The 54,277-nt window shown below is 44.4% G+C and carries 46 protein-coding genes, 1 tRNA gene and 1 riboswitch (1 of these 48 only partly in view); of the genes, 10 read left to right on the top strand and 37 right to left on the bottom strand.

Annotated elements, in window-relative coordinates; translation table 11 throughout:
• Together AC1EKT_RS04560 and AC1EKT_RS04565 are read left to right on the top strand one after the other, a co-directional pair.
• Positions 1–726, top strand: partial view of a DUF4037 domain-containing protein gene (locus AC1EKT_RS04560; protein WP_481616068.1) — the 3' end only. It extends 1,431 nt beyond the left edge of the window; the window shows 726 of its 2,157 coding nt (coding positions 1,432–2,157); the start codon falls outside the window, past its left edge; its stop codon occupies positions 724–726.
• Positions 723–1,397 (top strand): DUF4125 family protein, encoded by a 675-nt coding sequence (locus tag AC1EKT_RS04565; protein ID WP_415687347.1) that lies wholly within the window; start codon positions 723–725, stop codon positions 1,395–1,397. The genes AC1EKT_RS04560 and AC1EKT_RS04565 overlap by 4 nt, the downstream gene beginning before the upstream one ends.
• Positions 1,398–1,736: 339 nt before the next feature.
• Here the strand turns inward: AC1EKT_RS04565 and AC1EKT_RS04570 are convergent, their stop codons facing one another.
• From AC1EKT_RS04570 to sufU, 5 genes are all read right to left on the bottom strand, one after another.
• Positions 1,737–2,675, bottom strand: coding sequence for a nucleotidyl transferase AbiEii/AbiGii toxin family protein (locus tag AC1EKT_RS04570; protein WP_415687345.1), 939 nt, complete (start codon positions 2,673–2,675; stop codon positions 1,737–1,739).
• Positions 2,668–3,291, bottom strand: coding sequence for a type IV toxin-antitoxin system AbiEi family antitoxin domain-containing protein (locus AC1EKT_RS04575; protein WP_415687343.1), 624 nt, complete (start codon positions 3,289–3,291; stop codon positions 2,668–2,670). Before AC1EKT_RS04575 ends, AC1EKT_RS04570 begins: the two co-directional genes overlap by 8 nt.
• Positions 3,292–3,472: 181 nt before the next feature.
• Entirely contained in the window at positions 3,473–4,117 is a 645-nt protein-coding gene (locus AC1EKT_RS04580) for an HAD family hydrolase (RefSeq protein ID WP_415689229.1), read from the bottom strand.
• 84 nt (positions 4,118–4,201) lie between these two features.
• Positions 4,202–4,675: a metal-sulfur cluster assembly factor gene (locus AC1EKT_RS04585; protein WP_064340461.1), complete on the bottom strand. Its 474-nt coding sequence runs from the start codon at positions 4,673–4,675 to the stop codon at positions 4,202–4,204.
• Between the two features lie 32 nt (positions 4,676–4,707).
• The gene (gene sufU, locus AC1EKT_RS04590; protein ID WP_415689227.1) at positions 4,708–5,403 is read right to left on the bottom strand and encodes a Fe-S cluster assembly sulfur transfer protein SufU; all 696 of its coding nucleotides are present in this window, start codon (positions 5,401–5,403) and stop codon (positions 4,708–4,710) included.
• A gap of 377 nt (positions 5,404–5,780) precedes the next feature.
• Here sufU and AC1EKT_RS04595 point away from each other — a divergent pair, with 377 nt between their 5' ends.
• On the top strand, positions 5,781–6,455 hold the full coding sequence (locus AC1EKT_RS04595) for a DUF3800 domain-containing protein (protein ID WP_481616088.1): 675 nt from the start codon (positions 5,781–5,783) through the stop codon (positions 6,453–6,455).
• Positions 6,456–6,524: 69 nt separating this feature from the next.
• On the opposite strand, the gene AC1EKT_RS04600 is transcribed toward AC1EKT_RS04595, so the two are convergent.
• The 20 genes from AC1EKT_RS04600 to AC1EKT_RS04695 all read right to left on the bottom strand — a co-directional run bounded on the left by AC1EKT_RS04600 (position 6,525) and on the right by AC1EKT_RS04695 (position 30,975).
• Positions 6,525–7,856: a SufS family cysteine desulfurase gene (locus AC1EKT_RS04600; RefSeq protein WP_481616089.1), complete on the bottom strand. Its 1,332-nt coding sequence runs from the start codon at positions 7,854–7,856 to the stop codon at positions 6,525–6,527.
• A 66-nt stretch (positions 7,857–7,922) separates the two neighbouring features.
• A complete protein-coding gene (sufC, locus tag AC1EKT_RS04605; protein WP_004110671.1) occupies positions 7,923–8,699 on the bottom strand; it encodes a Fe-S cluster assembly ATPase SufC in 777 nt (258 codons plus the stop codon).
• A gap of 9 nt (positions 8,700–8,708) precedes the next feature.
• The gene (sufD, locus tag AC1EKT_RS04610; RefSeq protein WP_481616069.1) at positions 8,709–9,956 is read right to left on the bottom strand and encodes a Fe-S cluster assembly protein SufD; all 1,248 of its coding nucleotides are present in this window, start codon (positions 9,954–9,956) and stop codon (positions 8,709–8,711) included.
• Positions 9,956–11,410, bottom strand: a complete 1,455-nt coding sequence (sufB, locus tag AC1EKT_RS04615; protein ID WP_481616090.1) for a Fe-S cluster assembly protein SufB — start codon at positions 11,408–11,410, stop codon at positions 9,956–9,958. The genes sufD and sufB overlap by 1 nt, the downstream gene beginning before the upstream one ends.
• Before the next feature lie 715 nt (positions 11,411–12,125).
• Positions 12,126–13,808, bottom strand: coding sequence for a CTP synthase (locus AC1EKT_RS04620; RefSeq protein WP_415683362.1), 1,683 nt, complete (start codon positions 13,806–13,808; stop codon positions 12,126–12,128).
• Positions 13,809–13,870: 62 nt separating this feature from the next.
• Positions 13,871–14,326, bottom strand: a complete 456-nt coding sequence (aroQ, locus tag AC1EKT_RS04625; protein WP_076002657.1) for a type II 3-dehydroquinate dehydratase — start codon at positions 14,324–14,326, stop codon at positions 13,871–13,873.
• Positions 14,327–14,345: 19 nt separating this feature from the next.
• Complete coding sequence (locus tag AC1EKT_RS04630) at positions 14,346–16,028, bottom strand: bifunctional shikimate kinase/3-dehydroquinate synthase (RefSeq protein ID WP_481616070.1); 1,683 nt, start codon at positions 16,026–16,028, stop codon at positions 14,346–14,348.
• Complete coding sequence (gene aroC / locus AC1EKT_RS04635; protein ID WP_419398957.1) at positions 16,025–17,212, bottom strand: chorismate synthase; 1,188 nt, start codon at positions 17,210–17,212, stop codon at positions 16,025–16,027. Before aroC ends, AC1EKT_RS04630 begins: the two co-directional genes overlap by 4 nt.
• A 49-nt stretch (positions 17,213–17,261) precedes the next feature.
• A complete protein-coding gene (locus AC1EKT_RS04640; RefSeq protein ID WP_481616071.1) occupies positions 17,262–17,768 on the bottom strand; it encodes a peptidase A24 in 507 nt (168 codons plus the stop codon).
• Between the two features lie 82 nt (positions 17,769–17,850).
• Positions 17,851–19,029, bottom strand: coding sequence for an endolytic transglycosylase MltG (gene mltG / locus AC1EKT_RS04645; RefSeq protein ID WP_421790168.1), 1,179 nt, complete (start codon positions 19,027–19,029; stop codon positions 17,851–17,853).
• Positions 19,030–19,074: 45 nt separating this feature from the next.
• The gene (gene ruvX / locus AC1EKT_RS04650) at positions 19,075–19,539 is read right to left on the bottom strand and encodes a Holliday junction resolvase RuvX (protein ID WP_004119274.1); all 465 of its coding nucleotides are present in this window, start codon (positions 19,537–19,539) and stop codon (positions 19,075–19,077) included.
• A 55-nt stretch (positions 19,540–19,594) separates the two neighbouring features.
• Positions 19,595–22,279: an alanine--tRNA ligase gene (gene alaS / locus AC1EKT_RS04655; RefSeq protein ID WP_421784549.1), complete on the bottom strand. Its 2,685-nt coding sequence runs from the start codon at positions 22,277–22,279 to the stop codon at positions 19,595–19,597.
• 206 nt (positions 22,280–22,485) lie between these two features.
• A complete protein-coding gene (locus AC1EKT_RS04660; RefSeq protein WP_004105270.1) occupies positions 22,486–22,731 on the bottom strand; it encodes a hypothetical protein in 246 nt (81 codons plus the stop codon).
• On the bottom strand, positions 22,731–23,177 hold the full coding sequence (locus tag AC1EKT_RS04665; RefSeq protein WP_421790170.1) for a DUF948 domain-containing protein: 447 nt from the start codon (positions 23,175–23,177) through the stop codon (positions 22,731–22,733). Before AC1EKT_RS04665 ends, AC1EKT_RS04660 begins: the two co-directional genes overlap by 1 nt.
• Positions 23,178–23,324: 147 nt before the next feature.
• Positions 23,325–23,999 (bottom strand): histidine phosphatase family protein, encoded by a 675-nt coding sequence (locus tag AC1EKT_RS04670; protein WP_415687648.1) that lies wholly within the window; start codon positions 23,997–23,999, stop codon positions 23,325–23,327.
• 471 nt (positions 24,000–24,470) lie between these two features.
• Complete coding sequence (gene rpsD, locus AC1EKT_RS04675) at positions 24,471–25,097, bottom strand: 30S ribosomal protein S4 (RefSeq protein WP_004105277.1); 627 nt, start codon at positions 25,095–25,097, stop codon at positions 24,471–24,473.
• Positions 25,098–25,354: 257 nt separating this feature from the next.
• Positions 25,355–26,158 carry an ABC transporter ATP-binding protein gene (locus AC1EKT_RS04680; protein WP_481616072.1) on the bottom strand — a complete coding sequence of 268 codons (804 nt, stop codon included), beginning with the start codon at positions 26,156–26,158 and terminating at the stop codon, positions 25,355–25,357.
• A 2-nt stretch (positions 26,159–26,160) separates the two neighbouring features.
• Complete coding sequence (locus tag AC1EKT_RS04685) at positions 26,161–27,372, bottom strand: FtsX-like permease family protein (protein ID WP_481616073.1); 1,212 nt, start codon at positions 27,370–27,372, stop codon at positions 26,161–26,163.
• Positions 27,373–27,410: 38 nt separating this feature from the next.
• Complete coding sequence (locus AC1EKT_RS04690; RefSeq protein WP_415683350.1) at positions 27,411–27,824, bottom strand: DUF4418 family protein; 414 nt, start codon at positions 27,822–27,824, stop codon at positions 27,411–27,413.
• Between the two features lie 142 nt (positions 27,825–27,966).
• Positions 27,967–30,975, bottom strand: a complete 3,009-nt coding sequence (locus tag AC1EKT_RS04695) for an ATP-dependent helicase (RefSeq protein WP_481616074.1) — start codon at positions 30,973–30,975, stop codon at positions 27,967–27,969.
• A gap of 188 nt (positions 30,976–31,163) precedes the next feature.
• Between AC1EKT_RS04695 and AC1EKT_RS04700 the strand changes: the two genes are divergently transcribed.
• The 4 genes from AC1EKT_RS04700 (at position 31,164) to AC1EKT_RS04715 (ending at position 36,480) form a co-directional block, all read left to right on the top strand.
• Positions 31,164–31,745, top strand: a complete 582-nt coding sequence (locus tag AC1EKT_RS04700) for a xanthine phosphoribosyltransferase (RefSeq protein ID WP_004110321.1) — start codon at positions 31,164–31,166, stop codon at positions 31,743–31,745.
• 559 nt (positions 31,746–32,304) lie between these two features.
• Positions 32,305–33,582, top strand: a complete 1,278-nt coding sequence (locus tag AC1EKT_RS04705) for an acetyl-CoA C-acyltransferase (protein WP_415687970.1) — start codon at positions 32,305–32,307, stop codon at positions 33,580–33,582.
• A 128-nt stretch (positions 33,583–33,710) separates the two neighbouring features.
• The gene (locus AC1EKT_RS04710; RefSeq protein WP_481616075.1) at positions 33,711–35,069 is read left to right on the top strand and encodes a hydroxymethylglutaryl-CoA reductase, degradative; all 1,359 of its coding nucleotides are present in this window, start codon (positions 33,711–33,713) and stop codon (positions 35,067–35,069) included.
• Positions 35,070–35,103: 34 nt separating this feature from the next.
• On the top strand, positions 35,104–36,480 hold the full coding sequence (locus tag AC1EKT_RS04715; RefSeq protein WP_481616076.1) for a hydroxymethylglutaryl-CoA synthase family protein: 1,377 nt from the start codon (positions 35,104–35,106) through the stop codon (positions 36,478–36,480).
• A gap of 325 nt (positions 36,481–36,805) precedes the next feature.
• Here AC1EKT_RS04715 and AC1EKT_RS04720 read toward each other — a convergent pair.
• Positions 36,806–36,890, bottom strand: a tRNA-Ser gene (locus tag AC1EKT_RS04720).
• A gap of 248 nt (positions 36,891–37,138) precedes the next feature.
• On the bottom strand, positions 37,139–38,425 hold the full coding sequence (serS, locus tag AC1EKT_RS04725; RefSeq protein ID WP_415683345.1) for a serine--tRNA ligase: 1,287 nt from the start codon (positions 38,423–38,425) through the stop codon (positions 37,139–37,141).
• A gap of 106 nt (positions 38,426–38,531) precedes the next feature.
• Here serS and trxA point away from each other — a divergent pair, with 106 nt between their 5' ends.
• The 3 genes from trxA to AC1EKT_RS04740 all read left to right on the top strand — a co-directional run bounded on the left by trxA (position 38,532) and on the right by AC1EKT_RS04740 (position 41,882).
• Positions 38,532–38,873 carry a thioredoxin gene (gene trxA / locus AC1EKT_RS04730; protein WP_415683344.1) on the top strand — a complete coding sequence of 114 codons (342 nt, stop codon included), beginning with the start codon at positions 38,532–38,534 and terminating at the stop codon, positions 38,871–38,873.
• A gap of 182 nt (positions 38,874–39,055) precedes the next feature.
• Positions 39,056–40,042 (top strand): aggregation-promoting factor C-terminal-like domain-containing protein, encoded by a 987-nt coding sequence (locus AC1EKT_RS04735; protein ID WP_415683343.1) that lies wholly within the window; start codon positions 39,056–39,058, stop codon positions 40,040–40,042.
• Between the two features lie 244 nt (positions 40,043–40,286).
• On the top strand, positions 40,287–41,882 hold the full coding sequence (locus AC1EKT_RS04740) for an MDR family MFS transporter (RefSeq protein WP_415683342.1): 1,596 nt from the start codon (positions 40,287–40,289) through the stop codon (positions 41,880–41,882).
• Positions 41,883–41,945: 63 nt separating this feature from the next.
• Here the strand turns inward: AC1EKT_RS04740 and AC1EKT_RS04745 are convergent, their stop codons facing one another.
• From AC1EKT_RS04745 to AC1EKT_RS04790, 10 genes are all read right to left on the bottom strand, one after another.
• The gene (locus AC1EKT_RS04745; RefSeq protein ID WP_419398940.1) at positions 41,946–42,656 is read right to left on the bottom strand and encodes an HNH endonuclease family protein; all 711 of its coding nucleotides are present in this window, start codon (positions 42,654–42,656) and stop codon (positions 41,946–41,948) included.
• A gap of 51 nt (positions 42,657–42,707) precedes the next feature.
• Positions 42,708–45,263 carry an ABC transporter gene (locus tag AC1EKT_RS04750; RefSeq protein WP_481616077.1) on the bottom strand — a complete coding sequence of 852 codons (2,556 nt, stop codon included), beginning with the start codon at positions 45,261–45,263 and terminating at the stop codon, positions 42,708–42,710.
• Between the two features lie 143 nt (positions 45,264–45,406).
• Entirely contained in the window at positions 45,407–46,510 is a 1,104-nt protein-coding gene (locus AC1EKT_RS04755; protein ID WP_481616078.1) for a LacI family DNA-binding transcriptional regulator, read from the bottom strand.
• Between the two features lie 13 nt (positions 46,511–46,523).
• Positions 46,524–47,267 carry a ribonuclease HII gene (locus tag AC1EKT_RS04760; RefSeq protein WP_481616079.1) on the bottom strand — a complete coding sequence of 248 codons (744 nt, stop codon included), beginning with the start codon at positions 47,265–47,267 and terminating at the stop codon, positions 46,524–46,526.
• Between the two features lie 80 nt (positions 47,268–47,347).
• A complete protein-coding gene (gene lepB / locus AC1EKT_RS04765) occupies positions 47,348–48,136 on the bottom strand; it encodes a signal peptidase I (protein WP_481616080.1) in 789 nt (262 codons plus the stop codon).
• Between the two features lie 28 nt (positions 48,137–48,164).
• Positions 48,165–48,530, bottom strand: a complete 366-nt coding sequence (gene rplS, locus AC1EKT_RS04770) for a 50S ribosomal protein L19 (protein ID WP_415687960.1) — start codon at positions 48,528–48,530, stop codon at positions 48,165–48,167.
• 237 nt (positions 48,531–48,767) lie between these two features.
• On the bottom strand, positions 48,768–50,282 hold the full coding sequence (locus tag AC1EKT_RS04775; protein WP_480033517.1) for an ABC transporter ATP-binding protein: 1,515 nt from the start codon (positions 50,280–50,282) through the stop codon (positions 48,768–48,770).
• A gap of 80 nt (positions 50,283–50,362) precedes the next feature.
• A complete protein-coding gene (locus AC1EKT_RS04780) occupies positions 50,363–52,111 on the bottom strand; it encodes an ABC transporter permease (RefSeq protein ID WP_421790190.1) in 1,749 nt (582 codons plus the stop codon).
• Positions 52,112–52,297: 186 nt separating this feature from the next.
• Positions 52,298–52,444: a hypothetical protein gene (locus AC1EKT_RS04785; RefSeq protein WP_004574037.1), complete on the bottom strand. Its 147-nt coding sequence runs from the start codon at positions 52,442–52,444 to the stop codon at positions 52,298–52,300.
• 109 nt (positions 52,445–52,553) lie between these two features.
• A riboswitch (M-box (ykoK) riboswitch) is annotated at positions 52,554–52,710 on the bottom strand.
• Positions 52,711–53,073: 363 nt separating this feature from the next.
• On the bottom strand, positions 53,074–54,277 hold a 1,204-nt coding region (locus AC1EKT_RS04790), incomplete at its 5' end, for a hypothetical protein (RefSeq protein ID WP_481616914.1).

Raw genomic sequence — 54,277 nt, forward strand, 5'->3', positions numbered from 1 at the left:
AGCAAACGCGTCGGAGTATTTCGCATAAGCGAATTTTTCGAAAATCTAACCGGCTTCCCCACTGCTCCAAGCCAAAACGAGCCGCACTTATGGCTATCATTAAGCGAGTCAACGCTTGCAGCAGCGACGAATGGCAAAATTTTCGCGGATCCTCTTGGCGAGTTCTCAAAAGCGCGCCAAAGCTTCAAACTCATGCCGGACGACGTGCGAATCTCACTAATCTCCAGAAGACTTGGCATGATTTCGCAAGCCGGCCAATACAATTTCCCACGCATGATCGCGCGAAAAGACGCTTCCGCCGCGTGGCTTTCTATAAACGAATTCGTGCGCGCGACCGCTTCACTCGTTTTTCTGCTCAACAATCCTGTAACCGCAGGCTACTTGCCTTACTACAAGTGGCAGTTTGCAGCATTGCGCAAGCTCAGCAATCGCATGGCATCTAGGCTTCCGGAAGTATGCAGCAAACTTGAGTCGGTAATGCGACTTTCTTCCGCTGCATGCTTTGGTGGCGACGGTTCCGGCGGAGACGGTTTTGGCGAAGGCGGCAAAGGAGCTGGACTTGCGCAAAAGCAAGTTACGCAAATAATTGACAGCATTTGCGAGGATATTGTGCGAGAGTTGCAATATCAAGGCTTAAGCGATTGCGACGAAACTTTTTTGGAATGGCAGCGGCCGTACATTGAAGCGCATATTCACTCGCGCGCAGCATGTTTGAGGAGCTTATGATGTGCGATTTATCAGCAACGAAAGTGCAAAATCAAAAAGCGCAAAATCCGAAAGCAGAAAATACAAAAGCGCAAAAGCTTGCGGAAGAAATCACCCAACTCGAGTGGGATCAGTTCCAGCTTACAGAAAACGAAGGCGGACGCGCGAATTGCCAAGGAAACTGGCCAACTTTTCGCATTATGCGCATGAGTCAGTTTTTGGCGTGGCCGCTGGATTTGCAGGAGTCTTATAAGCAGGATCTTGAGCGCGCGAACAGCGACGGCGGCAATTTGATTACGGAGAAGTATGCGCGAATGATGGAGTCTACTGCGCCGGAAATTTTTGAGCGCACGATTAAGCCTTATATTAAGCCGATTTTTGAGCCTAGAAAAAGCGCGCAGGAGCAGATTATTTTAACGCAAGTTGAGTGGGCTGCGGATTTTCGAGAGCGCTACCCGAATTTGGGTTTTGCGATGCGCGTACTTAAAACTAGCGAAGATACGGCAGAAAATACGTCTTTTGAAACGTATTTGCGAGGCGAATTAAGCACGTATTCTGACGCAACTTTCGCTAAATACCAGCGTTTTGTACATAACTTGCGCGCGGAAAATATAAATCTTACGCAAATGATTATTGCGAATACTGTGCACATGTATGGATACGATTCGCTCGAAGCGGCCGAGCTTGCTTAGGGTTGAAAGTCCAGTGGACTTTCAACGCAAGCGAGGTCTGCCTTCGTTTCTAATAACGAAGGCAGTGCTGATTCTGTCTGTTTTCAGACACGCGTGCAGTACGATTTCTGCGCTAGAGCCTCTTAATTGCGTTCTTCGGACACGCGTGCAGATTCCATACTGCGCTAGTGTCCCTAATCGGCAGTTTTAAGACACTGGTGCAGATTCCATACTGCACGAGTGTCTCCGATTGCATGACTTAACACTTGCTAACTATCTTGCTTATAAAAAACTTGCTTTTGTGCGTTATATTTTCATAAATAACGCACAATTACAAGTTACAAAAATCAAAGCTAAAACCTAATCAAGCATAAGATTTATTAATTTTAAGATAGAGGAAATAACATCCTCAAAATTTACACTTTTCGCGTACTGATGCTTCTTAGCATATCTATTCCATCTATCGATTACAGCACTATCACATGAGATGTATTCAAGTATTTCACGTGCTTTTACTTTTGAAAAATACGTATTCCTATGTTTGCAAGTAAGCGACATGGCAACTTTTAATACACTAAAATCAATACTTTCATTAATTTGATTCACAAACTCACAATCAGTTAAATACGCAATAGCAACTCCACAATTCCCGTTATTAGACGCATTCAGCGAGTTCATAATTGCGTAAATATCATAAAAGTCTTTACTTCTTGTATTACTTTCTGCCTTAGAGAGAATAGTTTGCAATTTTTCAGCCAATACTGATTCAAGTGGATACATTTGCAAATCTATATCGTCTCCGAGAACAGTAGAATATTTTCCCACTTTAACTTCTGGATACATTGGATCTCCAGTAGCTATATCAACCGAAAAAGGAAACCTAATTTTATCTAAATGACCGATTATATGAAAACGATATCCACCATATTCATCTTCAGGCCTAATAGAATCGGTAGAGTCGTTGATTTCAAACCACATACCATCATGGTTTTCATCATAAGTTGTAACACTTTTAATAACATTAAATAAATAAGAATCCTCCATTTTCAAACCATTAATCAAAAAATCAATGTCTTGGGTTGATCTATTATCAATTCCAAGCACAAAACTCAGAAGCATTCCGCCTTTCAAGACGAAATTATTTTTATACTCACTTTTTGCAAGCAACTTCAAAAACTCATCAAAGAAATATCTACTTAACAAAGTGTTGTAATCTAAGCTAAGTTCTTGCGACTTGTTACGCAAACGCTGCGTAACGCTATCTCTAATTGCAGTACTTTTATTACTACTGTTATTCATCGAGAATCTCCAAAATATCGTCAACTTGCCGAAGAATACCAAATTGTTTGGCATATTCGCGCAATCTATGTACGTTTTTATTAGGATTCCTCACATACGCACGCAAAGCCTTACCAAATATCTCTGAATCCTGACGCCTACGATTTCTAACCAAATCGCAAATAGTGCGCTCCATATCACAAGACATCACATAATTACCAATAATTGTACGCACCCTTGTAACGCCAATTTTATACCATTCTTTCCTAATTTGATGCACTTCAACATCATTTTTTATACGCCATGTGTTATAACCCTGACATACCGTAACTTCGTTTATAAACGGCATGCGATCTGTAAGATTATGCAAATACAAGGCAGTTTGGTAAGAATATATGCAAGCTTTATTGCGAAGTTGGAAAAAATAAAGTTCATCATAATTATTTGAATTGCTATCAAAATACACACCGCGCGCAATTCTTTCCAAATCATTATTTTTGACCATGCTAGTTAGATACCAAGAGTCAATTCCTGCGGAAGAAACTTCTTTTGCTGTGATGATACCGTTATTTTTCTTAACTATTCCTTTAATCGCACTAATATTTGTTATCTTTTGATTTGCTGTTACTTTTACCATCACATACCAACCTATTAAAAACCATCTTACGAATAACAAAAGCTTATTAAAAAACTTGCTTTTGTGCTTTATTATTATATAAATAACGCACGAATACAAGTAAAAAGTTAGCTACAGACTCATAGCGATAATTTAGATTCAGCAGAATGCGCGCAGATTAAAATGCCGATTAGGACGCAGATTAAGAATAAAGCAGCGACGCTGCAGAAGCTGCGCGAGAGTCACTTTCGAGAAAAAGCGCGGAAGCAGCGGAAAGACCGGTTTGTTGCAAAAACGTGCGGTAAAGCATTACGTTTGGTTTGCGCAAATGCGATTCGTAAGATGCACAAACGCCGTTAAGCTCGCCGAGTATTGGGCAAGTTTTGCGTGCACAGTTTAGCCAATCGCAAGAAGCGTTACCAAGCGCCCACACGCGCACGCCGCTCGCAATCAACTCGCGCGCCACAGCCGAAGCATCCGCGCGCTCGCCGGCGAAACCGCGCTCGAAACGCTCAAAATACAAGCGATACAGCCACGTAACTGCCGGCCCGTGATGCTCATCAAACGAATCCAAAGCCTGCTTGCAGCTCCACCCAGCCTCGCACAATGACTCGTGAAACTCAAAACCCCATTCCGGCTCGAAACTAAAGAGCACTTCACCAATAAAATCCGGATAATCTGCAGCCAGAGTGCGGCGTGCATCCCAATCTACAAGCAATTGCAAGTCGAAAACAACGTCAGTTATTCCGCGCAAAGCATACTCGCGAATACTATTTTCGCGCACATCACTTATTTCGCGAATATCACAGATACCGCTTGCACTAACTGCCTTTATTTCAGCGCCCATAATTCCCACTTGTGCAATACGTTGCTCTCAAAACAAAACAGCAAAACAGAAACAGCAAAACAAAACAGCACGCAAACCAAATACTCACACAGTTGGCGGAATACCAGCACTCATCGACGCATCGCCAACTACGCCAGAACCGTACATTCCTGCAGCAAAACTCGCTTGCAAACTGTTGAGATTGTAGCCAAGCGCCTCAAGCTGCGCGCGACCGTCCTCATTAATGTTTTCAACGCTCCAACGCGGCTTCCACGTCCAATCAATACGAAACTCTTCCACCAAGCCTGCGAGCGCATTCGCACACTCATCCTCAATCAATTCAGTTAACGGACATGCAGGAGTGGTAAGCGTCATAGTAATAATTGCGCGCCCAAGCTCGTCAATTTCAATGCCGTAAACCAAGCCTAAATCAACCACGTCAATGCCAAGCTCAGGATCCACAACATCGTGTAAAGCGTCTAAAATATCATCTTCTGTAACTCGACCAATGTCATTCGCGCTTAAATTCGCAGGATGCGTTTCATGCGTCACCTCAGATGCCGATTGATTTTCTGCCATAATATTCCTTGCTTTTACGTTACATAAAGATTTTATAGTTCTTTCATAGCCTTTGCAATGCTGTCTTTTAAGCCTTCCCACGCCAAAAGCGCGCACTTAATTCGCATTGGGTAGCGCGATACGCCTTGCAAAACCATTGCATCTTCCAGCGCATCTTCGTCCTCTTCGTTTTCAAAACCTGCGCCGCGAGATTCCATAAGTTTGTGGAAAAGCGCGTCTAATCGCAAGGCTTCGTCAACCGACTTTCCTTCAACCAAATCAACCATCATTGAAAGGCTTGCTTGCGAAATCGAGCAGCCGTGACCATCCCACTTAATACTTGATACTATTGGTGTTTCGTCATTATTTGCGCTGCGCGAAAGCTCCACGCGCATGGTAACTTCGTCTCCGCAAGTTGGATTGAATTGGTGCGATTGACCTAAAGCAGAGTTTTCGTCAGATGTAACAGCGCAACTTTCGTGAGCATTATTTAAGGTAATTTCGGCAGATTTTGTATTTTCGGCAGATTCTTGAGATTTTGCAGATTCTGTATTTTTTGCAGATTCTTGAGATTCTTCCTGCAGTTCCGCTTGTGCGAGCGCATCCGTGCTTTCGAAATGAGTTTTGCCATGCGGATTTCGCGCAGCATCCAAAATTACTTCTTGATACATGCTTTCTAAGCCGTCACCAGCCATATCGCCTGCATCTGTACCAAAACCAGCACCCACACCAAAACCCATATCAAACATACGCACTCCTTACCTACTTCCTAACTCGCCGATTCGCTTGGCTAACTCGCTAACTCTCCAACTCGCTCGCTAACAATATTTAATCACTTATTTTTTAATAAACGATTCATCATTAGAAAACTCAACAACTTTTTCAATAACATATCAACTTCATCAAGTTTATGCTTTATATTTTCAAATTCAATTATTTCAAATATTATTTTTAAACAATCGTAGTAATAGCCGCAAGAAAATAAGTATTTAATAGTGTCGTATATGTGATACAATTGTAAGAGGTCTTTTGTAAAGGCTTCCAAGTGCCGGGGACGTTTTCCCCGGCTTTTATTTTACTTACTTATCAGTGTAGTTGGGTTATAAGTCAAAAAGTTGGGGAAAACATGAGAGAACTTAGCATATTCATAGACGAATCAGGCAGCGATAACCTATCGGACTATTATTACATACTAGCTATCGTACTTCATGACCAATCAAATAATTTAGATTATTCAATAAAACTTTACGAAAACTCACTCGAACAAAGACTACTTCCTAATATACCCTTTCATGCTTCACCTCTTATGAACAAAAAAGATAATTATAAATGTTTAGACATGTCTACAAGAAAAAAATTATTGCAATCATTTAGAATATTCTTCAGGCACGTTGAAATTCATTACCATACTTTTGTATACACAAACAGAAAATACGAATCAACAAGTCAATTGTCTGCAGCAATGCGCAAAGATTTAATTAATTTTTTATTCGACAACATGGAATATATGCAACAATATGAAAAAATAAAAATATACTATGACAATGGTCAGCAATCAATAGTTAATGCAATACACAAAGCAATGGAATATAGTTTGTCAAAAAATGCGACCATATACAGATACGCAAAACAATCACAGTATCGTCTAGCACAAATAGCAGATTACATTTGCATGGTAGAACTTACAAAACTCAAATACGAAAATAAACACATAACAAAGACAGATGAAAAATTTTTTGGTTCTTGGTCTGACTTTAAAAAAGGCATATTAAAAGAAACAAGGCATAAAGCTATTGAATAAAACAATGCATGCTGACTCGCCGATTCACTTAGCTAACTCGCTAACTCTCCAACTCGCTCGCTAACAATATTATGCGCCAAAGTAGGCGCGAACGTGCGAGACTGCTTCAACAAGCGCGCGAGCCTCGTCAACTGTGTTGTAAACGCCAACAGAAGCGCGATTCGAAGCATACACGCCAAAATGACGGTGAATCGGCTGAGCACAATGATGCCCGACGCGAATCGCAATGCCTTGAGCGTCCAAAAACTGTCCAACATCGTGCGGATGCACACCCTCAACTTCAAAAGAAACCGTGCCAATTCGCTGACTCAAATCAGTCGGACCCAAAACGCGAACACCTGGAACATCTTGCAATTTTAGCAATTCTGCAGCAATTTCCTGCTCATGCTCTGCAACTCGGTTCATATCCAACGCGCGCAGCCAATCTGCTGCAACTCCTGCCGCAACCATTTGCGCAACCGGCTGAGTTCCAGCCTCAAAACGGTAAGGCGCATCCATGTATTGCGCCGGCTTGTTAAGCCACGCAAGCTCTACCATTGAGCCGCCAAAATTGGCAGGTGGAAGAGCGTTCAAAAGCTCGCGACGACCATACAAGAATCCAACTCCTGTAGGACCGTACATTTTATGCGCACTAAATGCCGCAAAATCAACGTCTAACGCGTGAAAATCAACTGGAATATGTGGAACTGACTGGCATGCGTCGAGCACAAAAATCGCTCCAACTTCGTGAGCGCGCTTGCAAATCGACGAAACGTTCGTAATAGCGCCAGTAACGTTGCTAATATGCGTAACTGCAACGATTTTCGTACGCCCGTCAATAATTGTTCGCAAATAATCCGCGTCCGCGCGCACGCGACCGTCTTCTGTTACGTCAATCCAGCGAAGCTCCGCTCCAGTGCGAAGAGCCAGTTCCTGGAATGGAAGCAAAACAGAATGGTGATCCGCACGAGATACGACTATTACATCGCCTTCACGAAGCGCAAAATTTTGGCGGAAATCAGCAGAATCATCGCTGCCTTTTTTGCAAATTCTCGCCTTCGCACTAGCGTTACCAATAGCAGTTGCGAGAAGATTAAGCGCACCTGTAGCACCCGGAGTAACAACAATTTCCTCACTGCCAGCGTCCGCGCAAGCTCCAACGAGACGCGCAACTTTCGCACGCGCTTGTTCAAACGCAACAGTCGAAAGTGCCGCCAACTCGTGCGCTCCCCTGTGCACACCAGCGTTAATTGTTTCGTAAAACTCTTTTTCGGCGTCGATTACAACTTGCGGCTTTTGCGAAGTAGCTGCAGAATCCAAGTAAATCAAGGGTTTTCCGTGCACAGTATCGTGAAGCGAAGTGCCATGAACTGTGCGACTTAAAATCGGAAACTGCGAGCGCAAATCGCTAAATTCTCGCATAATATTTTCTGTAGTCACTGTAGTCATATTAAACCGTTATTTAAAACTATTACTTTATAGCCGCGCTTAAGCCAGTGCCGACTCGGTTGCACCTTCCGGCAAATACTTGTCGTAGCCTTCTTCTTCCAGCTCGTCCGCAAGCTCCGGTCCTGCAGTCTTTACAAAGTGACCTTGCGCAAAAACGTGCACAATATCCGGCTTAATATACTTGAGGATTCGCGTGTAATGCGTGACCATCATAATGCCCAAACCGGTGTTTTCTTTGGCGCGATTCACGCCTTCCGACACGATTCGAAGAGCGTCAACATCCAAACCGGAATCAGTTTCGTCCAAAATCGCAAACTTCGGCTTCAAAAGCTCTAATTGCAAAACTTCCGCGCGCTTCTTTTCGCCGCCTGAGAAGCCTTCGTTTACTGAGCGCGACGCGAATTTTGGATCCATTCGAAGCTTTTTCATAGCCTCGCTAAGTTCTTTCACCCAGCTTCTTAAAGATGGAGCTTTGCCTTCAACTTCAGTTTTTGCAGTGCGAAGGAAGTTCGTCATAGATACGCCCGGTACCTCTACTGGGTATTGCATTGCGAGGAATAATCCGGCTTTCGCGCGCTCGTCAGGAGTCATTTTCAAAATATCTTCGCCGTCGAGAAGAACTTGACCCGAATCGACTTCATACTTTGGGTGCCCTGCCAAAGTGTATGCAAGAGTAGACTTTCCAGATCCGTTAGGACCCATGATTGCGTGAGTTTCGCCAGAATTAACTGTAAGATTTACGCCTTTTAAGATTTGTTTGCGGCCTTCTTTTGTTTCTACAGAAGCGTACAAATCCTTAATTTCCAAAGTTGACATGATTTTCTCCTATTCTTCCGTTCTTGCAAGACGGCGCTCAATTGCCTTCATTAAGTGATCAACAATTTCCGGAACGCCAATTTCTTCAATAAGCTCGTTAAAGAATCCACGCACAACAAGCTTCCTTGCCTCAATCTCACTAATTCCGCGCGATTGCAAGTAGAAAAGCTCTTCGTCGTCAAATCTACCGACTGAACTTGCGTGACCGGCACCAATAATATTTCCGTTTTCAATTTCCAAATTTGGCTCAGAATCAGCGATTGCGCCAGGAGTGAGCACCAAATTACGGTTCAACTCGTACGAATCCGTGCCAGGAGCTTCCGGCTTAATAAGCGCGTTTCCAACCCAAGTTGAATGCGCTCCCTTCCCTTCCAAGGCACCCTTGTACACTACTCGCGACTTGCATTCCGGATAATTGTGCACAACCATCGTGCGGTGCTCAACATGCTCGCCCGGATCCACAAAATACATGCCGAGCATGTTCAGATCACCCTGCTCGCCGCCAAAATCTTGATCCATGCGAATGCGCACAACATCTCCGCCAAGAGTGACCATCGTATGGCGAAGAGAAGCTCCCTCACCAACGTGAATACGCTGATTTCCAACGTGTTTGCTTCCCAAATCCCACTCTTGAATAAATGTAGTAGAAACGTGCGCGTGCTTTCCGAGAATAATTTCCACACCTTCAGCAAGTTTTGCGCAGCCGGTATGTTCGATAATAATGTCAGCATTCGAGCGAGAATCCGCTTCGATTACTAAGTGCAATGCATCAAGCGTATTAACATTATCGCCCTGAATTTTCAGCACGATTGGCTTTTTGATTTCGCCAGATACGTGAAGCACGTGCGCTTGTTTCGCTGCATTCCACGCAACTGCAGCCGCGCGATCAGAAGGCTTCATGTCGGTGTGAGGAGCCTCGTTTTGCGGCTTTACTTGCAAACTTACAGAACCGTCGCTTCCAACGTAAGAATCATCCAACGCAGCTCCACCAATGCCTTCAAGCGTTACTTGGATACTATTAGAAGGCTCGAAACGCTCGAAAAACTCGGAAATTCGCTCAACTGGAGTGTATCGCCAATCTTCCTTCTTGCGAGTTGGAATCGCAAAATCTTCCACATTGAACGAGCGCACGGATTTATCGGCGCTAGAAGGCATTGCTGCAGGAACCGCGTACGGATCATTAGGATCTGCTACAGGAATACTAATTTCTTTTTCCGTCATTTTATTGCCTAAATTCTTATTTAAATCTTCGCTCATCAGCCCACGGATCCTTCCATTTGCAACTCAACTAAGCGATTCAACTCAAGCGCGTACTCCATTGGCAGCTCACGACTAATCGGCTCCACGAAGCCGCGCACAATCATGCCCATAGCCTCTTTTTCTTCAAGTCCGCGACTCATCAAATAGAAAAGCTGATCCTCAGAAACCTTGGAAACAGTGGCCTCGTGAGCCATCGAAACGTCGTCTTCGCGCACGTCAACATGCGGATAAGTATCCGACCTAGAAAAATCGTCAACAAGCAAAGCGTCGCACACAACAGACGAACTAGAGCCCTTCGCGCCCTTAATAATCTTCACAAGACCGCGGTAAGCTGAACGTCCGCCGCCACGCGAAATCGACTTAGCAACAATCGTGGAACTCGTATGCGGAGCCAAGTGAATCATTTTCGCACCCGTATCTTGATACTGACCGCGGCCAGCAAAGCTCAAAGACATAGTCTCAGCTTTTGCATACGGTTCGGCGAGAATGCAAGCAGGATACTTCATAGTAGCTTTGGAGCCGATGTTGCCGTCAACCCACTCCATTGTGCCGCCTTCGCGCACGTAAGCTCGCTGAGTTACCAAGTTGTACACGTTATTTGACCAGTTTTGCACGGTTGTATATCGCACGCGCGCATGCTTTTCCACAACAATTTCAACGTTTGCAGCGTGAAGAGAGTCCGTGGAATAAATTGGAGCCGTGCAACCCTCAACGTAATGCACGTAAGAGCCTTCATCTGCAATAATAAGCGTGCGCTCAAACTGGCCCATGTTTGGCGTATTAATGCGGAAGTAAGCTTGAAGCGGAATATCCACATGCACACCTTTTGGCACGTACACGAACGAGCCGCCACTCCAAGCCGCTGTGTTAAGAGCCGCAAACTTGTTGTCGTCAACAGGAATCACAGTTGCGAAATACTTTTTTACAAGCTCAGGATACTTTTGCACTGCTGTATCAGTATCAACAAAAATCACGCCTTGAGCTGCCAAGTCCTCACGAATCGAATTGTAAATAACTTCCGACTCGTACTGTGCTGCAACGCCTGAAACCAAGCGCTTTTTCTCAGCTTCCGGAATGCCTAAGCGATCGTAAGTTTTGCGAATATCTTCCGGCAAATCGTCCCAAGTTTTCGCTTGATCGTGAACCGGACGCACGTAGTATTTAAAATCATCCGCGTCAAAACCGCTTAAATCAACGCCCCAATCCGGCATTGGCTTTTGCAAAAACGCGCGGTAGCCTTGCAAGCGAAGATTTAGCATCCACTCCGGCTCGTGCTTGTCAGCGGAAATTGCGCGAACAACCGACTCGTCAATACCCTTCTTCGCAGCCTCGCCTGCAGCATCCGAATCATGCCAGCCGTAATTGTAATCGCCAAATTCAGCAACAATCTGCTCGTCTTGACGGATTTTATCCTCATTTACGCGAGCGCGATCTGCCACATACTGGCTCATTTCAACGTCTGCAGCTTTATTTTTTGTGGGATTGCCATCGTTTGCTGCAACGCTTGTATCGCCAGTAACGCCAGTATCGCTCATATTGCCAGCATCATTCATATTGCCAGCATCGCTAATATTGCTAGTATCGCTCATAAAGCCTGTAACACCTCCATACTTAACGCACACCTGCGCGCGGTACGTATCAATTGGCAAAAGCTGCTCCCCAAGCGCTACTTTTGCACTCTCCCCACTCAATTATCACCTATCTAAGGTTACCGCGTAATGCGATTTCTTGGTATAGCCGTGTTATGAGCAAAACGTAATGTTTATCACAATCTAATAAAACAAAACGGCAGAAACTTTACAGCGTTGTCAAGAAAAGGTCGTATTCTCGCCAAAAAACGACAGAAACTTTACGCGCATGTAAAGAAAAAGTCGGCTACACACCAAAAAACGGCAGAAACTTTACGCGCGTGTAAAGAAAAAGTCGGCTACACACCAAAAAACGGCAGAAACTTTACGCGCGTGTAAAGAAAAGGTCGTTTGCGAATGAAAAAGCGGTAAAACTTAGGAAAACCAAGTCTTACCGCTTATTTCTATTTACTTAATTCTTACTTAAGCACTACTTAAGCTTTCTTAATTCTTACTTAAGCCTTACTTAAGCTTTCTTAATTCTTACTTAAGCCTTACTTAAGCCTTACTTAAGCCTTACTTAAGCCTTACTTAAGCCTTACTTATCAGCCTTACTACTAGCAGCAGCTTCCTGATGTTCCAAAGCAGCCGCGACCAATCCTGCAAACAGAGGATGAGGCTTAGTTGGGCGAGACTTAAACTCTGGATGAGCTTGAGTTGCTACGTAGAATGGGTGAACTTCCTTTGGAAGCTCCACAAACTCAGTCAAGTTACCATCTGGGCTTTGACCGCTAATACGCAAACCGGCTTCACGCAAACGATCCTTATACGCCACGTTCACTTCATAACGGTGGCGGTGACGCTCAGTAACATGCGTAGAGCCGTAAAGCTCGGCAACAATCGAGCCTTCCTCAAGCGTTGCAGGGTAAGAGCCGAGTCGCATTGTGTGACCCATATCTCCCTTACCAGCCACAATATCCTTCTGCTCTTCCATAGTTGCGATTACTGGATCGCCACAATCCTTTTCGAACTCAGTGGAATTAGCATCCTCAAGTCCAAGCACGTGACGAGCGTACTCAATAACCATGGACTGCAAACCAAGGCAAAGACCAAGCGTTGGCAAACCGTGCTCGCGAGCGTAACGCAAAGCGCCAATCTTTCCTTCAATACCGCGAATTCCGAAGCCGCCTGGAATAACCATGCCGTCCATTTGGTCAAGAGCCGCAGCTGCACCTTCTTGAGTTTCGCACTTGTCGGCAGCAACCCAGCGCACGTTAACCTTAGCCCAGTTTGCAAAACCGCCAGCCTTAATAGCCTCGGTAACAGAAAGATAAGCATCCGGCAAATCAATATACTTTCCAACGATTGCAATGTTTAGCTCATGCTTTGGATGATGCACGCGCTCAAGCAAATCTTCCCACTCGTTCCAATCAACATCGTGGAATGGAAGCTCAAGCTCACGAACAACGTAAGCGTCCAAGCCCTCGTTGAACAAAATCTTCGGCACATCGTAAATGCTTGGAGCGTCAACGCAGTTTACAACGCCTTCAGCATCGACATCGCACATAAGCGAAATCTTGTCTTTAATAGCCTGATTAAGCGGACGATCGGAGCGCAAAACAAGCGCGTCTGGAGAAATACCAAGCTGACGCAGCATCATCACAGAATGTTGAGTTGGCTTAGTCTTCAACTCGTGCGCTGCAGCAATATAAGGTACCAAAGAAACGTGCACAAACATGCAGTTTTCAGGACCTAAATCGCGACGAACTTCGCGAGCGGCCTCCAAGAATGGCTGGGATTCAATATCGCCAACTGTTCCGCCGATTTCCGTAATAATCACGTCTACATCGTCGGAAGCTTGCGCGCGCATACGCGACTTAATTTCGCCAGTAATATGCGGAATAACTTGCACGCACTGACCCAAATATTCGCCAGCACGCTCCTTACGAAGCACAGATTGATAAATCTGACCTGTAGTTACATTCGCTTTCTGGCTTAAGAAAACATCGAGGAATCGCTCGTAATGACCAATATCGAGATCTGTTTCTGCGCCGTCTTCCGTAACATAGACTTCGCCATGCTGGAATGGGTTCATTGTACCCGGGTCAACATTGATATAAGGGTCGAGTTTTTGTTGTAATACATGCAATCCGCGACTGCGTAAAAGTCGGCCTAAAGATGATGCTGTAAGGCCTTTTCCGAGGGACGAAACTACGCCACCAGTGACAAAAATATGCTTTGTAATATGCTCCTGAGAGTTACCATGTTGTCTTCTAACCATGGAACTCCATAGTATCTTCGAGCCTCGACGCTGGGTGTTGATTCGCAAAAAATCGAACAAAATCAAACAAGATGCGCAACGGCTTCCAAAGCGAGCTTATAACCGTACAATCCCATGCCTGTAATAGTGCCGGTTGCAACAGGACTAATTACGCTAATTTTACGAAAAGCATCGCGCGCAGCAGGATTAGAAATATGCACTTCCATGAGCGGAACTCCAGCATCCAAAACCATGTGAGCAGCGTCCGCGAGCGCGTAACTGTAGTGCGTAAAAGCGGCAGGATTCATAACAACAGGCGTATGAGTATCGGCAGCTTCGTGCATCCAGTGAACCATTTGCGCTTCGTCGTCACTTTGGCGCACTTCTACTTCAAACCCAAGTTCCGCACCCCACTTTTCGCATTTCTCGCGCAAAGTTTCAAAGTTCTCACTACCGTACACGTCCGGCTGGCGCACGCCTAAACGACCTAAATTCGGTCCGTTTACAACAAGCACTTTTTTTGTATGCTGATTTTCCATTTTTACCTCGCAAGATTAATTAATTTTGCTTATAAACGCGCTCAAAAGCTTCACGAACAGCTTCAATAGGCGGATTGTCTAAATGAATAGGATTCGAAATACCATCCAAAATTACGAAACGTAGCATGTTGCCGCGCGCTTTTTTATCGCGATGCATAAGGTTAAGCACACACTCAAAAGCAACATCAGTATCTTTTGCGCACTGCCACGAAGTTGGCAATCCAAGCGAATCTAAAAGCGAACGATGATACTCAACGTCTCCCGCATCCAAATATCCTAAAATTTGCGCAAGCTCTGCCGCAAAAACCATTCCAACAGCAACAGCGTTTCCGTGACGCCAACGGAAGTGCTCAATCTGCTCAATTGCGTGGCCAAGCGTATGGCCGTAGTTCAAAAACTCGCGCAACCCCTGCTCTTTTAAATCGCTCGATACGTGATACGCCTTTACTTTAACTGTTCGTTCAATAAGCTCCACGAGCAGTTCGTGAAGTTCGTTATTATTTTCTAAATCATCACCATTAAATTCACGCAAAAGCCTCGCGTTATTGGCATCGCTAAGAATCTTCAAAATTTCGCCGTCGCGAATAAAACCAGATTTTGCAACCTCACCCAAGCCTTCAATAAGAATATCGTTTGGAAGAGTTGCAAGCGTAGAAGTATCTGCTAAAACGCCAGCTGGAGTGTAAAAGCTGCCGACTAGATTCTTTCCAGCATCCGTATTAATACCAGTTTTACCGCCAGTAGACGCGTCAACCATCGCAAGAAGCGAAGTAGGGCAGTTTACATAGCGAATTCCACGCATCCAAGTTGCAGCAACAAAGCCAGCGACATCCGTTGCTGCTCCTCCGCCTAAACCAACAATTGCATCCGAACGAGTAAAACCAGCTTCTGCCAGGTTAGCCCACAATCCGCTTGCAACTTTAATAGTTTTTCCAGCTTCTGCATCCGGAATTAACATGTCGAAAACTTCGTAACCAGCTTGGCGCAAAATAGTTCGAGCTTTGTCGCTATGACGCTGAACAGGTTGCGTGTGAACTAACGCCACTCTAACCGGCTTAGTTCCAAGCATTTGCGGCAGAAGTTGCATTGCACCGTCGCCAATTCGCACATCGTATGGTTCAATTCCTTCACCTGTTACGTGCACAATACGTTGCATAATCATGCTCCTTAATTTTTCTGCAGCCATATACGGAGTCGAACCTTTTGTTTGCATGTGTATATTCGATACCGCTCTAAAAACAGGGTCTCTCTGCTCAAATAATTCCATCCAACGCTTTTGCGCGTCTTCTCCAGAAAACATAGGACGATTATTATTCCAGCTTGCGCGCTCAATAGCCTCTTTAGCATTTGCTTGCAAATACACAACGCGACCGCCCCTACGCATATACTCACGCAAAACTTTTTGAGTTTCTTCACGCATAGGCGCACCGCCACCAAGCGAAACTATTCCTTTTGTAGAATCTTCTGTAGGCGTATCTCCTAAAATTGCTTCTCGCACTATGCGAGCTTCTATTTCGCGAAAAGCATCCTGACCATATTCTTCGAAATATTGCGGTATTGACATATCAATATCGCACTCGATCATGTCATCTGTATCATAAAAAGGCAGATTCATAAGATGCGCAACTTCGCGGCCAACGCGCGTTTTTCCAGCAGCAGGCATGCCAATAATAACGGCTAGCGGAAGTTTAGTGCTGCTCATTTCATATTCTCCGGCCAGGAAGCTATGTAAGACTCCACATTTCGGCGCGTTTCTTGCAAAGAATCTCCGCCGAATTTTTCCAAAGCATACTTAGCTAAAGTAAGCCTTACCATCGCTTCTGCAACTACGGAAGCAGCTGGCACAGCAGTGAAATCGGAGCGCTGATTAATAGCTTGAGCAGCTTCGCCAGTAAGCACGTCTACTGTGCGCAAAGCGCGTGGAATAGACGGAATTGGCTTCATTGCAGCACGCACGCGAATAATTTCGCCGTTCGACATTCCGCCTTCAATTCCGCCAGCTCGATTAGTAAGACGCTTAATTTTCCCGTTTTCGTCTGTTACCATTTCGTCGTGCGCGGCTGATCCGGGGCGATCTGCTTCTGCAAAACCGTCTCCAATTTCCACGCCTTTAATAGCCTGAATTCCCATAATCGCGCTCGCGAGAGCTGCATCCAAGCGACGATCCGACTCAACGTATGTGCCAACTCCTGCAGGCATGCCGTAAGCAAGTACTTCCACTACTCCACCGAGCGTATCTGCATTTGCTTTTGCTTCGTCGATGCGAGCCATCATTCGCTCTTGCGCATCTTTGTCGAGAGTGCGAACTGGAGAAGCATCCAGAGCAGCGACATCGTCTGGTGTTGGTAAAGCTAAACTTTTGTTAGTGTATTCGCCGCCGATGCCAATAACGTGCGCAACAGTGCGCACACCCAAAGCCTGCTGCAAAAACGCATCAGCAATAGCACCCAAAGCCACACGAGAAGCTGTTTCCCTAGCACTCGAGCGCTCCAAAACTTCGCGAGCATCATTAAAACCGTACTTACGCATGCCTGTTAAATCAGCATGACCTGGGCGAGGACGGCTCAAAGGAGCATTTCTGCCAACTTGCTCAACCTCGTGATCCAAAGGATCTGCACTCATTACTTCAGTCCACTTTGGCCACTCTGTATTTGCGATTTCTACAGCAACCGGAGAACCAAGCGTTACGCCGTGGCGAACTCCAGTTAAAAGACGCACTTTGTCTTGCTCAAACTTCATGCGCGCGCCACGACCATAACCAAGGCGACGACGAGCAAGTGCCGAAACCACATCGTTGCTAGTAATATGCACGCCAGCCGGCAAACCTTCAATCATGGCTACTAACGCTTCACCGTGCGACTCCCCTGCCGTTTGCCATCTAAGCATGCCATTTCTCCATTCTCAAGTAATTTACGCGTCTAAATACTCTACTCTACTAACTACCAAGTATTGAGCGGGTTGTTATTGACAGCAATGCTGCGAGTATTGCAGATATTGCTTCTACTGGTACGAATGGTATTAATACGTTTGTTGGCGAGCAGATTTTGCAGTAAATTTTCCATAGTAAAAGCCAAAGTAAGCCAACTGCTCCAACTAAAGCAAACCAGTAAATTAAGCAGTCAAAGCCGAATAATACCAAGGATTGTGCAATCATTGACGCGCTCGTAACATCTCCGAAACCAATAGCATTTTTTGCGGAAATTTTTCGCATACTCCAGTAAATTACAAAAATAATTACGCAAGAAATCCAGCCAAAAATCAGCACGCTAATATTCTCAAACAAAATAATCGAATATATAAGATTCGCAAAAGATTGAAAAATTCCTGCAATAACAACCCAAAGTCTTGGCACTACGCGACTTTTTATGTCGGTTGCGCAAACTGAAATTAAGCACACAAGCGTTGGTAGCGCCGATAGTATCGTAATAATTATTTGCTTCATTAAAGCAGATTACGAAAACCTACAAAACTGTTACAACCCCAAAACATCTATGTGGTTAAAAGCTATATTTTTATTTAACAGTTTAGTTGCCTTCAGGATTGTTGCGCTTGTACTCGTCGCGGAATTTCAAAAAGTCGTCTTTGTTGTCCGCAAACTTCGTTTCACCAGTCTTCAAATTCGTGGTGACAAAGTAAAGCCACGGACCGTCTTGAGGCTTAATGGTTGCAAGCAAAGCGTTGTCTCCAGCAATACCAATAGGCGTAGGGGTCAAACCCTTATGAATACGCGTATTATACGGATTATTTGCATCGTCAAGCATTGCTTGCGTAAGTTTAATAGGCTTTACTCCAGCGCCGTAGCCAACAGTAGAATCCATTCCTAACGGCATATCTTTTGCCAAACGATTCAGTATTACGCGAATAACTTTGCCATAATATTCGCGATTATTCACTTCAGCTTCGGCAATAGACGCCATAATTAAGGCTTTTTCTCTATCTTTGCCTTTAGGAATTCCAAGAGAATCAAGTTTTTCGATACGCTTTTTTACCATTGCGGAAAGAATAGCATCCGCACTTTTCATAGCTTTTACGTTATAAACTCCAGGCTCTAGCCAGCCTTCAACGCTACCGTTTGCTTCAGCAGGCAAAATTCCTGCGGCACCATCAGCTAACGCAGCCTTGAATTTATCTAAACTTATTCCAGATAATGTTGAAGCTTTTTGCAAAACGTCTGCTGCGTGATCCCCTGCACGAACATCAAGGAATCCGCCTGCTTTTGTTTGATCTGAAAGAATATCAACTACATCAATAGCAGCCATATGTTTTTTCAGTGAGTAAACGCCAGGATACAAAATTTTATTATTTGCAGAAACAGCTGAAGTGAATGCAGCTTGCGATTTAACGACATTCGCTTTCACTAGTTTTTCAGCAACATTAATAGCGCCTTCGCCAGTATCGACTGTAAACTCAACAGATCCATAACCAGGACCTGGCCAATCTGCAACAGCTTCACTGTTCTGAGACAATCGCCACGCACGCACAGCACTGTATCCAACGTAACCAACAACACATAGCACGAACACAATCAATATAGCTAAAACTGCTTTTGCTCGACGTTTACGTTTCTTTGCAGCAAGACGCGCTTTTGCTCGTTTTCGAGATTTTCCTGACGAATCTGAACCGTTAGAAGCAGAAGAAGGAGAATCATCATGCTCAGTCCATTGTGCATGATTGTCAAAGAACTCATCAAAACTGTCAGACATTTGACACTCCTTTTCTACTTTCTAACTCTTATTTACTTACTTTTACTAGTTTTGTTGCGCATATTTTGAATCGAGAGCAGACTGCAAAATCAACACTGCAGACTGCTGATCTACCATTGGGCGATGCTTTTTAGTAGAAAGATCCGCTTGCAAAAGCTGGCGATGAGCACTTACTGTTGTTAAACGCTCATCTTTCCAAACTACTTCTGGCATATAATCCAACGCCCAATCTTTTTCGTCATGCAATATTTGCATGCGTTTTATTAGATTCTTTCCCCAGCGCAGAGCTTTTTTAGCAGATTTTCCTTCAGTGCCATCGAGTTGCAAAGGCAAGCCTATAACAACTTTTTCTACATTGTTATCTTCAATAACTTCAAGCACTTCATCTATAGCACGGAAGGAATCTCCAAACACTTGCACATTGCCAATAGGATGCGCAAAAGTGAGGCCAGGGTCGGAAAGTGCAAGTCCGACCCTTGCGTCACCTAAATCAATACCTAACCACACCATGTTTCGTGTTGCTTTTGGTATAGATTCGTAAATTTTTTAAACTGTAAGACACGCACTAGGCGAGCTTAGCTACTTCTGATTTCGCAGCTTCGAGAGCTTCATCAATCTTAGAAGCGTCTGTACCACCGCCCTGAGCGAAGTCTGGCTTGCCGCCACCGCCGCCACCAAGAACCTTGGAAGCAGTACGAACCAAGTCACCAGCCTTAGCACCAAGACCGCGAGCAGCTTCGTTTGTGGCGACTGCAATCATTGGTCGATCGTCTTCATTAACACCAGCAAGCGCAACAACCACTGGAGCATCTTCACCTAAACGAGCGCGAATATCTAGAACTGTCTTACGCAAAGCATCGAATGAGCCAAAGTTGCCAACATTCTTAAGAGCCAACTTAACTTTTTCGTTACTATTCTTTGCTTCATCAACTAATGTTGGTACAGCTTCATTTAATTGAGCTTCGTAAACAGATGCGAGCTTACGATCAGAATCCTTCATCTTGTTAAGCAAAGATTCCAAACGTTCAGCCAACTCGTCTGGACGCGCGTTAACCATGTCTGCTAATTGCGCAACCAAAGTGTGCTCACGAGCGCCATACTCGTACGCAGCTTCACCGCAAAGAGCATCAATTCTGCGCACGCCAGAGCCAATAGAAGACTCGGAAAGAATAGTTACCATACCAATCTTTCCGGTGCTCTTAGCATGAGTACCGCCGCAAAGCTCACGGCTCCAACCGTCGCCGATTTCAACAACGCGCACAACATCGCCGTACTTTTCGCCGAACAAGTGCATTGCTCCAAGCTTAAAAGCGTCGTCGATTGGCATTTCCTTAGGAACTACTTGCAAGTCGTCGCGAATACGCTCGTTTACGCGAGCTTCAACGCGAGAAAGCGCATCCTTATCAACAGCCTTTGGCCACTGGAAGTCGAAGCGCAAACGATCTGGATCAACCACAGAACCGCGCTGAGTTGCCTGAGGGCCAAGCTCTTCGCGCAAAGCCTTGTGAAGCGTGTGAGTAGCGGTGTGAGAACGCGCCAAAGCAGCCCTGCGAACCTGATCAATATTCGTGTTTACAGGAGAGCCAACGCTCAAAGTACCTTCAGTAAGTCGGCAGCTGTGAACAATCAAATCCTTGATTGGACGCTGAACGTCGTCAACTTCCAAAATTGCGCCGTCGTCGGAAATAATCTCACCCTGGTCAGCAATCTGACCGCCACGCTCAGCGTAGAATGGCGTGCGATCGAGAATAACCTCAACGTTTGCAGGAGCAGTAACGCTTTTAACAGAGCCCTTGCCTGCTTCAACAATTGCCAAAACGTTTGAACGGCTTGAGAAGTCAGTGTAACCGAGGAAGTCGATTGGCTTTTCAAGAGCCTTCTTAATATCGTCGTAAACGCTAACGTCCACATTGTGACGCTTCTTCAAAGCATCAGCGCGAGCGCGACCTTTCTGCTCGCTCATAAGCTCGCGGAACTTAGCTTCGTCGACCTTAACACCCTGCTCGGCTGCCATCTCAAGAGTAAGCTCAATCGGGAAGCCGTAAGTGTCGTGCAAAGTGAATGCGTCGGAGCCGCCAACCATAGGGTCATCCTTGTGCTCTTTCTTAGCTTTTTCAACAGCCAAGTCGAGAATAGTTGTGCCCTTTTCAAGAGTGCGACGGAAAGCATCCTCTTCACCGTAAGCTGCTTCGCTAACCTCGTGGAAAGTATCGTTAAGCTCTGGATAGCTTGGTTCCATAGCAGCCTTAGAAACTGGGAACAACGTTGGCAAAACTGGATCTTGAACGCCAAGCATGCGCATTGCGCGAACAGTTCTGCGAAGAAGACGACGAAGCACATAGCCACGGCCAACATTACTTGGGCGCACGCCATCACTCATAATCATCAAAGCGGAACGCACGTGATCTGCTACAACGCGGAAACGCACGTCAGCATCATTATTATCGCCGTACTTTACGCCACTAAGCTTTTCTGCAGCTTCAATAACTGGGTAAACTTCGTCAGTTTCGTAAATATTTTCCTTACCTTGCATAAGGTAAGCCAAACGCTCCAAACCAGCGCCAGTATCAATATTCTTTTGATCGAGTTCGCCAGCAATATGCAAATCAGTCTTAGATTTGACGTTATCTACCTGGTAATTTTCGAAAACCAAATCCCAAATCTCAATAAAGCGAGATTCGTCAGCAGCCGGGCCTCCGTCGCGACCATACTTAGGACCGCGATCCACGTAGATTTCGGAGCATGGGCCGCCAGGACCAGGGCCGCCTGTAGTCCAGAAGTTATCTTCCATACCGAAAACTTGCATATGCTCTGGGTCGAAGCCTTCGTTCTTCCAAATTGCGCGAGCTTCATCGTCGTCAGTATAAGTAGTAACCCAAAGCTTTTCAGGGTCAAAACCGTAGCCGCCCTTATCTTGCGGAGTTGTTAAAAGCTCCCAAGCGTAGTGAATAGCTTCCTCTTTAAAATAATCACCAAACGAGAAGTTACCAACCATCTGGAAGAAGGTGCCGTGACGAGTAGTCTTACCAACTTCGTCAATATCTAGAGTGCGAACGCACTTCTGATTCGAAGCCATACGACGCGAAGGAGGCGTCTGCTCACCAAGCAAGTAAGGAATAAACGGCACCATGCCGGCAATAGTAAACAATGTTGTTGGGTTCGGCGAAATAAGAGAAGCCGAAGGAACAACCATATGACCATTCTTGGCAAAATAGTCAAGATAACGCTTTGCAATTTCTGCTGTGCGCATACGTACGAACTCCTTGTGTAATTTTTAGCAAGACCCACGCAAACCGTCACAAATAACCGTCACAAACAAAAGCCACATGCAACGCTCACACGAAATCGTGCCGCATGACGCACGACGCAATCATGCAAACATTCAATATAGTACTTCAATACTTAACTTAACTAAACTTAGCAAAGTAACGAAATTATGAAAAACTCGTTTTTTATTTAAAATTCCCTATTTCTACGATTAGCATAACGAGAATTAAGCTCAGCTTCATGCTCTTTACGGCTAGTATTGAAATCTTTAAACAATCCCATTACTGTGCGCAATGTGATATTTTTCGGTTCCTCATCAAATATAAAACGACTAGCAGAAGACGGCATTTTTGCTTTGACATATGCACGAGCCTTCGTAACTGTAAGAACACCAATTACAATGCCAACAAACATCCAAAATAAACGCTTGAACATTACTCCCCCCTGCTTGCATTCTTAGTTGCATTCTTGTCAGAGGATTCTTTTGAAGCGTTACGATTGGCACTATTCTTGTCTGTTGGCACAGTCGGCTTATTGAAGAAAGAAGAAACAGTATCTTTTAGAGCGTAACCGGCAGCTGCAATTTTTACGAGCGGTTTTCCAAGGAAAGCACCATACAAATCTGTTAGAGCACTAATATTTGTAACGGTTGTGCGAGTAGCTCCTGAAACAGCGTTTACGTCGTCAAGAGTCTTATTAACTTGCTTAATAGTTGTAACAGACTCATCGATTGCCGGCATTGCATGCTCGCCCGACTCTTTAATTGTTTTCGCAATCTGATCAAACAATCTGCCTAATCTGATTAACGGATAAATCAAAAAGCCAGAAAGCACGGCAAACGCAATCGCAGCAATAATAGCAGCTATGTCTCCAACGCTCATCGTAACCTCTTTCTATACCATTTTGCATGAGATTTCGCAGTATCAAAAGCCATACAACAGCAAATCAAACTACGTACTAAAACCCTTCGCAATGACTTAAGATTAACGAACGGTAAAGACGCATATAACAAAGTTAAAAAGTAGAATCTACTCGTTATAGCCTCGAATAGTAATGGCATTATCAATAGGTTTGGTAGTGTCAAAATCAAGTCTGGTTACGCTTCCGTTTTGAGGGCGTTCGCTTAAATCGTAGCCTGCAGGCGCAAAACGGTGCATAAGACTTAGTAAAGTGTTGCCATGCGAAATTTGCAAAACATTATCTCCATCGTTAAGCGAAGAATTTGAAGCAATTAACGCAAAACCTTCTTCTACGCGAGTCCAATATTCGATATCCGACTCGGCATCGTGGAAAGGATCCGCTTCTTTAAGCATGTCACGAGTGGCTGCAAGCCCAAACTTTTCAACGATTTCGTTGTAGGTGTGCGCTCCGTTAGGCGCTCCCGCAGCCCACCAAGCCATTTGCATATCTTGACCTTCAAAATAGCCGTAGCATTGCTCGCGAAAATGCATGTCACTTATAAGCGTCGGGCGCGCGTTACCGGCAGCTTCATTTGCGTCGAGAATACGTTGTGCTGTGATTTGCGCACGAGTAGTATCCGAGCAGTAAGCTGCAGCAAAAGCAATATTCTCCAGCTTTTTTGCGGCCGTGTCCGCATCTTTCAAACCTTTTTCAGTAAGCGGAGAATTGGACCAGCCTTGCAGACGATTATAGCGATTAAATAGCGTCTGTCCGTGACGCACTAAATAAAGATGCAGCAACATATCTCCATTATTGCACTACGCGGTACATATGTTTTAATTGCGATTTTGTTTAATGTGGCGCGAGTTTTGACTGGTGTTTGGCTGGCGGGTTTCTTGTGTGGCTGTGTGATATAGGAATTACTTGTCTCGCAGCGCTCCGCTCTTATACCTTACTTGGACTTAAAGGTTGCATAGTTAAGTTTAGTTTTTTACTTACTTTCTTTCAAAAATAGTTATTTATCAACAAGATATTACTATCGTTCCGCTTTTATATTGCTCGACCAAGCAATTCCTATCTCCCACTACTAGTAAAACCGCTAGTGTTTTTTGGTGTGGTAGGAAGAGTGCTTGGCGTAGTGTGTGCAGCAGCACGGATGCTAGTGTTCTCTAAACAACAGAAATCAGCGTCCGCAGAGCGCAACGCATTGACCCCTGCCACGCGAATGCGCAACAGGGGTCAAGCGGTATGTCCTTAAGAATTAAATCGGCGAATTAACGAGCGTAGTATTCGACGACGTACTGAATGTTGACTTCAACTGGAATCTGATCGACTTCCGGCTTACGAGTCAAAGTAGCCTTCAAAGAGGCAAGATTCACATCGAGGTAACCAGGAACTGCTGGCAAAACGTCGCGATGAACGCCTTCTGCAGCCATCTGGAATGGAACCATGGTCTGGCTCTTGGCACGAACCTGAATGGTCTGGCCTGGCTTCACACGGTAAGATGGGCGATCGACAAGATTGCCATCAACCAAAATATGACGATGTACAACAAACTGACGAGCCTGGGCGGTGGTGCGAGCAAAGCCTGCGCGCAAAACCAAAGCATCAAGACGAGTTTCCAAATCGGTGAGCATTGCGTCACCGGTCTGGCCTGCAGTGTGCGTACCCTTCTCGTAAGCAGCACGAAGCTGCTTCTCGGAGATGCCGTACTGAGCGCGAAGACGCTGCTTCTCGCGAAGACGTACTGCGTAATCGGACTCGGTGCGACGACGAGTGCGACCGTGCTCACCTGGAGCATATGGACGCTTCTCGAAGATACGCTGAGCCTTTGGGGTCAAAGCGATGCCGAGGGCGCGAGAAAGACGCACCTGACGGCGAGAACGCTGAATATTAGTCATAACTAATCCTTTAATTCTGTCGTTATCTGAACGGAACGTGAACCAAGTTTTTAGTCGATTGCAAAATCGCCTAAAAATTACTCACGCTGAGCCGGCCTCTCCAGTGCTTCTTCGTGCTAACACACGAACGCGCAAGTATTAAAACGTTGAAATAACGCCATAACTACCGCGCGCCGACCCACTGATGGGCTAAGGCTCCAGATGATGCTTACACAAAATAGGCATCGTTTCTAATTCTACACACCCGTAAGAATAAATTAGCGAAGGGAGCCAGAATCCATTGTGTATGTGCGATCCGCACAGCGAGCAGCCTCAACATCGTGAGTTACCATAAGCACTGCCACACCATTTTTTGCAGCCTCGCGCAACATTTTCACCACTATGCGAGTATGCTCTAAATCCAAATCGCCAGTAGGCTCGTCAAGAATAAGAAGCTTCGGATTGTTTATTAGCGCACGCACAATCATTACGCGACGCATTTCACCACCCGAAAGCTCATTTGGGTAGCACCACAGTAAATCTTCAATATGCAATTGCTTGCAAAGTTCTAACGCGCGAGTCTCGTTTGAATCTTCGCTTACTTCAGACTTGCTTACTTCAGACTTACTTACTTCAGACTTGCTTACTTCAGACTTACTTACTTCAGACTTGCTTACTTCACAAGCACTAGCTGCAATTTGCACAGGTAAAAGTATGTTGTCATGCACAGTAAGATTTTGCAAAAGCGTCTGCGATTGCGTCACAAAACCTATATCACATGCGCGCAAACGAGACATCTTGGCATCACTAAAAGTGCGTTCAGAAATCTCTTCGCCGCAAACTTTTACACTTCCATGCGTTGGCTTCAATAACCCAGCAATCAAATTCAGTAAAGTAGATTTTCCGTTACCTGACTTTCCAACGATTGCCACAAAATCGCCGCTATTTAGCGCAAAGCTCACGTTATTTACTGCAAAAAATTTGTGCTTTCTGCGCATAAATTCGCGAGTTACACGAGTAAGCTCAACAACAGGTAAAATATCAAACTCATTACTTGGCAATTTTTGACTCTTATCTTCCATACTTACTCACCTGACCTAAGTGTCAAATACGTTTCACGCATAGCAATACGCAATGTGGTAAGCGCTGAAGCTACAACAACTGCAACAAGCGCAAGCAGCACAGACGCTAACATAAGCACTGCTACTGGTAGCGCAGTCACTTCCAAATACGGAAGCTGCAATTGTTCAGAAATAAGAGAACTGTAAGGGAATAATATAAGACTTGCAGACGCAACACCCAATACTCCGCCAACTAAGCCAAGTATCGCAGATTCCCTAACGACAATGCCTAAAAGCATATTTCTTGTTGTGCCAAGTATGCGAAGAGAAGCAAACTCTTTTTTGCGCTCGTTTACAGATGTTGAAAACACTGCAACTAAAACTAGCAATCCAACTAGCCAGCACGCAGCAATTATAAAAGTCAACGTGCGAGTAAAAACACCAAGATTAGCTTGCGTAGTTGCTGTAATTCCGCCCGGAAAAACTATGCCAATGCTTGAAAGACCAGTTGTTTTGCGAATATTTTTTGCAACTTCTTGCGCGCTGTAACCTTTTTGTACTTTTACGAGAACTGCAGAAACTGCTTTTTTAGCATATTCCTTTGGAATAGCAGTGTGCCCTACTTTCGTTGAATACTCAACTACTTGCGACACACTTTCGCGTCGCACAAACACTGAATTATCAATGCTTGTGCCGGTTTTTGCAAGCTGCGCAGCTACAGGCCATTGGTGCCCAAAAAGACGAACAGTATTCATATAAGACACGATTACATTTGCGCCAGCAATCATTTCGCCTTTTTGTAACTTCTGCTTATGTTGAGAATAAATCCAAGGACCTATAACAAAATCAGAATCGGGATCAAAACCAATAATTTGCAATTTTTCAGCGCAACATCCTGCAGAAAGCGAAGAAATATACGTTTGTGCACTCGCCTTTTGCACACCCGGAGAGCGTCTTACTAAATTCTCAATATCGTTAGTGAAGTAAAAAGTGCTTGAACCACTGTTTGTAAGCAACGCTTCTGCTTTAGTGTGCGTGCCTTGAGGGATAACCATAATATCGGCTCCCATGCGTTCTCGCATACTGTTCAAGCCGCGTTCAAGATTCATAGAAATCAGCGAGCCGCCGAAAAATATTGCAGACAAGCACGCAGATACAACAATAAGTGCAGCAGTGCGCAATGGCTTGCGTTTAAGATTTTCCAGCGGCAATCGCTTTAGCGTAATAGTGCGCATAATTTTGCTTTATTAAGCTTTTCGAACTATTTGAACTATTAGTCTTCTTTATTATCCAAATACACGGAAGCAGCTGCGAACACCAACGCGAGCACAGACAGAACAATCAGCGTTGGGCGCATAACGGATGCACAATGCATCATTGGGCTCTTGCACACGCCAATAAGGAATGTTGTAACAGCGAGCATAAGCAAAGCGTTCACAACTACAGCAATATTTAAACCAATGCGAACATTTTCTTTAACAAATAGCGCAATAATTCCAAGTACTGCAATAACTAAGCCAATTCCAATAGCTGCACGACCTGTGTAGTAGCATGCCATAGGTTGCATCATCATATGCATTTTGTGCATGCCTCCGGTTGAGCATGGCTTTGCAAACGTCAATGGTGCAACGGCAATAAGCAAGCCGAAAATAATTGCAGGAATTGATGCGAATAATTTGTTTTTCATAATTTATACCTCATTAAATGTATGTTTTTATTTTTTAGTGTCACATTTCCCTTAATGCAACACGCTTCTCGGCACCCACACCCGCGAATGCCACGTCCTTGTTAAAAATTTATCTTACATTAAAGTGCATAAATAGAAGATTTTACAATTTCTCGATTGGTGCAACTCTAAGCATTAGTCGCTTTACTCCATCGGAGCCGAAATCGACTGTAATAATTGAGTTTCTGCCCTTATCTTGCGTTGCTAGCACGGTTCCTAATCCGTAAGTATCGTGAGTAATTTTGTCGCCAACTTGGAAGTCTTGAATATTTAGATGATTGTCTTTATTCATAACTGAGGAAGTTGAACCAACTTTTGTTGCGCTTGTTGAAGCAGCAGATTTTGCGGTAACTTTGCGCGTTTTTACTGCACTTGACTTAGACCAATTCGATTTAGAATAAGACGAGCCGTAAGAAGAACCGTAAGAAGAGCCATAAGAAGAGCCATAAGACTTGCTATAAGACTTTCCGTAAGAAGAGCCGTAAGAACTCGAGCCATACGATTTATTTCTTCCGTAAGACTTAGAGCCATGCGATTTTTCAGAACTGTAGCTGCTTCCACCATAAGTTGTTTTTTCACTAAACGCATCGCTATAATCGTCATCCCAGCCGCCGAAATCACTATCAAAATCGCCACCAAAATCACCATCAAAATCGCTATCGAAATCATCGCCGCGCCTAGACGAAGCGCCCCAACGCTCAACATCAGACTCTCTGCGCTTCCAATCAATCAAATTATCTGGAATCTCATCCAAAAACTGGCTTGGAAGCATATCTTGAGCCTGCCCCCATTGCGCACGAACAGCAGCACGCGTAACATACAAACGCTGCTTAGCTCGCGTAATACCAACATAAGCAAGACGACGCTCTTCGCAAAGCTCGCCATCGTCTTCCAAAGCGCGAGAATGCGGAAAAGTTCCCTGCTCCATGCCAGTTAGGAACACAACCGGATACTCCAAGCCCTTAGCTGTGTGAAGCGTCATCAACGTAACTTTACCAGTGTCCTCATTTTCATCCGGCAATTGATCTGAATCAGCCACAAGCGCCGTCGTTTCAAGGAAACCAGCAACACTAGCATCCGGCGTATTCTGCTCATACTCAGCTGCAACCGACTGCAATTGCGACAAATTATCCACGCGAGCGGCATCTTGAGGATCTTCAGAACGTTGCAAATCCTCCAGCAAACCACTGTCGTTCAGTATGCTGTCAATAACTTTAGAAGGTTTCGAGTCATTGTTTTGCATACACGTAATTAAATTGTGCATAAGCTCGCGGAACTCTTTAAGTTTGGTTGCAGTGCGAGTTGGCATGCCTTCGATTGACTCCAAATGTTCCAAAGCTTGCCAGAAGCTAACTCCTTGTGTTTGAGCATAAAGCGTTAGCAAAGCCTCCGCACGCGCTCCAAGCCCACGCTTAGGCACATTCAAAATTCGACGCATATTCACATCGTCATCCGGGTTTGCCATAGATTGCAAGTATGCGAGCGCATCTTTTACTTCGCGTCGCTCGTAAAACTTTGTGCCGCCAACAAGCTGATACGGAAGACCTGCTTTAACGAGCGCATCTTCTAGCGAACGAGACTGCGCATTAGCGCGATACATAATCGCCATATCCGAATAAGCAACGCCCTCTTCACCTGCTAATCGCGCTATTTCCCCAGCAACCCAAGCCGCTTCCTGTTGAGCACTGTCTGCTGCATAACCGGTAATTGGAGCGCCCATACCTAATGCCGTCCACAATTTTTTAGGCTTTCGCCCTTGATTATGCGAAATAACTGCGTTTGCAGCATCCAAAATAGTTTGCGTAGAGCGATAATTTTGCTCAAGCATAATAGTTGTTGCGTTTGGAAAATCTTTTTCAAAGTCTTGAATATTGCGAATATCTGCTCCACGGAAAGCGTAAATCGACTGGTCGGAGTCGCCTACAACTGTGATTGATGCAGGAGTGTTATTTTGCTGAGTTGCATTTGTACTATTTTGTTTTGCATACGCACTATTTTGCTTTACATCCACTCCAGCAAGCTCGCGAATAAGCTCGTATTGAGCGTGATTTGTATCCTGATACTCGTCTACAAGAATATAGCGGAACTTATGGCGGTAATATTGCGCAGCTTCTGGTACTTCTCGCATGAGTTGCACAGTTCGCATAATTAAATCGTCAAAATCAACCGCATTTGCTTGATATAAACGATGCTGATATTCCGCATAAATAGTTGCGTAAACAGCTTCAGAATTGCCAGCGTGCGCAATTTGTTGACCTGCAACACCCGGCTTGTAATCGTTAGCATACATGTCTAGTTGCTCACGCCAAGTGATTAAACTATTTTTGCAATCCGAAATTTTGCCCAAAATGCTACGTGGCGTAAAACGCTTAATATCAACGTTAAGTTCTGTTGCAATAATTTTTACTAATCGCTCGCAATCGGAAGTATCGTAAATAGAAAAGCCTGATTTTAAGCCAATATACTGTCCTGATCTGCGAAGTATTTTCACACATGCAGAATGGAACGTCGAAACCCACATAGTAGTTGCTTCGCTACCAATAAGTTTGCTTAAACGTTCACGCATTTCGGCAGCGGCTTTGTTTGTAAAAGTGATAGCAAGGATTTGGCTTGGCCAGGCACCTTTTTGGCTTAATATCCAAGCTATTCTTCGCGTAAGAACTCGCGTTTTGCCGCTTCCAGCTCCTGCTCCAATAAGCAGTGCAGGTCCGTCGTATTGGACTGCTTGAGATTGTTGCGGATTTAAACCGTCGAGTAGTTTTTGCGCGTCAACTGCAACTCTAGAATGTGCGGAATTTTGGGAATATTCTTGAGATTCTTGGGATTCTTGAGATTCTTGTGATTCTTGAAGAGGCACTTCTTCTTGAGGAGGCACTTCTTCTTGATCAGACGCATATTCTTGCTGCGTAAAATCAGGCTCTTTAGCGTAAGCGTCAGCATACTCATCGTAACTGTAGTTGGCATAATCATTCGCATCCGCAGCATTCTCGTAAAAACTATCGTCAGAATCGAACGAATCAACTGGATTCCCCAACAAATCACTTACATATCCGTAATCGCTATCTTTTGCACTCATATTTGCATTCATACTTGCGCCCATACTTACGCTCATACTTGTACTCCATTAATGCCGCCAATTACCTACGTTTTAGCTCAGCAATAAAACGCCCCCACGTTTTAATTGCGCACGTATTTAATCAGGTTTACCACATGCTGCAGTCGTTTTTACTCGTATTGTGTCACGAACTTGGGTATGCTTGAGCGTACTGCAATGTAATTGTTCGTAAGAAGGGGCACATCGTGCAAGAATTGGAAGAACGCATTCTCCAAGATGGTATCGTAAAACCAGGCAATGTATTAAAAGTAGACGCTTTTTTGAACCACCAGTGCGATGTGAATTTATTTGATCATATGGGAGCCGCTTGGGCTGAGCATTTCCGCGACGCAAATATTACTAAGATTCTTACGATTGAAGCTTCTGGTATTGGAATTGCATGTGTTGCAGCACGTCATTTTGGCGGAGTTCCTGTAGTTTTCGCAAAGAAAGCTCAGTCAATTAATCTCGATGGCGACCAATACGTATCTACGGTATTTTCTTTTACAAAGCAGCGCGAGTTTCCGGTGATTGTGTCGCGTAAGTATTTGAGTGCGGAAGATCGCGTGCTTATTTTGGATGATTTTTTGGCGAACGGCAAAGCTTTGCAAGGATTAATCGACATTTGCAATCATGCTGGAGCTAGCGTTGCCGGCATTGGAATCGCTATCGAAAAGGGCTTCCAAGGTGGTGGAGATGCGCTTCGTGAAGCAGGATATGATTTGGATTCGCTGGCGATTGTTGACGCGATGGATCCTGTTGACGGGTCGATTTCGTTCCGTAAGTAGATAGTGCGCTAGCTTATTTGCAATGTTCTTGGCTTTCGTCTATGAGTTTTGTAACTGATTTAGTTTTTTGGTTTTGACGAGGCTGGAAAATTTGTGTTTGCGTGCGTCCCGTCCTTCGTGCGCTCTGGCTGCTAAAGGCATTTAGTGTGTTCGCCTTTCTTAAAGAATGTAGCTTCTCAGTCCTCTTTTAGCACTGAACACAATTTTTCCAGCCTCTCAACATGTTAAACACAACACAAAACTCATAGACTCGTTGAGTTTGTTACGAAAGTGCGTGGTTTACTAAGTGCAACTAGAGTATCGAAATTAAGCTGCGGTGGGGTGTGTGGTAGGAAGAGTGCTTGGTGTGGCGTGTGCAGCAGCACGGATGTTAGTGTTCTCTAAACAACAAGTAATCACTTTTCACAGAATACATAAACTCACTGAAGTAAGTCTAATTGTGAAGGAAACGAGAAAAATTTTTCGCAAATGGTAATTTTGTCGAAAAATACGATAAAGTAGTCCGGTTGGTATACTTCAACACGTATTGCAACAAACAATTGATTAGGTGGCTAAACATATGACTGAAGTGGTGATTGCAAGCGCTGTACGTACGCCTATTGGCAAATTCGGCGGCAGCTTATCTTCGCTTTCCTCAGTTGATTTAGGAACAATCGCAGCAAAAGCAGCAATAGAACGCGCTGGAATTAGTTCACACGACGTGGATCAAGCTATTTTTGGAAACGTATTACAAGCAGGCAGCGGACAAAACGTTGCTCGCCAAATTGCGTTAAAAGCAGGCTTAGATACTTCTAGCTGCGCAATGACGATTAACGAAGTATGCGGATCCGGTTTAAAAGCAGTGCGCTTAGCACAATCCGCAATCGTTATGGGAGATGCGCAAGTTGTTGTTGCAGGCGGCACTGAAAGCATGAGCAACGTACCGTTTTACGCAACTAATTCGCGATTTAGCGGACACAAATACGGGAATTTTGCGCTTATTGACGGTTTGCAACGAGATGGCTTAAACGACGCTTTTACTGGCGACGCAATGGGCGTTACTGCAGAAAATGTTGCAGCAAAATTTGGCATTACTCGCGAAGCACAAGATATTTTTGCACTTAAATCTCACCAAAAAGCTGTTGCCGCTATTAAAAGAGGCGATTTTGCTTCTGAAATTGTGCCGGTAACGCTTGCAAACGGAACTGTTATAGCGCGAGACGAACATCCTCGAGAAGATACGTCCTTAGAGCAGTTGTCGAAATTGCGCACACTTTTTAAAGCGTCGGGAGAAACTGCGGACGCGACTTGCGAAGTTGGCGAGAACGAAATTGGCGAGAACGAAGTTTGCAAGCACGAAGTTTGCAAGCACGAATCGACTGTAACTGCCGGAAACGCAAGCGGAATTAACGACGGAGCTGCAGCTCTAGTGCTTATGAGCAAAGATTACGCGCAAGCGCACGGAATTGAATATCTTGCGCAAATTGTGGGATTCGCAGAAGGCGGAATCGACCCAGATTTAATGGGATATGCTCCAAAGCATGTGATGGAACGCATGTTAAATGCGACCGGCAGCAACGTTGACGACATTGACTTATTCGAAATAAACGAAGCGTTTGCAGCGCAAAGCATTGCTGTTTCGGAGCAACTTCATATTGACGAGTCAAAGCTGAATGTAAGAGGTGGGGCGATTGCGCTCGGTCATCCGCTTGGCGCTAGCGGAGCTAGGATTTTGACGACGCTTATATACGCTTTGCGAGATAGCAATAAGTTGAATGGAGTTGCTGCGCTGTGCGTTGGCGGCGGAATCGGCGTTGCAATGCAAGTTAGAATGCGAAGCGATCAAGCCAGAATCTAAAACTATAAAGTCAGAATGCAAACAACCAAGTCAGAATGCAAAGCGATCAAGCTAGAATGCGAAGCGATCAAGTTAGAACGCGAAGCGATCAGAAGCATTCGTAGTCTACAAATCATGAGGTGATTTCGATGACTGCTTTTCGTGAATTAAGCGTAGAAAATCGCATAAAAACCTTGCAAAATGAGGGCGCAATTAACGAGGCTGAAGCGGCATTTTTGCTTAAACAGTTTGCGGAAAGTTCTGATACTACAATTCCTGCAGACGTTGCAAATCATATGATTGAGCATCAAATTGGAAAGTATACGCTGCCGGTTGGCGTTGTGCGTGGGCTGATTGTGAACGGCGAAGTGCGTGACGTGCTGGTTGCAACTGAGGAGCCCTCCGTGATTGCTGCTGCGTGCAATGGGGCGAGGATTGCGGCGGAAACTGGTGTTGGATATGCTGCGGAGACTGGTGTTGTATACGGAATTGTAGCAAACTCCCCACAATACGTGACTACAGCGCAAATAGCTTTTGAGGACGCTGACGGGAGCGTGGCGGCGCGCTTGCACGAGATTGTTGAGGATTGTGCAAAGGTTGCAGAGCTGTTGCGCATTGCAAACGAGTCACACCCATCAATGAGTAAAAGGGGTGGCGGCGCGCGAAAATGCCGCGATTCAGCTTTGCACGGCTTCGCAAAGCTCGAGATTGACGTAGACACATGCGACGCAATGGGCGCAAACACAGTGAACACTATGGGCGAAGCCGTCAAAGCCCAGCTGGAAAGCTGGCTCGGCGTGCAGGCGCTAGTTGCAATACTCACAAACACCAGCCGCGTTGCCACCACAGCAGAAGTGCATATACCGGTTGAAGCACTGGCATCCAGGCGGCTGGAAGACTCTGAGCGAGAGCGCGAAGGAAAGCGCCTTGCGCGCCGAATCGCGGCATTGAGCGCGCTTGCCGCCAGCGACCCTGCGCGCGCCGCCACGCACAACAAAGGAATCCTAAACGGCATTGCAGGAGCCGCGCTCGCGTCCGGAAATGATACGCGAGCGCTAGAATCGGCAGCACACGCGTGGGCGGCGCGCTCAGGTCGCTACCTACCACTGTCAAAGTGGAACACCGAAACTTTAAACGGAAAAACCATACTCCACGGCAGTATTGAAATTCCGCTACAAATCGGCATTGTCGGCGGCTCAATCTCATCGCTTCCAATGGCAAAACTCGCGATCAAAATCGGCAAATACAAAAACGCAAACGACTTTAGAAATACGCTTGCAGCTCTCGGTTTGGTGCAAAATCTTGCGGCTCTTCGCGCACTAGCAGGCCCTGGAATTCAAGCAGGTCACATGGCATTGCAGTCTTCAAACCTGGCAATTGCAGCAGGTGCCAAAGGTGCAGAAATCGCAGAAATCACGCATAATATTTTGCAACTTAGCCCTGCAGAAAGAACTACAGAAAAAGTTACGCAATTACTTCAAAAGTTACGAGAATCAAGTAAAAATTAAGAAAAATTAAGAAAATTTAGGGGTTTTAGGACAAATGAACACACAAAATACCGAAACATCAGCAGCTGCAACAGCCACAACCAACGCAACATCAACAACCGCAACCTCCGCAACCAACGCAACCACAACCTCCGCAACCACTCCCCTTGCCGTCGGCATCGACCGCATCTCCTTCGCAACTCCGCACTATTACCTAAACCTCGAAGAACTGGCGGAACACCGCGGAATCGACCCTAACAAATTCACAATCGGAATCGGTCAAAGCGAACAATCTGTGCCACCAAATCACCAAGACATCGTCACTCTCGCCGCACAAGCTGCGCTCCCACTGCTACCACACATCGATAGCAATCGCCTCAAAATGCTAATCGTCGGCACAGAAAGCGGCATCGACGCAAGTAAATCGAGCGCTCTATACGTTCAAAATCTGCTAAAACTCACGCCGTGGGTGCGCTCTATTGAAGTAAAAGAAGCTTGTTACGGAGGCACCGCGGCTTTGATGATGGCATGTGACTACGTGCGCGCGCACGCCGAAAAAAATCCGCAAGTGCTTGTTATTGCAGCCGATATTGCGCGCTACGGTCTTGCTACACCTGGCGAAGTAACGCAGGGTGCAGGTGCTGTGGCAATGCTTGTGAGCGCGAATCCGCACGTGCTTAAAATTAACGACGATAGCGTTGTGAAATCCGATGATATTCAGGACTTTTGGCGACCTGTTTACCAGGACACTGCGCTTGCTCGCGGAAAGTTTTCGACTGAGCAGTACATACAATTTTTCTGCGACGTGTGGCAAAAGTATTGTGCGCAAAACGGTTGTAATTTCAACGATTTTGCCGGATTGTGCTTCCATTTGCCGTATACGAAAATGGGTTTGAAGGCGCTTAAGGCTGCGATGGATTCTTGCGATAATACTTGCGCTAATTCTTGCGCTGATTCTTGCGATAATTCTTGCGATAATAGCAACCTAAGCGAGTCGTCGCGCAATCGCTTACTTTCGCGCTACGAAACCAGCACGAAGTACAGCCGTCGCGTAGGAAACATCTATACGGGTTCCCTGTATTTGGGATTGCTGTCCTTACTTGAGTTAGACGAATTTACTTGCGAAAATAGTGATCTTACTGCACTTAAAAGCGGCGATAAGATCGGTCTATTTTCTTACGGTTCCGGCGCTGTTGGTGAATTTTTCAGCGGCACGATTGCGCCAGGATTTAGAGATGCGCTGTTTGCGCGCGAGCATGCGGATATGCTCTATTCGCGTGTGCGTTTAAGCGTTGCTGACTACGAGGAGATGTTTGAAAGCGTTGCGCCTTATGCTCCGGAAGATTTCGAAAGCAGCACGTCTTACCGCGAAGGTGCGAACTTCTTCCTTGACGCAATCACTTCTCAAGAGCGTCATTATTCCGCGCGCTAAAAGCGAGCGCGTGCACGTTTTGATCGTATTCTCGTGCGCAACCGACCATTCCTTTACAGCCATGTAAAGTTTCTGCCGCTTCTTGCCACGCACCCGACCGTTCCTTTACACCCGTGTAAACTTTCTGCCGCAATCCCACGCGCATCCGACCGTTTCTTTACACCGCTGTAAACTTTCTGCCGTTTTATCGCGCGCAAACGACTTTTCCTTTACACCGCTGTAAACTTTCTGCCGCCTTATCGCCCTTTCCCGTCAATCGAGACGCAAGCTCGGCGAATTAAAAAAGCCTAAAGCAATTTCACATGCTTTAGGCTTAGTTAATTCGCGGATGAGGCGAGATTCGAACTCGCGGTAGGTTTCCCTACAACGGTTTTCAAGACCGTCTCCTTAGACCGCTCGGACACCCATCCATTTGTGCACGAAAGCAATCAAATTGCCGCTTTCAACGCACAAGTGGTAAGCATATCATCACGTATAGAACGCAACACACAAAAGCAACACACAAACACAACACACAAACACAACACACAAACACAACACACAACACCCAGATTCAAAAAGCTTATCAACTAAAAACAAAGCCCAGGCAATTTCCCGGGCTTTGTAGTTAATTAAACGGTTTTGTTGAAACAAACGCCGTGTTTATGCACGAGCAAACTCACGCTTCCCACTTAGTAGGCTCAATGACTTCCTTGCCACCCATATAAGCTTGCATAGCCTTTGGAATATCAATCGAACCATCTTCATGCTGATGATTTTCCAAAATAGCTACAAGCCAGCGAGTAGTAGCCAAAGTGCCGTTAAGCGTACTAACTGGGCGAGTTCCACCATCTTCCATACGTTCGCGCACATTCAAGCGACGAGCCTGATACTCAGTGCAGTTAGAAGTAGAAGTAAGCTCACGGTAGCGACCCTGAGTTGGAACCCAAGCTTCGCAATCAAACTTACGAGCTGCAGAAGAACCAAGGTCACCAGCAGCAGTATCGATAATGCGGTAAGGCACTTCCACCTTAGAAAGCATTTCCTGCTCCATACCGAGCAACTTTTGATGCTCAGCGCGAGAATCTTCCTGCTTGCAATAAACGAACATCTCAACCTTATCGAACTGATGCACGCGGATAATACCGGAAGTATCCTTTCCAGCAGCACCAGCTTCACGACGGTAGCAGCTCGACCAACCGCAATAACGCAAAGCACCATTGCTTAAGTCAAGGATCTCATCCTCGTGCATGCCAGCCAAAGCAACCTCGGAAGTACCGACCAAATACTGATCATCTGGTTCGCGCAAACGGTAAATCTCGTCCGCATGAGAATTCAAGAAGCCAGTTCCGCGCATTACTTCCGGGCGCACAAGCGTTGGCGTAATCGCAAGCGTAAAACCGTGCTCTTCAGCTTGATCGACAGCCATAGTAAGCATTGCGATTTGCAAGCGAGCCACAGCACCGCGCAAGAAGTAGAAGCGAGAACCTGCAACCTTCACGCCGCGACGCATATCAATTCCAGCAACGCCAGTTCCAAGAGTCAAATGATCCTTTGGTTCGAAACCTTCTGCTGCAAAATCACGAGGCGTACCAACCTTCTTAACTACAACGTAGTCGTCTTCTCCGCCTTCTGGCGCTTCATCTTCAACGATGTTAGAAAGCTTCCACATTGCTGTAGTGTAGTCGGCAGTTGCTTTTTCGGATTCAGCTTTGTATTCCGCAACTTTCGAAGCTAATTCTTTAGTTTCGGCAATAAGCGCAGCCTTTTCCTCCGCGCTAGCTGTTGCAACCTTCTTACCAATAGCTTTTTGCTCAGCGCGAGCCTCTTCAAAAGCCTTAAGAGCATTACGGCGCAAGTCATCGTTGCGCAATACTTCATCGACGAGCTCAACGGATTCACCACGCTTGCGCTGCGATTCCTTAACTACATCGGCATGTTCACGAATAAATTGGATATCAAGCATGACTCCTAGCCTAGTGCCGCAAGACGACAGATAAGCGCACTATCGGCAACTTTATGCAAGGCGACACATATAATAGAGCAAATACGCAAAATATTGAGGGGGTAATATGGCAGCAATACATGCTACTACAGAAAATTTTGAGAAAATTGCTTCGACAAATGAAATAGTTGTTGTCGATTTTTGGGCAACTTGGTGCGGCCCATGCAGGTCTTTCGGTCCTATTTTTGAGAAGGTCAGCGAAAAATATCCCGAAATTCCTTTCGTAAAAGTTGATATTGACAAAAGCAACGAGATTGCTGAAGCTGCTCAAATCCAAGCTGTTCCAACAGTAATGGTTATTAAACGCGGCGAAGTTATTTATAGACAAGCTGGAGCATTACTAGCTTCTGATTTGGAAGATTTAGTTGAACAAGCTAAATCTTACGAATCTGATGATTCTGAATCCTGATTTATGGACTATGCCATGAGATATAATATGTGAGGTTTTGCATATACGTTTTGCGCATACGTTTTAACGCGCGTTTCTAATGTTTTATTAGTTTACGTTGCTAGCGTGCGCAAGTACAAAGCGTTCGCAAGCACAAAGCGTTTGCAAACACAAGAGGAGTAATTGCAGAAATAAGGAGGGTTATGGCCAGTCACCGTAAGCATACTGTTACGCTTGGTTCACTCAGTTTACGACAGTGGGCTAGAGTTAGCGCTGTTATTTTAGGCTTCATTGCTTTGGTGATACTTGGTTTTGCCTCGCGAGATTTTTACGCTTCGTCTAAAGGTCACGCTGTTCAGGTTACTTCTTATTCGGCAACCGATTCTTCGCAAGTTTCTCGTAGTGCTAGCCGTCGCATGTTGCATGACGGCGCAACTTCATACGTTAACGTTGTTATAAATGGTCACCATCGTACTATTTTGGGCAATAATTTCACTGACGTAAAATCCGTTCTCGATGCCGGAGATATCACTCTTGAGCCACACGATGTTGTTACTCCATCTCTTACAACTAAAGTTAGCGAATCAACTGTTATTACGATTAATCGCGCAGGCGCAAAATTAGAAAATTCCGACGACCCAATCGCGTTTAACGTCGTTAAAAAGGAAACTGCTGCACTTCCAAAAGGTACTGAGAAGGTACAGAGTGAAGGCGCTAACGGCGTAATGGAAACGGCAAAAATAGTTACTCGAGCTAAAGGAAAAATAGTTTCTTCTAATATTTTTGCTTCTTATGTTAAAAAAGCTCCAAAAGATAAGGTTATTCTTGTTGGAACTGGCGGCTCTTCCGCAGGACTTGGCTTAGCTGCTTCTATCGGCACGACTGTTCCTGCTGGCGAGATGCAACAATGGGCTCACGATTGGCTTATTTCTAACGGTTATAGTGAAGCTGATTTTACTGCAACAGTATTTATTATTTCGCATGAATCTGGTTGGCGCGTAAACGCAATGAATCCTTCGGGAGCTTACGGTTTGCCTCAAGCTTTGCCAGGCTCAAAGATGGTTTCTGCCGGAGCCGATTGGGCAACTAACTATCAAACTCAGCTCCGCTGGTTCTGGAATTATTGCAATGGTCGTTATGGCTCCATTCAAGGCGCTTACAATCATTGGCTTTCCTACCACAGCTACTGATTAGAATCAGTCTAAATATCATTGTTTTGCGCAAAATAAATTTTTAAATAACTTTTGTTTTGCGTAAATTAAGTTTTACAATTTTTCGTTGTAATAAATAATAGATTCGTTGATATAGATAAGAGAATAGACTTAAGTCGATTGACTTTTGTCACCTACACTTAAAAATAAGCTTAAAAAATACACTAAAAAAGAAAATACGCTTAAAAATACGTTTAAGAACAAAAAAGGATGTTTTATTTTGATGCACTCAACATGGCTGTCTAATAAAAGCCAAAATCTCAGCCATGCGCTAACAGGCGAAGAAGCATACAATAACAATCGTCTTACTCGTCCTGCTTTAATTTCTCTTGCTATTCTTACGTTTATTACATTTATTGGCAATTTCGCACAATTACAACTTACTGCAGCATTGCCAACAATAGTTCAAGAATTTGGCATAAGCGTCACAACTGGTCAGTGGCTTACTTCTATTTTCCAGCTGATTATGGCAATTATGGTTCCACTTACAGCATTTTTAACAAGACGCTTTTCTACTCGCCAAATTGTTATTACATCCATGTCGCTTTTTACTTTTGGCTCCGTACTTGCATGGCTTAGTAGCGACTTTATGATGGCACTTGTTGGCAGAACTCTTGAAGCTATTGGCACTGGCGTAATGTGGCCTGTTTTACAAATTACCGTATTCTCCGTCTACCCCGTTACTCGCAGAGGTATGGCAATGGGAAGCGTTGGCATGGCTATGAGTATTGCTCCAGCAATCGGTCCTACTATTGGCGGTTTGCAAACTGATATTAACGGATGGCGTTCTATTTTCTGCTCTCTTACTATTATCGGAGCAATATCCGTCGTTTTGGCAGTATTTTTCTTGCATAATTTTGGAGAACACGATCCTAACGCGCACGCTGACTTCTTCTCGGTTGGCCTTTCGGTTATCGGCTTCGGCGGGCTCATGTTTGGATTCACTAATATTGAAGGATGCGGAATTTCCCACCCATTATCTTGGGCTCCTATGATTATTGGCGCTTTTGGAATTGCTTGGTTTGTTATAAGGCAGTTGCGAGCGCAAAAGCGCGGTCACACTCCTCTTCTTGGTCTTAATGTGCTTAAAAACCGCTACTTTATGGTGGGCACTATTTGCGCTTGCCTTACATTTTTTGCTTTCAGCTCAATTATGGTGCTTATTCCGCTTTATATTCAGTCGGATCGTGGTTTTTCAGCAACTATGAGCGGCTTAATTCTGCTTCCTGGAGCGTTCGGCATGGCGATTTCGCAGTATTTTGGCGGTCGTATGCTAGATCGCTTTGGAGTGCGCCCAGTTGCTATGGCAGGCTCTATTATTCTGTTTTTTGGCACTGTAATGATGAGTCTTATTGATATGGATACGTGGATTTGGTGGATTTCCATTTGGCAGTTTACTCGCCAAATTGGCATGGGATTCTTGCTTATGCCAATAACTACGTGGTCGCTTAATTGTTTGCGTAAGGAAGAGCTTGGCGACGGTTCGGCTGTAACTAATACTATGCGTCAGCTTTGGGGCGCTATTGGAGCACCTGTTTTAGTAGTTACAATGACAGTATTAACAACTCTTCACCATTCTGGCACAGGTCACGCTGCCGATGTTGCTGCTAGTATTTTCGGAGTTCAATGGACTTTGCGCATTAGTGCTATTATTACAGGAATTATGGCTCTTATCGTTATTTTTGGAGTAAAGGGCGAAGGCACGGGTTCTGCTCACAATCTTGCGCGTAGAGCTATCGATCGCATGCGTGTATTGCATATTCCTCATTCAGCAGAGCATCACGACGTAATGCACGATCACACTCATAATCATTACTAAACGCTTATTAAACGCTTCTAAAGCTTACCAAGTGCTTTATTAATACTAAATTGAGCGAAATCCTTACTTTGGTAATTTTTGTGCAGAACAATTATGCAATACGCTTTGCATACTCTGCTTTTCTTCGCGAGTTACAGTTAAACCATATTTATATTTAACAGCTATTTGCCTAGCAACATATTCGCACCTGAAAGTTTTGTTTGAAGGAAGCCAGTAAGCTGCGGACGCGGAACCTTTTTCTTGATTAGCAGCTCCCTCAACCGCGAGTAGGTTCATCATATCGTTGCCAAATTTTAATCGTTTTGCACGATTCCATTTCCATGCTCCAGATTCCCACGCATTTTGTAATGCAACAACATGATCTATTTGAACTAATGCACTGGTTTTTCGCCCACGCACGAAGTTAATATCTTTGCCAGTATACGGATCATGCAGCAAGCCAGAACGCACTTGGCAGGATCTTGCATACTTGTATTTCACATTTTGTAAATCACGCGCTAAAACGTCTTCCCTAACGTCACATCCGTTACCGTCATCGTCAGTAGTACGATATCCGAATACTTGACGCTCGTACCCGTAACGATAAGGCTTAGATATACGCAATTTTTTCAATGCTTGCGCAGCTTCTCCGCTTGCTTCATATTCTCCTGTAATTTTCCCAACGCTACTGTTTATTTTAGGAAGCAACAAGCCGATAACAATTCCACATAAAACAGCAAACAGCAGCATCCAAAACAGCGCAAGAAACTGCCTCTTATTAAAACGATTACGCATGTTCAGTCCCCCAACCCAACTTATGCATATTCTACATTTTTTAAATCAACGTTAGTTACTGCTTTTAACTCTCATAACAGACGGTATTCTTTGTAAAACAACATCTACAACTTGCTGAATCATAATTACAAGCAAAACCATTGCCATAACTGCATAAACCGTGCTCCATGCTGGAATATTAGCTGGCACTGGATGAATAGTGTGAGAAACAACTAGTGCTGCTACAGAAATGCTAATTAACGATATAGCAAGAACAAGCGCCGACATGCCTCCACTTTTACGAGCCAAACGCATTCTTTGTTGAGAAACTTTGTGCATTGAAGAAACCATTCGATTAACGCAATGCTCACCTTGCCTAAATGCAAGTACTTCATCGATACCAAGCTCAATATCACTTACTTCATTCTCAACTTCATGTTGTTCAATGCGCACTTTATTTGCAATATGCTTAGAGCGTATAAGCAAGTATCGAGGAACAATAAACATAATAAATACGCACGAAGCAATAGCTACATAAGACAAATTCGCATCGAAATAGTACAAAACAACCATAAGAGGCACAACTGCAAATATCATTCCAACATTCATGCTGATATGCGCTTTATGCCAACGTTCGTGATGCATATCTATACCTGCAAATGTTGTAACAAGAGTTAATGCACGAACTGCCATACAAGCAACAGCAACAATCACGCACTGTTGCATTACAAAACCAAATATTGGACGTCCTGCAACAGCAAACATTGCCGAAACAATAGCAACAGGAATACATACTGCAGAAACAAGATTGAGAGCAGTACTAAACATTGATATAAAAGCAAAAATAGCACGTTTGAGCTTTGAAACTGTTCGCACTTCATAAGTGTAAGCAATACTTGCAATAGAAGAAATATGCTTGTTTTTATTAGAATCTTGCTGAGTTTGCTCAACGTTTTGCGAGTTTTGCGAGTTTTGCGATTCGTTTAATTCATTTAGTTGCGTAATATTTTTAGAACTATCATTAGCAACATGACGATACGATTCTACAGTTGCTATTTCGTCAGTTGAACTAATACCAGCATCATTTGGCATTAAAACTATTACATTCGCATAACGCGCTATGCGACGCAATATTTTAACAATTTCTTCAGCTTCATGATTGCTAATATCGCATTGAGAATAATCAAAAACGTATACTCTAGTATGTCTTAAAATTGCTCTAGCAAGAATAATGCGACGCTTTAAATCTTCAGGATTATAGGATGCTTCAGGATTATTAAGAAGCCTATCTATAGGCATATCTAGACCGTCGTAATCTGCATAAACAACACCATCTATTCGCACAGCTCGCAATGCATCCCACATTGCAGTAGTCGTAGCTGTTGGAGCAGCCAAAAGTAAGTTTTCTCGCAATGTTGTGGAAAATAGATGACTTCGCTCGCTAACTATAGTAACAATATCTGCTAAAGCTGCAGAACTTGCATCGTTCAACGACAAGTAAGATGCACTATCGTTTGCGTCAAATACTTCAGAAACTACAAATGGAGAAACGTCGTCTTCATGAATATCATAACGGTCGCTATAAGAAAGCAATATGTCAGCAGATTTGTTAAAACCTGTTCCAGAAAGTATTTTCTCACGCATAACATGATGATATTTGCTTGGAATAACTTGCAATTCACCGGATTTTGCAATTATCGATAAACGCTGAGCTTCATTAGTATTCGCATTATTTTCCGAAATATTGCATCGCATACGCAAAGCGACATTGGTGGAACCATCAGGCAAAGATAGTGTTGAACCATCGTCACTAAATGCTATTGGAGCAGGAGAATCAGTAACCATCTTCAACAATGCTTCAACATGATCCAAACCATTAACAGCATGTTTAACTACATGCATATTCTTACCAACAATTCTCAATGGTTGAACGCTTAACATTAGTAAAGGCATTGTTAACAGGGCTGCAGCAAGACCTACACCTTTAACAGAAGATAACCAAACAGTTGCAACAATTGCGAGTCCAGCAACAACATATGCAAATAATGCACTTACGCAACGCCACGATACTGGGCTTAGTACCAACGAGAATATAAGAGAAGCAACATTAAACAATGCAGCTAATGCGCAAATTCCAGCTATAGCAGGGTTAACTGTAAATAATACTGCAGAAACAACTACAGGAACAGGAATAGCTGCAATAATTTGTGGAACTAAAGAAGCAACAAAACTTTGTATTGCAAAAATATCTTCATTTACGCGCAAAGAAGTAACGTAATTAGAATCTTCAACATCCGCAGAGCGTAGAGATAGCATTGCATGCAACATTTTAGGACGCAAACGCATAGCTATTCGCGACTCAATTTCTGCACAAACTGTACACGACCAATAAAAAACTGCGTATTTCAACAAAATAATCGCAACTAAAGCAATAATGTAAGACGTAAATTCAACAGAACTCATTAAAGAAGTTCCAGTAGAACGAACAGGTCTTAATACTGGAGACAACATCCCAACGCAAACGTAGACAAAAGCTATATTTACAAGATAAGAAATCGCAAGACACGCCGACCTTAAAACAACTAGATGCTTAATTCCTGGCACGAACGCAAAGCAGCGATTTATCATCTCCTGATCCTTTTCTTTATTCCATATTTATTCAAAACCAACACACTCCCAACTGATGTTAAGATTACGCTTCACACACACCATCAACACGCCGGCATCCGCGTAATTATGCTGATTTTAAGCCATTTTGCCGCAGCGCAAAATTATCTCAATACTGCACCAATAGAAGAGCGCAATTTTAAGCTGGCAGGTATTTGACCAACTCCATGAGACATATCTGGGAATGCTGGCTCAGGCCCATGATTCATCAATCTCAAAGCTTCACGCACTGCCAACGACCCTAATTGCTGCATATCTAGACTTACAGTTGTAAGAGGTGGGAAAAAATCACTTATTGCCGGAATATCGCCAAAACCAACAACACTAATATCACTTGGAATTTTCAAACCGTGCTCATACAAGGAACGCACAACTCCTACTGCCTGCTCATCGCTTGAAGCAACAATAACAGTCGGCAACGCAATACCATCTATGCCAAATTTCTCAATCATATGATTCATTCGCGCATAGCTTTCAGAAGACTTCCACGAAGTACATTGCACAATATGCGAATGAATACCTTGAGCAGTTGAAAGTGAACGCCATGCAATTAGTCGCGTTGCAGCACCTCTCCATTGCGAAGGACCTGCTATATAAATTGCATTTCGATGTCCATAATGCGCAATAAGTGACACAATATCGTTCATTGCGCGAGATTGATTAATACCAATCATTGAATACTCAACGTTGCTATGAGAACGCAACATATTCATGCCTTCATGCGCGCTTATTGCACCATGAGTAGCAGTAACGCATACGCACGGCTTAAGAATACGCGTACGACACAGTGACGTAAATATTGCGTCTGTTGGAGCGTCAATTATTAATCCGTCGACATTTTGCTCTTCAAAACTCTCACATAAATCTTGAATATCACTTTGTTCGCATAACGCTTCGTTGACCATGCTAACAGAAAGAAAAAGACCGCGAGATTTTGCTTGCGCTTCTATAGGAGCAATAATGTTTCGAGATGTTCTATTTTCTGCACCAACGATAAGCCCTAAAGTACGCGATTTCTTAGTTGCTAATGCGCGTGCTGAGTTACTCGGATAATACCTAAGCTGCTCAATAACTCGCAGAACTTTAATTCGCGTGCTAGCAGAAACATCAGGAGAATTATTAATAACGCGAGAAACAGTTTGATGACTTACACCAGCAGCGTGCGCAACATCGATCATTGACACGCGTTTTGCTTCATTTTTCGCCATATATACCCCTCGCTTATAAATGCCAAGACAGTCTATGCAAATCGCTAGGACCTACTTTTTTAATGGCATTGCGATGAGCTAAAGAACCGTAACCCTTATTACTTGCCCAATCGTAGGCTGCATATTGCGGATTTTTAGCAAGAGATACCATAAGATTATCCCTAGTAACTTTTGCCAAAACTGCAGCTGCAGCTACGCTCGCGCACTGTCTGTCTGCTTTTACTAAAGTATGAACTTTTACAGGCTCAGGAACGTAAGGAGCGTCAAAAGTATTTGCGACTTTGTCAATATAATCGCAAGGTCCATCCAATATTGCTGCGATACGAAAGTTTGAATTTGCACCCAACTTCGCACCCGAATCCGCATTTACGCTAAAACTTAGCTTTTTAATATCTTCCTCAACTTTAGAAATTGCTTTTAACGCAGCGACACCAAGCGCATAGCTAATACCCCACTCATCAATTTCTGTGTTAGTGCAAGACCCGACTGCCCAAGTTGTACACCATTTTTGCAACGGTTCATAAAGCTCTTCTCGACGCTTTTCACTAAGCAATTTAGAATCAGCTAAGCCTTCAGGCATATAGTTTTCTTTTACTTGTTTAATTCCAATAACTGCAGCTCCTACCATCACAGGACCTGCAAGAGAGCCTCTTCCTACTTCGTCAAGACCAATAACCCAATCATAGCCTTCGCAAAGCAGATCTTTCTCATATTTAAACGATGGAATAAGCGGTATATTGGATGATTTATTTGGCATAATTAAAATCAGTAGATACAAGTCGTGCTAACACAATTTCGTTAATACTAATTGCGTTGATAACAATTGCGCTAATACTTTTATTTTGCAGGACGATCAGGCACATCTTTAAAATCATCATGGTGTTCGTCTAAAAGACCAATTCGATCAAGCGGCCACGATCTAAACACAGCAACGCCCTCGATTTTGGAAATCGGAACTAAGCCATCATCGCCATCATTGCGATGGTATCGTGAATCTGCAGAATTAGAACGATTATCGCCCAAAACAAACACGTGACCGGCTTTGACTTTTACTTTAAACGGAAAAGCACTCGGGTCAACACCAGGACGAATATAGGAAGATTCTCGTATTGGAACACCGTTCACAACAATAGGCTGCCCAGCGCCTTTACATTCAACAGTATCTCCAGGCAAACCGATAAGACGCTTAATTAAATCCTTGCCAACAGCACCGGAAGAATTTTCACCACTCAACCAATGTGCAGGATCCTCAAAAACAACAATATCTCCACGTTTTAATGGGAATAAGCGCGGAGTTAGCTTAGTCGTAATAACATAATCGCCAATATGAATAGTATCTAGCATAGAGCCAGAAGGAATTGTGTAAGCTCCAAATAGGAATACACGAATAAGTATCACTACTAATACTGGAATACCGAACCATGTTATAGCATCGCGCAAAGTTAGGCGGTCATTTTTAGCACGCTTAGAATGTGCAAAATGCTTACCTTTTTTATTTTTGCGCTTAAACATGCGAGAGCCGGAAGGTAAATCTCCTTCCGGCTCTGGTGGAACCGGTGAAGGATCTATACCATGACCCGCTACTGAAACGATATGAGTATCGCTAATTTGCGTGTCATCAGTCATAACAAATACCCTTCACATAAGTTCTATTTTACTTAGCAGAGTTATCGCGACGCTCAGCAATACGAGCAGCCTTACCACGCAAAGCGCGCAAGTAGTAAAGCTTAGCGCGACGAACGCGACCGCTACGAACCAGCTTAATCGAATCGATAGCTGGAGAATGGAGTGGGAAGCGACGCTCAACACCAGTTCCGAAGCTCACCTTACGAACTACGAAAGTTTCACGCACGCCAGCACCCTTACGAGCGATAACAACGCCGGTAAAGGTCTGAATACGAGAGTTATTACCTTCCTGAATCTTCACGTTGACGTCAACGGTATCGCCAGGACGGAAAGCTGGAATTTCTTCAGCAGCCTTAAGATGCTTAGCATCAAATGCTTCTACAGCATTTACCATAATATTCCTCCATCGCCGCCGCATATCGACGCATAGTAAGCGTTAGCAACAAATGTGCTACGCAAATCTTTCCCCAAAAAGTTCGCTTTTTAGGGGGCTTCCGATCCGCGCAATCTTAAATAAGAAACGACTAGACCTAAAAGATAAAAGAACTATGCGGCATCCCTTTATCGAAAGCATACAAGTACCAAATTTATGCTCAATAATGGACATTATTGAGCATAATTCCGCACTATTTCAGCGCACAACTCCATCGAGAGGAGCAGTTTCAACTGTACGAGTCAACTCGTCATCATCAGCGTCATAATCAAACAACTCGCCGTAACGACCCCAGCTAATTGCAATATCAAACTGCTGACGTGCCAAAGCATCCGTGTGCTTACTGCGCAACAAATCCAAAATCAGCTCACCACGAAGCTTTCCGTTACGATTCCTACTCAAAGCTTGATCAATTGCGTGCACAAGAGGCGCATGTTCAATCGCAAGACGAGCAAAAACTTGCTTACTGTGCAAAATATCGGCATTATGCCACTCTTCACCCTCAGAAGTAATAGTAATATGACCGTTTTCTGCAGTGAGCAAATTAAGCATCGTGCCAGCATCGACAAGTGGGAACAAATCATCAATCTCAAACGACAAATCAGCTGCCAAATCAGCCAAATCAATGCCATCTGGGCTTTCAGAAATCACGTCAAGCAAACCAGCCATACCACCTGGTGTAGCGTTTGGAAGCAAACGAACAGCCACAGGTTCTGCCTTTGCCTCACCTGCTTCAGCTTCATCCTCACTTTGCTTATCTTCATCTTCATCGTCATGGTGGCGCTGAATAAGCATATCTGCAATTGCTGCAGCTTCGTTATCTTCAGCATCTTCATTAGTTGCATTATTTGCTTGATCTTGAGAATCAGCATCTTCGCAAGCGTCTTGCTCTGCAGTGCTTTCTGGAGCAGAACCAGTCAAAATAGCATACAGATTATCAACCATCGCTTCAAATTCAGCACTGTGCTTATCTCGAGGACGAGGCAAATCAACATTCACATCAGCAATTAAGTGACCTGGATGAGATCCAAGAACCACAACGCGATCAGCCATTTGCACAGCTTCTTCAATATTGTGCGTCACAATAAGCACAGACTTAATATCTCGCTCCTCGCTAGACCACAGCTTAAGAACTTCCTGACGCAAGTTTTCTGCAGTAAGCACATCGAGAGCAGAAAATGGCTCGTCCATAAACAATGCATCCGGTCGTAGCACCAACGCGCGCGCAATACCAACTCGCTGACGCATACCGCCGGAAAGCTCCTTAGGATACGCTGTTTCAAAGCCGTCCAAACCGATTGCGTCAATTGCAGCTAAAGCAAGCTCAGTACGCTTTTCTTTACTAACGCCTCTAGCACGCAATCCAAGTTCCACATTGTCTTGTACGGTAAGCCACGGCATAAGAGCGAAGGTTTGAAATACGATTGCAACCCCTGGGTTTGGGCCTGTCAGCTCGCGTCCGCGGTACGTTACAGTGCCTTCTGTTGGCTGCACAAGACCAGCCATTGTGCGTAGGAAAGTTGATTTTCCAGCACCAGAGCGTCCCAATATTGCAACGATTTCACCTTCGCGAAGAGTGAAAGAAATATCGTGCAAAACGTGCTGAGTAGTGCCACTGTCAGAAGTGAAGCTTTGACTGATGTGCTTTGCGTCGATAATATCGCTTGTAATTGAGGATTGCACTTTTTTTGCATTGCTATTTAAAGTATTCATAATTTTGCCAATCTTTTTCATAAAATTTTGTTATTTTAAGCGATTTATTAGTAAATTTTATTAGTCGATTTGTTAGTCGATTAATTCAATACGTAACGTTTTTCGGAAATACGTTGCATTGGCGACCAGAATAATCGGTTGCTTAAAACAACAATCAAGCTCATAACAGTTACGCCAACTAAAGTGCGCGCAGAATCTCCTAAAGTGGTTGCATTAGTAATATATGCACCCAAACCCTGAGTTTCCATGTGGTTCTTTCCATATTCCACAATCTCAGACACAATCGAAGCATTCCATGCACCGCCTGCAGCTGTAATACCGCCAGTGCACCATGAACCGAAAATAGACGGCAAAATAAGCGTCTTCCATCGCAAAGTACGATCCAAGCGGAAGCTGCGCGTCATTTCACGCAAATCATCAGGAATAGCACTAGCACCTGCAATAACATTGAACAGAATGTACCATTGCGTGCCAAGAGCCATCAAAATAATGCTTCCCCAACCAAGATCAATATGCCAAGCCATAAACCAAGCCATAGCAAACGGGAATATGAAGTTTGCTGGGAAGCTAGCAAGAATTTGCACTATAGGCTGCATAATACGCGAAATCTTAGGATTCATGCCGATTACAACACCAACAGGAACCCAAATAAGCGAACTTATTAAAATCAACGCAGCAACGCGCATAAAAGTGATGCCACCAAGCATGCCTGCAGTAATAAACTCATGCAAACCTGCAGTTGTATACACAAAGTAAAGCATATGAGCAGCGCCAGCAGCCACAATAATTATCATAATAACGTTAAATACCCAATCACCAAGCTTATGCTGAGCAGCCTTATGAGGCCACTTGGAGCCTGTGCGACCGAATGGGCGCGTTACTTTTTCGAGCCACTCGCGAATTGGCAAAAACAGTTTACTAATAACTTCATCTGCATGAGAGTGACGAATAAGAGTCAAAATAGCACTGTGACGCTCATTATCAGATGCGCTTTGCGTAATGCGGAAACGCTCAGCCCAAGCTGTAAGCGGTTTCCATAAGAAGAAGTCAAGTGCCAAAACAACAATCACCATCGACACAATAGCCCACCAAATAAGACCAAGCTTATTTTCGGCAGCAGCTTGTGCCACAAAACTACCGATGCCAGGAAGAGCGTAAGTGTGATTATTTACGGAAATCATTTCCGAAGCTGTAAGGAAGAACCATCCGCCTCCAACAGACATCATGCAATTCCAAAGCAGCGGAATCATTGCGTTAGGCATGTCTAGCACCCAGAAACGTTGCCAATGCGTGAGTTGCAAACTACGAACTGCCTCATCCAGTTCCTTTGGCTCGCTGAGCAGTGAACGGTGGAACGAAAAAGTCATATTCCATGCTTGACTCGTAAAAATAGCAAAAATCGAAGCGGCTTCAACACCAAGCATCGATCCAGGGAAAATTACCAACCAAATAGTGACAGTTGCCGAAAGGAAGCCAAGAATTGGAACTGATTGTAAAATATCTAGAAGAGGAATAAGCACCTTGCCAAGCCTACGACTGCGAGCTGCAAGAGAGCCATAAACAATAGTAAAGATAAGAGATGCAACTAATGCGATCAGCATGCGAAATACTGAGCGCAAAGTGTAGTAAGGAAGATTGATTAAGTCCGTGGACACCTTAGATGGTATGCCACTTGGACCAATCGGTTGATTTATGCGTTGAATAAGGAAGGCAGTTACACCAAAAACGGCAATAATGCCAACGCACACAATAATATCCGACCAGAAACGAGTGTTCTCGTCGACTTGCGCACCTGCGCTTTCTTTGCGCGAAGTTGTAAATACGGTCATAATAAAGTCCTCGAATATTTAGATTTTCGTAAATTCTTTCGTAAATATCTGCGTAACTTTTCTTGTGTAAATTCTTGCGTAGCCGTATCACCATTGATTACGTTACAGGCGCAAATAACTAGAACTCACGTTTTAACTTCGCAAATTATATTTCGTAAATTATATTTCGCAAGTTGTATTAGCAAGCTATATATTTCGCAAGTTTTGCAACCTAAATTCGGTGATTGCCGGCTTCATATATTCAGGAGGAACATCCGAACTACTACTGCCAATAGTGTCGGAGCCTTCATCAGTACGAGTACTAGAATTATGGCTTTTACTGTCATGTTTCACGGCAAATCACCTCCTTAAGTTAGTGCGCTGCCGGCGCAAATCTTCATCATTGAATCGGAGGTTTACAAGATAACAGAGGCGCATCAAAACACACAAATGCATGTTAAGCGTGCCACGTCGTTCAAGCTTCAGCTTCGCAGGGCGGTGGCGTTGCATTAGTCGAAGCCTTGAATTCGACAACGACTGTTAACCAGCGTGCAGTGTCTCCACTGTGTTGCGGCAGCAACCCGTATCCCCGTGGTAGCCTTACCTACCGACCGTGCTTATTATAAATTATTGTTGCACTTGTGTCAATGCATCAAAACACATTGCAATTCTGCAAAAGGCGCAGCTTTATGATTTAAAAGTAGGATTTTAGGCAATAAAAAAGCTTTCGGCTTTGAATGAGCCCCTAGTAGCTCAAACAAAACCGAAAGCCAAACACACTCAACAGCAGAAAAAGCAAACAAGAACCAGCAAATGCTGTGAAAAAAGGAATTTTAGCAAAACAGCATAGCCAGCAAAACAAGCAAACTTAAATCCGCCAGAGCAAAGAGCCCTACACTCTATGCCATTGTTGAGTGCAAGATTATTGTGGTGAGCGCATTCATATTTGAAATACGCTCACCATGCACATTTAGCGCTTTAGCTTAGTGACGGATCTTGCGAAGAGCAGCACCCATGCCAGCAAGCACAGAAGCAGCAACAGCAGCCATAGCTACAGCAGCACCACTCTTAGGAAGCTGAGCGGCAGCAGAGGCAGATGCACCGTTTGCGTCAGCGGAAGCAGCATTGTTCTTCTTGTTGTTCTGCTGAGCAGAAGCCTTGGTATCCTTACCCTTCTTAGCAGCAGCCTGAGCAGCAGGACCGAAGTCGCCCCTCTCAGCAGCAGCAAAAGCTTCCGCAACACCTGGAACAGGGTTGAAGGTCAAATCCAAAGGATCAGCAGTCACAAGTGGTGGCAACTTAGAAGGATCTACACCAAGCTTAATAGCCTCATTGTAGACATCCTTGTAAGCCTTGTAAGCATCATCGTAATCAGCCTTAGCAGCCAGAGCCTTATTGTAAGCATCATTGTAAGCATCCTGAGCCTTATTCTGTGCATCAGTTGCGCGAGCCACATGAGCATTAGCACGATCTACAGCATCAGCTAAACGCTGTTCCTTAGCAGAATCCTTCACACCAGAAGCTTCGAATGCATCATAAGCACGCTGAGCAGCATTAGCAGCAGCCGTACGAAGCAGGAACTCAGTCTGAGCCTTATGCAAATTATCCGCAGCAGTACGATAAGCCTTCTTAGCCTTAGCAAGAGCATTATCCTTGTTATCTAATACATGCTTAGCAGCGTAAACGCGATCAATAACTTCATCCTTAGGATCAGGATCTGGGGTAGAGCAGGTATTCTCAAATTCCAAAGCGCGAAGATACACATTATGCAAACGCTCTGCTTCATTATGCTTTGGAGTGTAAGCAGCAAGAGCAACAACATAGTCATTAGTAGCATTTACAAAAGCAACAGTAGCAAGGTACTTTGCTCTATTAGCTGCGGTAACTTGAATGTCATTCATCTTAAGCTTGCCTTCGTTGCCATCCTGCGTATACATGGTGGAATCAACGTCAGTGCCTGCTACTGGCTTAGTACCTGGATTAGCTGGAACTGCCTTCTTGGCATCTTCCCAATCCTTCTTAGCCTGAGCAGTAACAGCAGCATTCTTGCTCTTAAGAGGCTTTTCAGCTGGGCAAGTATCTGGAACAGTAACCTCAGCCATTGCTGGAGCAGCAAAAGCGAAACCGGAGAGGAGGGTGGCGCCAGCAGCGAATGCGGCGATAGCCTTCTTATTCAACATAATATTT

It is taken from the genome of Bifidobacterium sp. C0047B3, assembly GCF_056590535.1.

What these genes read in the sequence shown, in the direction of transcription:
- AC1EKT_RS04565 (WP_415687347.1), top strand. Translation starts at nt 723, where the DNA reads ATGATGTGCGATTTATCAGCAACGAAAGTGCAAAATCAAAAAGCGCAA.
- AC1EKT_RS04570 (WP_415687345.1), bottom strand. Translation starts at nt 2,675, where the DNA reads ATGAATAACAGTAGTAATAAAAGTACTGCAATTAGAGATAGCGTTACG.
- AC1EKT_RS04575 (WP_415687343.1), bottom strand. Translation starts at nt 3,291, where the DNA reads ATGGTAAAAGTAACAGCAAATCAAAAGATAACAAATATTAGTGCGATT.
- AC1EKT_RS04580 (WP_415689229.1), bottom strand. Translation starts at nt 4,117, where the DNA reads ATGGGCGCTGAAATAAAGGCAGTTAGTGCAAGCGGTATCTGTGATATT.
- AC1EKT_RS04585 (WP_064340461.1), bottom strand. Translation starts at nt 4,675, where the DNA reads ATGGCAGAAAATCAATCGGCATCTGAGGTGACGCATGAAACGCATCCT.
- sufU (WP_415689227.1), bottom strand. Translation starts at nt 5,403, where the DNA reads ATGTTTGATATGGGTTTTGGTGTGGGTGCTGGTTTTGGTACAGATGCA.
- AC1EKT_RS04595 (WP_481616088.1), top strand. Translation starts at nt 5,781, where the DNA reads ATGAGAGAACTTAGCATATTCATAGACGAATCAGGCAGCGATAACCTA.
- AC1EKT_RS04600 (WP_481616089.1), bottom strand. Translation starts at nt 7,856, where the DNA reads ATGCGAGAATTTAGCGATTTGCGCTCGCAGTTTCCGATTTTAAGTCGC.
- sufC (WP_004110671.1), bottom strand. Translation starts at nt 8,699, where the DNA reads ATGTCAACTTTGGAAATTAAGGATTTGTACGCTTCTGTAGAAACAAAA.
- sufD (WP_481616069.1), bottom strand. Translation starts at nt 9,956, where the DNA reads ATGAGCGAAGATTTAAATAAGAATTTAGGCAATAAAATGACGGAAAAA.
- sufB (WP_481616090.1), bottom strand. Translation starts at nt 11,410, where the DNA reads ATGAGCCAGTATGTGGCAGATCGCGCTCGCGTAAATGAGGATAAAATC.
- AC1EKT_RS04620 (WP_415683362.1), bottom strand. Translation starts at nt 13,808, where the DNA reads ATGGTTAGAAGACAACATGGTAACTCTCAGGAGCATATTACAAAGCAT.
- aroQ (WP_076002657.1), bottom strand. Translation starts at nt 14,326, where the DNA reads ATGGAAAATCAGCATACAAAAAAAGTGCTTGTTGTAAACGGACCGAAT.
- AC1EKT_RS04630 (WP_481616070.1), bottom strand. Translation starts at nt 16,028, where the DNA reads ATGAGCAGCACTAAACTTCCGCTAGCCGTTATTATTGGCATGCCTGCT.
- aroC (WP_419398957.1), bottom strand. Translation starts at nt 17,212, where the DNA reads ATGCTTAGATGGCAAACGGCAGGGGAGTCGCACGGTGAAGCGTTAGTA.
- AC1EKT_RS04640 (WP_481616071.1), bottom strand. Translation starts at nt 17,768, where the DNA reads ATGAAGCAAATAATTATTACGATACTATCGGCGCTACCAACGCTTGTG.
- mltG (WP_421790168.1), bottom strand. Translation starts at nt 19,029, where the DNA reads ATGTCTGACAGTTTTGATGAGTTCTTTGACAATCATGCACAATGGACT.
- ruvX (WP_004119274.1), bottom strand. Translation starts at nt 19,539, where the DNA reads ATGGTGTGGTTAGGTATTGATTTAGGTGACGCAAGGGTCGGACTTGCA.
- alaS (WP_421784549.1), bottom strand. Translation starts at nt 22,279, where the DNA reads ATGCGCACAGCAGAAATTGCAAAGCGTTATCTTGACTATTTTGCCAAG.
- AC1EKT_RS04660 (WP_004105270.1), bottom strand. Translation starts at nt 22,731, where the DNA reads ATGTTCAAGCGTTTATTTTGGATGTTTGTTGGCATTGTAATTGGTGTT.
- AC1EKT_RS04665 (WP_421790170.1), bottom strand. Translation starts at nt 23,177, where the DNA reads ATGAGCGTTGGAGACATAGCTGCTATTATTGCTGCGATTGCGTTTGCC.
- AC1EKT_RS04670 (WP_415687648.1), bottom strand. Translation starts at nt 23,999, where the DNA reads ATGTTGCTGCATCTTTATTTAGTGCGTCACGGACAGACGCTATTTAAT.
- rpsD (WP_004105277.1), bottom strand. Translation starts at nt 25,097, where the DNA reads ATGACTAATATTCAGCGTTCTCGCCGTCAGGTGCGTCTTTCTCGCGCC.
- AC1EKT_RS04680 (WP_481616072.1), bottom strand. Translation starts at nt 26,158, where the DNA reads ATGGAAGATAAGAGTCAAAAATTGCCAAGTAATGAGTTTGATATTTTA.
- AC1EKT_RS04685 (WP_481616073.1), bottom strand. Translation starts at nt 27,372, where the DNA reads ATGCGCACTATTACGCTAAAGCGATTGCCGCTGGAAAATCTTAAACGC.
- AC1EKT_RS04690 (WP_415683350.1), bottom strand. Translation starts at nt 27,824, where the DNA reads ATGAAAAACAAATTATTCGCATCAATTCCTGCAATTATTTTCGGCTTG.
- AC1EKT_RS04695 (WP_481616074.1), bottom strand. Translation starts at nt 30,975, where the DNA reads ATGAGCGTAAGTATGGGCGCAAGTATGAATGCAAATATGAGTGCAAAA.
- AC1EKT_RS04705 (WP_415687970.1), top strand. Translation starts at nt 32,305, where the DNA reads ATGACTGAAGTGGTGATTGCAAGCGCTGTACGTACGCCTATTGGCAAA.
- AC1EKT_RS04710 (WP_481616075.1), top strand. Translation starts at nt 33,711, where the DNA reads ATGACTGCTTTTCGTGAATTAAGCGTAGAAAATCGCATAAAAACCTTG.
- AC1EKT_RS04715 (WP_481616076.1), top strand. Translation starts at nt 35,104, where the DNA reads ATGAACACACAAAATACCGAAACATCAGCAGCTGCAACAGCCACAACC.
- serS (WP_415683345.1), bottom strand. Translation starts at nt 38,425, where the DNA reads ATGCTTGATATCCAATTTATTCGTGAACATGCCGATGTAGTTAAGGAA.
- trxA (WP_415683344.1), top strand. Translation starts at nt 38,532, where the DNA reads ATGGCAGCAATACATGCTACTACAGAAAATTTTGAGAAAATTGCTTCG.
- AC1EKT_RS04735 (WP_415683343.1), top strand. Translation starts at nt 39,056, where the DNA reads ATGGCCAGTCACCGTAAGCATACTGTTACGCTTGGTTCACTCAGTTTA.
- AC1EKT_RS04740 (WP_415683342.1), top strand. Translation starts at nt 40,287, where the DNA reads ATGCACTCAACATGGCTGTCTAATAAAAGCCAAAATCTCAGCCATGCG.
- AC1EKT_RS04745 (WP_419398940.1), bottom strand. Translation starts at nt 42,656, where the DNA reads ATGCGTAATCGTTTTAATAAGAGGCAGTTTCTTGCGCTGTTTTGGATG.
- AC1EKT_RS04750 (WP_481616077.1), bottom strand. Translation starts at nt 45,263, where the DNA reads ATGATAAATCGCTGCTTTGCGTTCGTGCCAGGAATTAAGCATCTAGTT.
- AC1EKT_RS04755 (WP_481616078.1), bottom strand. Translation starts at nt 46,510, where the DNA reads ATGGCGAAAAATGAAGCAAAACGCGTGTCAATGATCGATGTTGCGCAC.
- AC1EKT_RS04760 (WP_481616079.1), bottom strand. Translation starts at nt 47,267, where the DNA reads ATGCCAAATAAATCATCCAATATACCGCTTATTCCATCGTTTAAATAT.
- lepB (WP_481616080.1), bottom strand. Translation starts at nt 48,136, where the DNA reads ATGACTGATGACACGCAAATTAGCGATACTCATATCGTTTCAGTAGCG.
- rplS (WP_415687960.1), bottom strand. Translation starts at nt 48,530, where the DNA reads ATGGTAAATGCTGTAGAAGCATTTGATGCTAAGCATCTTAAGGCTGCT.
- AC1EKT_RS04775 (WP_480033517.1), bottom strand. Translation starts at nt 50,282, where the DNA reads ATGAATACTTTAAATAGCAATGCAAAAAAAGTGCAATCCTCAATTACA.
- AC1EKT_RS04780 (WP_421790190.1), bottom strand. Translation starts at nt 52,111, where the DNA reads ATGACCGTATTTACAACTTCGCGCAAAGAAAGCGCAGGTGCGCAAGTC.